Source organism: Methylobacter sp., from assembly GCF_004322395.1.
Taxonomy (GTDB): Bacteria; Pseudomonadota; Gammaproteobacteria; order Methylococcales; family Methylomonadaceae; genus Methylobacter_A.
Genome location: NZ_SCTW01000029.1, coordinates 173,015 through 230,685 on the forward strand (window position 1 = coordinate 173,015; position 57,671 = coordinate 230,685).

Below are 57,671 nucleotides of genomic sequence, written 5' to 3' on the forward strand. Positions count from 1 at the left end.
GCCATCATTGGCTATCACGTTAAAAAGCAGGCCGTCATTCAGGCCTAACTCATAGAAACGGGATGGCCCGCCGTTCAGAAAACGGAAGCGGTATTTGCGCGGTTCGACTTCCAGAAAAGGGGTGATTTTTCGATTGACGGTATAGTATCTACCCAAAAAGCCATTAGTATCTTGACTGAGGTAGAGCTGGCCATCTTCGCCAAGACTGATGTCGTGAAGAATCATCGGAATATCGTACTTGCCGCTGGGCAATCTGAATGCACTAGGACTAGGATCATGCTCATTGCCGGTGTCCTGATTGTCGAACAGCAGGTAAAAGCCAGTTAGTCCCATGTACACGTTGGTCGCAGTAAAATCCATACGGTGATCGTGATACCACTGAGTCGTCTGTTTTTGCAGCGGATCGCCGCCTGCAGGAGCGTTTACATGGTGGTAGTCCCAAAAAAAACCCGGATCAACCCAATCCCAAGGCATGCCGTCGCTTTCTGAAGCATGATGTAGATTGTGTAAATGGGTCGTAAAAGAAGGAAGAGCAAAACCTACATGATCGGCCGGCAACTGATTATAGCGACGAATCAGGACAGGCTCGCCATAGCGGGCATGAAAAGTTTGACCGGGAACATTACCATTGAATCCCCATACTCTAGTAGCGAACGGTATTCCACTGTGGTATTGATGGTCAAATTCCCGGAGTACTTGAATATAAGTCTTCTGCGGTAAAAACTCAGTGTAGCGTTGATGTCTTGCAGGATCAATAGGAGGGTCTAACGGGAAATTTATGGGCGTGGCAACAGGAATAATCGGCAGAGGGTCTACGAAAGGGCTGAGATTAAAGTCGTGCGAACCAGGGTCGTCTTCGGCAAGCGATAAGTCATCCGGGGTACATAAATTGCCAACCAAACTGCCTGCACCAAAAGCTTGTTGCGATGTTGCCACGCCAGCGCCTGCTGCCAACATGCTTAGTTTAAGCATGTGTCTTCTTGATGTATTAGTCATACGTTAATGCCTTTCTATAGATAAAATTATGGTAACTATTCAGTATTGGTTCGTAATAGATTGATTTTGTGTATGTTTTCTCGTAGAGATAAATATATTAAGCATTCTTGCAATGACAAAACGTGAAATAATTACAAATTATGTGAAATTTAATACCGGAACAAACGAGTAATAAGCATCCAAACTAATTCAATAACAGAGCCAAGAATGACCTTCCTAAATTACCAGTACATGGCACATGTCTTGTCCAACTTTCCAAAAGCTAATTAGCCACATTCGTGCATACTCGTTGTAGAAAGGCTGTAGATTAAGCGGCCAGAATTTTTGTAAATAAATACCTATTCATAAATATTTAGGTGCCAATAATGCAATGCTTAAGCAACTGATTTTTATAAGACTATACGCATTAATGTTGGCGAAAATACCGGATTAATTTTGCATGGGTACTTATAAACCTACGTAATTTTACGTAGTATTCTGACATTTTTAACAATAATTGAAAATTATAGATATGAATAGCATTCATTCATTAGTTTAATGAACGGATGAGAGAGAATTTAATACGTGGATGAGCAAGTTTTAGCACTTTAATTGCTATACTTCTGAGAAATTAAAATTTCGATGTGTCAGTCGGTTATGAATATTCGCAACATAGACCTCAATCTGTTACATGTTTTTGTTACTGTATATGATTGTAAAAGTATTACTCTGGCAGCTAAACAGCTTCATCTTTCACAGCCGGCTGTCAGTAATGCTATTACACGATTAAATAGCACTTTAAACATGACGCTTTTTGTCAAAAACAGCCGCTTTATTGCCCCTACCCGTCAAGCTGATGCTTTATATGTTGACGTCAAATGTTGTCTTCAAAAAATAGCATTCACTCTGTCACAACAAAGCCACTTTGATCCGGCAACGTCCGAACGTACTTTTCGAATTGCAACTTCCAATTATGGTGAAATTGCCTTGTTTACAAAACTGGTCTCTCATCTTGAGCGTTATGCGCCTAGGATAAAGATCATTCGCGAGTTTTTCGAGATTGATAATTTCAGTCAATATCTACAAAATGGTCAGCTGGATTTAGGCTTATTTTTTGATCGCCCTGTCGAGAAAGGTATACATAAAGAATTTTTATTTAGTGACTCCTTAGTATTAATTACCGGTCCCCAGCAACCACCATTGCCGGATAATTTAACTACTAATGACATCATAAAATTCGATTTCATTAGTTTTAAAAATGAATGTAATAATTTTGATTTTTTATTTTCTGTATTTAATAACCACCCCGATTATCATGCTCCTCGCTTTACTGTAGCGACTATGTGGAGTGTGTTTTTTATTGTTTCTACTACAACATTAGTGGCTGTTAGCCCTCTTTTGTATGCAAAAACACTTGAAAAACACCTGCCGATTAAAGTTCATACCCTCACCGATGTCTCGCCAATGAAGCTAAATCTTTATTGGCGAGACATTGAAACTCAGGATCCTGGTCATAAATGGCTTAGAGAGTTGATTAAAAACACATTTATTAATAACTCTTGAGAACAGCCGTGCGAATTAATTGATGTTGCGCTCGCGGATGGCCTGATACCGGATTTTTTGTTCGGCTCACTGAATATTTTCTGTAAGGTTTCTTGTTGTTATAACGACTCATGGTTAATAATTCGGCAATGATGAACTACCATGTCTTATTCAGCACCGTCTGTGGACTAACCGAAATAATTGCACTATCCCGACAGCTAACGCTGCCATATATGGCCAACTTTTAATTTGAAACACGAGAGGAACCCTATGACTACCAGCATCGAAATCAGCGAATCTGTTCGCCATTATTACGGTCAGGTTTTACAATCCAGCAACGATCTGAAAACCAGCGCCTGTTGCACTATCGACGCGATGCCGGATTACTTAAAAGCTTTGCTGAAAAGCTTGCATCCCGAAGTGCTGGAGCGCTTCTACGGCTGTGGCTCTCCGCTGCCCCCGGCTTTGTCGGGAAAGACCGTGTTGGATTTAGGCTGCGGTTCAGGACGCGACTGTTATTTGCTATCGAAACTGGTTGGCCCGGAAGGCCGGGTGATTGGCGTCGATATGACGCCGGAACAGTTAGAAGTCGCCGTTCGTCATCGTGACTGGCATGCAGAGCGCTTTGGTTATGCTAATGTCGAGTTTTTGCACGGTCATATCGAGAATCTGGCTGCTATCGGTATCGAAGACAACAGCATCGACGTAGTAATCTCAAATTGTGTGATCAACCTGTCACCGGAAAAACCCAAGGTGCTGGCGGAAATATTCCGAGTGTTAAAACCGGGCGGTGAACTCTATTTTTCTGACGTATTCGCCGATCGCCGCATTCCTGCTCCGTTGCGCCAAGACCCCGTTTTACTGGGTGAATGCTTGGGCGGCGCCTTGTATTGGGAAGACTTCCGGCGGATCTTGCATGATCTGGGGTGTCCCGATGTACGTATCGTCAAACAAAATCCCATCAGTCTCGACGATCCTGAGGTTGCCGCCAAAATCGGCATGGTCAAATTTAACTCGGTCACCGTTAGCGCATTCAAGCTAGCGCTGGAAGACCGTTGTGAAGATTATGGACAGGTGGCTTGCTATCTCGGCACCATCCCCGAGCACCTGCATGCTTTCAATCTGGACAACCATCATCACTTCGAAACCGGCCGACCCTTACGGATATGCGGCAACACCGCCGATATGCTGGCCGCAAGCCGCTATGCCGAGCATTTTCAAGTGCTAGGTGAAAAATCCCGCCACTTCGGATTGTTCGACTGTACTCCGGGACCGCAGACCGAATCGGCTGCTACCGACGGTTTGTGTTGCTGATAGACACAACAGCGATGACTGAAACAGTCTCGGCCGAGAAAAACTTATCTGCACAAAGGCCGATATTATTTCGCTATGCCCTGCTGCAATTGCGTGACCGCGAACTGGCCGACGATGCCGTGCAGGAAACGCTGTTGGCCGCCCTGCAATCGGCATCGGATTTCGAAGGTAAAGCGGGCTTGCGTACATGGCTGATCGGCATTCTTAAACACAAAATTGCCGATCACTGGCGGCGCAGCGCCCGCGAGCCCTCTGTCCCGGAGTTTACTCAAGCTGACGAAGACGATGCTGACACCGGGCAAGACGAGTTTTTTATGAGCACCGGTCACTGGAACGGCGGTCCCAAGGCTTGGGCTGACCCAGAAGCGGCGCTAAAACAGCTGGAATTCTGGACGATCTATGAAACCTGTCAAAATAATCTACCGCCGAAAATGGCTAAGGTTTTTATGCTGCGCGAACTGGTCGGGTTAGAAGCCGACGAAGTTTGCCGAGAAGCCGGGCTTAGCGAAGCTAATTATTGGGTCATCATGCACCGGGCGCGGCTCAGGTTGCGCGAATGCCTGGACATCCGCTGGTTCAATAATACAAAACAGGAGAAACATCATGCGTAGCTGTCGAGATATTTCCACTCTGGTTTCCCAAGGACTGGATAAAAAATTGAGTTTGCGTGAGCGTTTTACTATATGGCTGCACGTAATGATGTGTACCCGTTGCCGCAACTTTCAAAAACAGACACAGTTCATTCGCAAGGCGGCACGTCATTATATCGACGATCTGTAACGCGGGTTTGACAATAAATCGTAAGTCATTAGCACTGCTATTTTGAAATCCACACTGTTCTGGGTTTGTGGGTATATAAATAAGAACCTTAGTAAAGATTACAGAACTAAAGCCAGTCAGCTAAAGCAGGCGGTTTTAGCCTTGCATTTAGAAAATAAAACTATCCATGTTCAATTCTAAGAATATATGTGATTGACCTATGATAAAAATATTTGTGAGACAAATCGGCATGAGAAGACTGCTCTTCGCGTTGTTGACGGTGTTTACAGCACAGAATGTGCTCGCTGAATCCCCGCTGATGATCGGTGAATTCACCCGCAACCGACTGGATGGCTGGGAGCATAAAAGTTTTAAAGGCGAAACCCAATATCAATTGCAATCCTTGGATGGCGTCGTTGTGTTAAAAGCCGATAGCCATGCAGCCGGATCTGGACTGTTTAAGGAGCAACGCGTCGATCTCGAACAAACGCCGTTTCTGAACTGGTCTTGGCGCATTGCCAACCGTTTGATTGGCCTAAATGAACAAAGCAAGGCCGGTGATGATTACGCCGCGCGCATTTATGTAGTGGTTAAGGGCGGCTTGGCATTTTGGCAGACCAAAGCGATTAATTACGTCTGGGCCGGCAACACGGCAAAGGATACCGTTTGGCCTAATGCCTTTGCCGGGAATCATGCGATGATGCTGGCGCTACGCGGACCTGAAACTCCGCTGAACGTCTGGCACAGCGAAAAGCGCAATATTAGAATTGACTTGCAGAAACTGTTCGGCGAAGACGTTCGCTACATTGATGCGGTGGCTCTAATGACCGATACCGATAACAGCAACCAACAAGTTTCCGCCTTTTACGGCGATATTTGGTTTTCCAAGGATTAATAATGCACGACACTCGACCGCTCTTAGCCGACAGCGATTTTCCAGCCATTTTCCGCAAACCGCTGGAAATACTGCAAGTCAACCTTGGCTATCTATGTAACCTGAGCTGCGTGCATTGCCATGTCAACGCAGGGCCTAAGCGTACCGAACTGATGAGCTTGGAAACGCTGGATCAAGTGTTGACGTTGGCTCGGACTGCTAATATTCACACCTTGGACTTAACCGGCGGCGCTCCTGAAATGCATCCGCATTTTCAATATCTGGTGACGGCAGCGCGCGGTCAGGGAATTAAGGTTATTGATCGCTGTAATCTGACCATATTGGAAGATCGGTGTTATGTTGGCTTGGCGGAATTTCTGGCCGAACAGCAAGTGGAAATCACCGCCTCCTTGCCCTGTTATCTTGAAGAAAATGTCGATAAACAGCGAGGCAAGGGGGTGTTTAAAAATAGCCTGGCCGCATTGCAGCGCCTGAATCGGCTGGGTTACGGCCAACAGGACGGTCTTTTGCAGCTTAATCTGGTTTACAACCCGCAAGATGCGCGGTTACCGCCTGAACAGCAGGCTTTGGAACAGGCCTACAAACAGCATTTGCTAGAGCATTACGGCATCGTCTTTAATCGGCTTTATGCCATGGTGAATATGCCGATCCAGCGTTTCGGCAGTATGCTGGTCAGCCAGGGGCGATTTGATGCATATCTAAATTTATTACGCAGCAACTTTCGCGAGGACAATCTCGCCCATCTGATGTGCCTGAATACGTTGAGCGTCGATTGGCAGGGTTATGTTTACGATTGCGACTTCAACCAGATGTTGTTCAAGCCGCGTGTGCATATCGGCGATTTAACTTTGGAAACCTTAAACGGCGCAGCAATTGCCACTGCCGCACATTGCTATGGTTGTACGGCAGGACAGGGCAGCAGTTGCGGCGGCGCTTTATAGGGAAATTAATCAGCAAAAAGGTCGAGTAGCAGTTTTAATTTGGTTTTCCCGGTATGTTTCAGGCAATAAAACTTTCGCCTGTTCGATAATCTCACACTCATCAATGTCCTTAATCGAATAATCCTGCTTGTTGAGCTTATACGGATTGACGATTGACGCGGACTTGACCACTTTGTTGATGTCGGTCTGATAAACCCGGCTGACCGGTGTTGGGCCGAAGATGGTGATTGACGGACGGTTTAGCCCCCAAGCCATGTGAGTCGGCCCGGTGTCGTTGCCGATCAATAAGTCGGCTTTGGCTATCAACGCCTTGAGGCTGTTCAAATCCAGCTTGGGCATGACTTTAATCAGGCCGGATTGTGTCGCCATCCACTCTGCTGTGGCCTTTTCCTGTTCGCTGCCCCAGATAACCAGACAGTTTTGCTGCAACGCCTCTGCTATTTTTACAAACTTATCCGGCGGATAGTTGCGGCTGTCCCAGGTTGAGCCGATCACCAGCACAATGTTGATCCGGTCTTTTAGCAAGAAATCGTAAATTTGCGAATCTTCGTTGTTGAAAAACAGGAACGGTTTTTTGTTGAAGATTTGCTCTGCGGTGATGTCAATGCCAAGCGGATTGGACAGTACTAACGCATTCCTGTCGATGGTATTGGCATCGTAAGCGCAGGCGACTTTGATGTCATAAAACCATGATGCGGCTTTTTCCCGGATCGAATCGGCATCGAAGCCAGCGATGCGCTTTCCTAGCAGTTTAGCGGTGACGGCCGATTTAATCAGCCCTTGAGCATCGATAACCAAGTCATAGTTGTTGCTCGCATAGCTGCGGATTTTTTTAATTTCGGCAAGTATGCCGGTCTTGTCGGTTTTTAAGGCTTTCAGATTAACCGTCAGGATGTTGTCGATGTCGGGATTGTGTTTTAGAACTTCGGCGAAGCGTTCTTCGACGATCCAGTCGATCTGAATTTCCGGGGAATGCGCCTTGATAAACTGTAACGCCACCATCGCGTGGACGATGTCTCCCAGAGCAGAGAGTTTTACGATCGCGATTTTCACTTAGGCCCTGATTGGGTGACTGTTATATATTCAAGCACTTGATCCGGCGTGATGCCGGTCAGGCATTGGCTATGGCCTAGCGGACATTCACGCTTGAAGCACGGCGCGCAATCAAGATTCAATGAGATAATATGGGCCTTGCCGTTCAGCGGCGGCGTAAAGCCTGGGTCCGATGAGCCGTAAACGGCGATAAGTTTTTTGCCCAACGCGGCGGCGACATGCATCAGGCCGGAATCGTTGCTGACCACGATATCGGCCAACGACATCAAATCGACGGCTTCGGCTAGCGATGTGCTGCCAGTGAAATCGGTGCATAGCCCGGACACTGCCCGATTGATTTGAGCTGCATCGGCTTTGTCCTTTTCGGAACCGAACAGCCAGACCTGCCAACCTTGACCGATTTTGTGCCGGGCGACTTCGGCGTAATACTCGGGCGGCCAGCGCTTTGCCGGGCCGTATTCGGCGCCGGGACATAAAGCCAGAATTCCCGGTGATAGCGTTAGTTTGAATTTATCGATGACTGCCTGTTGCCGGTCTTTGCTGATGGTTATTGCAGGCGGTGGATAGGCCGGCGGCATCGGTGCGCCAACCGGCAAACCCAAGGCCACGAAACGCTGCACGGTCATGGTCAGCAAACTTTTATTGAGTTTCCGGGCATCGTTCAGCAAGCCCCAGCGGCATTCGCCTACGTAACCGGTACGAACGGGAATGTTGGCAAAGAACGGGGGCAGGGCGGATTTCCAGGAATTCGGCAGCAGGATGGCTTGATCGTAGCTTTCAGAACGCAGGCTTTTACCCAGCTTGATGCGTTCCATCAAGCCGAACCGGCCGCGCGGCAACGGCATGACGATGGCTTTGCTCACTTCGGGCATTCTTTCCAGCAGGGATAATGTCCATGCCGGAGCCAGCACGTCAATTCGGCAATTCGGGTCGCTATTCTTCAGGGCGATAAATAGGCTTTGCGCCATCACCATGTCGCCGACCCAGGAGGGGCCGACGACTAAGATTTTTTTGGGGCCGTTGAGGGTATTTGTGTCTGCGCTAGTCATTTTGCCTTCATATCGCCGCGTTCCGGCTGGGATGTGAGAAACTGACTAAAAAAGGTTTCATGTGGCTAGAAACGGTTAGCGATATTTGGTATTGCCATCCATGGCTGCTGGATCCCGGCACAAATCTGTCTGGAACAGATTTGCATTAATCCGAAGGACGTCAGGCAGGATAGCCTGACGTGATTCCCTGCCGGGATGACGCGTTGTTAAGATGCCGATACCTTAAAAGTTCGGTGAATTTTCAAAAATTCTTAAGCAACGTAAGTCAACCAATCGGCATGGTCGTCTCTACGTCCATGCACATAGTCGAAATACAGTGACTGCAATTTCTCGGTGATAGGCCCACGACTGCCGGAACCGATTTCGCGATTATCCAGTTCCCTGATCGGCGTCACTTCAGCCGCAGAGCCGGTAAAGAATGCTTCATCGGCACAATAAATCTCATCGCGGGTGATGCGTTTTTCGATCACTTCATAGCCTTGTTCTCTGGCAATCGTCATAACCGTATCGCGAGTAATACCTTCTAATGCCGAGGTAGTTTCCGGTGTGTAGATTTTACCGTTGCGCACGATAAACAGGTTTTCGGCGCTGCCTTCGGCCGCGAAACCTTCATGATCCAACATCAATGCTTCATCGTAACCATTAGCGCGCGCTTCTTGTAACGCCAAAATGGAATTGATGTAATTGCCGTTGGCTTTGGCTTTGCACATGGTGCTGTTGTGGTGGTTGCGGGTGTACGACGAGGTACGGATACGAATGCCTTGCTCGATGCTTTCCGCGCCCAGATACGCACCCCATGACCATGCGGCAACCATCACATGCACTTTCAGGTTATCGGCTCTCAAGCCCATGCCTTCGGAACCTAAAAAGCACATGCTGCGGATATAAGCGCTGTCCAGGTTGTTTTTGGCAACCGCATCGCGCTGAACTTGATTCAGTTCGTCTTTGCCGTAAGGCATTTTCATGTTCATGATATGCGCGGAACGGAACAGGCGATCGGTATGCTCCTGCATTTTGAAAATCGCCGTGCCTTTTTCCGCGTGATAGGCCCTTATGCCTTCAAACACGCCCAAGCCGTAGTGCAGGGTGTGGGTCAACACATGGACTTTCGCTTCGCGCCACTCAACCCATTGTCCGTCCAGCCAAATAACGCCGTCTCTATCGTCCATCGTCATCATTTATTCTCCAATATTAAGTATATTTGTACTACTCAGCAGCCAAAAACAGAACGCTGATGACGCTGATCATTATGATTAAATAAGATTTTTTTTGCGTTTAAACTTTGATTTCTTACTAAGCTTTAAGACTAAACCCACTTTCAGTAACGTCTAAATAGTTATAATTATCCGCGTTAATCATAACTATCAGCGTCATCTGCGTTCCATTTTATTTGATGGTGCGGACGTTCTATTCCATATATTCATGCCAAATCTGTTCGACTTCAGCGCTCATTTTGGCGACATCGGCTTCGGCTATAACTGCCTTATCCCCTTGTAAAACCTGTTTATGTCCAAAATCCCGATAAGTGCAGTAAGCGTTTTTGAGTATTTGCTCATCGGTTTTGGACATAAATCCCTGCTGTTGCAGGCCTTCCAGCAGTCTTACATTGTCGGTGTAGGTCGTTAACGCTACATTAAGAGCCGCCTGATCTAAAACGCTAAATTGTACTATAAACTCAATATCCGCAATACCGCCTTTGCTTTGTTTTAGGTCAAACTTGTCTTTATCTTTGGTTGCCAGGGCATCGCGCATTTTTTCGCGCATTTCGCGGACTTCTTTTTTTAAGCTTTCGGTATCTCTGGACAAGCTCAAAATCCGGCTGCGTATGGCTTCATATTGTGCTTTGAGCTGTGGATCGCCGGCGATAAACCGGCCTCTGACCAGCGCCTGTAGCTCCCACGTCCAGGCCTGGTTTTTCAGGTAATCTTCATAAGCATTGATATGACTGACCAATAAGCCGGAATCGCCATTCGGGCGCAAGCGCATATCGACTTCATAGAGTACGCCGGACAACATTTTGGTATCGAGTATATGGCGGACTTTCAGCCCCAATCGCCCGTAAAACTGCGAGCATGAAATCGGCTTATCCCCGTTCGTCATCGCATTGCCATCCTTGCAATCGTACAAAAACACCAGATCCAGGTCGGAGCCGTAACCCAGCTCGATACCGCCCAGTTTACCGAATCCGATCACTGCAAAACCGATGGAAGTATTATCGGTATCGGGCGGCAAGCCGTGCTTGTCTGTCAGCATCAGCCATGTGCGTTCGACAACATGACCGACTATGCTTTCGGCGATATAGGTTAGGTAGTCGCTGACTACCATCAGCGGAATTACGCCCATAATATCCGCAGCCGCCACCCGCAACACATTCAACTGCTTAAACTGTCGCAACACGATCATCAGCTGTTCAAGATCCTGCACCTCAACTTGAGCCAGCAAAACTTTAAGTTGCTCGTCAAGGTCGGCTTTTTTCAGCGGCTCGTAAAGGGAGCGGGTATCCAGCAATTCATCGAATAACACCGGATATACCGATAAATAATCGCAAATCCACGAGCTGGCCGATGATAGCTTGATTAATTGAAGCAAAGCGCCGGGGTTTTCGGATAATAAAGATAGATATACATTCCGGCCCGCTACCGCTTCGAACAAGCCGAGTATCCGCATCAAGGTTTCATCCGGGTTATCGACTTGCTGCATCGCGTCAATCAGTTGCGGCATTAACCGGTCAAGCACGCCTGCGCCTTTGGCCGTTAATCGTTTAATCGCTATCGAATTTTTAAAATCTTTTATCGCCGCAAGTATTGAGGCTGTGTCTTGAATACCGCATTCTTTTAGATATCCCTGCAACTCGGAGTCGTCCGCTACACAAACCCAAATTCTTCCTGCTCGCGAAGCACCCGCTGAACTATCCTGTTTCGATAATGAGAAAACCTGGTCGAAGACGCCATGCACCTGCGTTCTAACCTTATCCAGGTCCTGTTTAAAACTTGCCCAGTCCGGATAATCCAATGAATAGGCCAATATCTGCTGCACTGCCGGGGCTTTCGGCAAATCGTGGGTTTGCTGGTCTTGATATTGCTGGATGTGATTTTCCACCCGGCGCAGAAAGCAATAGGACTGCATCAATTGATCGGCATCTTCTTCTGCCAATAGTTTCCGTCCTTTGAGCAATTGCAAGACATCCAGAATAGGCCGGATTTGCAAAGCTTTATCGTTGCCTCCGCGGATCAATTGAAACGCTTGGCCGATAAATTCGATTTCGCGGATGCCTCCCGGCCCCAATTTGATGTTTTCCATGCGGTCTTTGCGCCGCAACTCCTGGGTGATCTGCGCTTTTAACGAGCGCAATTCTTCAAACGCGCCATAATCGAGATAACGCCGGTACACAAATGGCTTGAACATCGCCATCAGTTGCGCACCGATTTTAAAGTCGCCTGCGACCTGACGCACCTTGATCATCGCATAACGCTCCCATTCCCTAGCCTGGGTCTGGTAATAGTTTTCCATGCCATCAAAGGTCATGATGATCGGACCGCTATCGCCGTAGGGTCTTAGGCGGATGTCGGTACGGAATACGAAGCCGTCCACGGTGATCTCGTCCAGGACTTTGATCAGGTTGCGGCACAGCTTGGTAAAAAACTCGCCGTAAGTGGTTTCCTTCCTGTCCTGCAACGCCCCGTCTTCTGCATAGGCAAAGATCAAATCGATGTCGGAAGAATAATTCAATTCGTAGGCGCCCAGCTTACCCATGCCCAACACTACGATCTGCTGCGGACTGCCGTCGGATAATAATGGCGTGCCGCGTAGTTCGCAGGCTTCTCGATAGAGAAAGTCCAACACGTATTGAATGCAGGCATCGGCCAGATGCGATAAATCGGCCAGCGTTTCGGATAACTCGGCCCATCCGGCCAAATCCCGCCAAGCTATCCTGACCATTTCCCTGCGGCGGAAGTCGCGCAGTTTTGTCATTAACTCCGCCTGTGAATCAACCGGTGTGCCCGTTAAATTTTCGGCATAACTGTTTTGATTATAAATACTCGACAAATCACCGGAATTGACCAAATCGACCAGCAGCTCAGGCTTGCGGGTGCAGCTTTCGGCAACGAACAGGCTGGAACACCAGACCTTGACGAGGGCTGCGTTAAATTCCGGCGTTTGACTGATATTGAGCTTAAGCTCCACAAGCCGTTCATCCCATTTTGTCAGTGACGCAATTACCGTTGCTCTTAACTCATCCGGCAGCGCAGCAAATTCGGGTTCGATGTTTTTAATAAAAGACATGGGGAAAGTCATCAATGAAAAACTCCATGATAACGAAAACAGCTAAGAAACGAGTAGCGCTATTTATGATGAACAACGAAGATGGGTAGAACCAGTCTTAATAAAATGATAAAGTTCGGTTAACCTTATTAACTATTTATGATTTAAGCTTATGAAAACCCCCACATTTACAAAAAACTTCTTTTTTGCCGCTTTGACCGGCATGATCCTCACTTTATCAATCGCCGGCTGCTCGGATGATGAAGAGAAAGTTGCAGCAGCGAAACAGGCAACGAATACCGTAGCTCATGATCCGTTTGATCATTCCCACGATACTCCGGTGACCGATATACAAAAACACAAGTTTGAACATGATTTTGCCGACCAGTGTGTAGAACGGGAATTAAAGAACTCAACCGACAAAGAATTCGATAAAAAGCGCTACTCTACGCCTTGCATGTGCATAGCCAAATTTTTGATGAAAGACTTAACTGCCGATGAAGCTCAACTGTTCCTCGGAGAACATAAAAATGCCCAGTCTTTAGTGATCAAATATGAAAGTGCGGCTTACCATTGCTTGCAGGAAAACGCTCTTCCTAAAGGACCGGATTTTTCCAGAGCGCCTCAATAGGTTGAGTGATTGGCTTAAAAATAATTCACCACGAACGACTGCATGGGCAGATATTTTGCTCCATGCAAAATCTGCATTGCCTACATGGATGTAGGTAAGGAGCGTGAGCACGACTGCATGGATGCAGGAGGTAGAGCAACGCAGGAAGCAGTTGCCGAGAACACGAAGTTTTTACTTTGGTTTTTCTTCGTGGTGATGTTGTCTTACTCCACTCGCCAATAAATAATAACCATTTTCTCAGATATACAGACCTTCCAGGTTTTTAAAACCTGGAAGGTCTAAACTCGCAACATTCTCTACAGGTGTTTGCTACCGCTCACGCCAGCTTATTCTGGCCTACCCTACAATAACCATCTTTTCAGCCAGTTCTTTTAATATCTGCAAGCCACCCGATACAATCATCTCAGGATTGGGATGATTCAATTCATCGGCAACCTGTTTTAGACAATCCGCAGCCAATACCTCTTCATGCTCCTGAATGATTTCCAGCAATCGATAAGTGATCGGGGTGATTTCTATAAAATTAACCTCGTCATCCGAATTACGATAAACAACCAGGAAAGTGGCTTGTTCAGGTGCCGTTTCAGGTAAAAAAGCCGGGGATATTTTATGGACGGGATATTGATAGGCTAGCGGCCAAGCTAAAGGCGATAGCCGGATGCGCTGGTTGTACAGATTATCCAGATTCCGGTAATTAACAGGTACGGTTTCCTTGGCGATAGATAAGGCCATTTCCACCCATTCGTAATGCGCCAGTTCCAGCATAAACCCAAAATCAGCCGAACTGTCCCGCTCGTTTTGCAGGTAATCCAGAAACTCTTCCGGAATTTCCGAGAAATGCGGCGTTTGATTGGAATGCTTGGCGAAAAAATCCTGCCCCAACTCGAACCATTGCCGGTCGTTCAATATCGCCCGCAACACCGGAAAGTTAGCCGACAGGAAGGTGTCGATATTGTTAAAAAACAGCTCGCGATACATCGCCATCCGTTGCGGCTGGACATCGGCAGGCGGCGGATTTCTGTCGGGATCCCTGATATATGCTGCAAACTCACGCTGTCTGGCTTTAAAATCGACTTTCATAGCGGCTTCAAGCGAATTGCTTTCTTTGCCGACAGCTGTCGGTAAGGGGCGTGAGCAGGAGCGGTAGCTTTGCATGCTGCGTTTCCCAGGCTTTTTGTATAGCGCTGATGGTGTTAACTTCCTTGATCAATTCTTCCATTGCAGGAATATTAAAATCCCTCTCCAGCAGCGTCGGAAATACGCCGTAAAGCTCATAAGCCTTGCCCAGCAGCTTCCAGACCGGGTCGATCACTTCAGCCCCGTGAGTATCGACCAGAAAATCTTCAGCTTCGACATAATGCCCGGCGATATGCGCATATGCAATGCGGTGAGCGGGCATCGCCTTTAAAAAAGCTTCGGCATCGTAACCGTGGTTAACGCTGTTCACGTAAATATTATTGATGTCGATCAGCACATCGCAGTCCGCTTCTTCGATAACCGCATTGAAGAAATCTATTTCCGACATTTCCTGGCCGGGAGCCGCATAATACGACACATTTTCGATAGCTATCTTTTGTTCCAAAATATCCTGGACGCGCCTGATCCGTCCGGCAACGTGACTAACCGCTTCCGAAGTAAACGGAATCGGCATCAGGTCGTACAAATGCCCGTCCTTACTGCAATAACTTAAATGTTCGCTGTAAAACTTGATTTGATGTTCGGCCAGGAATTGTTTGATTTCGCGGACGAATTTTTCATCCAACGGATCGGTACTGCCTATCGACAACGACAAACCATGACCGATAAAATCGAAACGCTCGGTCATCGCGCGAAATTGTTTGCCTGGTTTTCCGCCGATAGTGATCCAGTTTTCCGGCGCGACTTCATAAAAGTCGACATCTTCGGGAGGGAATTCAACAATCTGACTTAAAAAGGATCGCCTAAGGCCTAAACCGGCGCCGTGAACGAGATTTTGGGTTGTGTCCATAAGAACACCTTGCTGTGATTTGAGAGGAATTAGAGGGCATGTTTCTATCATGCCCTCCTGTGCTAATGCGCTTAGACTTATTTGCCTGATGGGTTTTTAGACATAGCGCCGCATGAGCCTTCTTTGCCTTTCATCATTGCGCCGCAAGACCCTTCCATACCCGGTTTCATTTTGCCGTCTTGCATCATCCCGCCGCACATTCCTTCGCCACATTTGCCTTCGACAGCTTTAGGCGCTTCGGTTTTTTTGTTGCCTGCGCAGGCGCCTTCCGCTGCTTTAGCTTTAGGTTTCTCCATACCGCCCATTGCAGCGCCGCATGCCATTTCAGCCGCTTTATCGGCTTCTGCAACTTGCATGTAACCGGTCGATAATTCTGTCATGCCAAAAGGATTAGCTTCGGCGTTAACCGCAGTTGCAGCAAAAGTAGACAGGAAAGCGGCGCCCATTGCAGCTGCTAAAGGTGTTTTATTAATTTTTTTCATGTTGACTCCAGAGTGTTAATATAAAAACATCGAGCTTCAATTCGTCCCCGGCGTTTAACCCGAAAGATGAATCATATGAAACGCATCGAATGCCGCTTATCATAACAAAATCAACTGAATTGCAAATGAATATCCTTCTTTCCGATCAATTTCGTAAGCTTATCGGCTTGATCTCCTTTGCAGGATCGTCATCTTGATGTCCGGTTTTATGCTGATACTCGCATAAATCTTCAATAACACAACTCGGGCAACGCGGCTTTCGAGCAATGCAGGTGTAACGACCATGCAGAATCAATAAATGATGCACATCCTTCTTATGTTTTTCAGGCACGCATTTATCCAGTTTGCGCTCAACCTCCAGCACACTTTTACCCGGTGCGATACCGGTACGGTTGGCAACCCTGAATATATGTGTATCCACTGCAATCGCATGCTGTCCAAATGCCGTATTCAGTATGACGTTGGCGGTTTTCCTGCCGACCCCGGCCAACGTCTCCAGCTCTTCCCGCGTTTGGGGCACCTCTCCTCCGTGTTTATCCAGCAATTGTTTACAGAGTGTGATGATATGGGCGGCTTTACTGTTAAATAGCCCGATGGTCTTAATGTACTCTTTCAAGCCCGCCTCGCCCAATGCCAGAATATCTTGAGGCGTATTGGCGACTGGGAATAATTTAGCCGTCGCTTTGTTGACGCCTTTATCGGTTGCCTGAGCCGATAAAACGACTGCAATTAGTAATTCAAAAGGGGTGGTATAGTTCAACTCTGTAGCCGGATTAGGGATGGCCGCAGCCAGTCGGTCAAAAATTTCCTCGCGTTTTTTTTGGTTCATGATGATATTTGGAAGGCTCGATAATGGACCGTTATTTTCAAAATACCATATCTAGGCTCAATGGCCACCTCAGCGGCTTCCATCATAGTGACGTCTCATCAAATCACCATACAAATCCACATAGGACTTCACCATCTGCTCGGCCGTAAAGTGCTTCCAATACCGCTCCTCGGCACGCCTACCCATGTGGGCAGCTTCTTCAGGATGTTCCCACAGATAACTCATTGCTTGCCGAAGTGCTACTGGATCACTAGGTGGTACAACCAGCCCGGTCTCATCACCGATATTAATGAAAGTCGTGCCGGTGCCAATCTCGCTGGAGATCATCGGTTTGCCGTACATCGCGCCTTCCAGCAATGAGATGCCGAAAGCCTCAGAGCGCAGATGCGAAGGGAAAACCACCCCATAACACAGTGTCAACAGCGCAACTTTATCCTCCTCAGACAACTGTCCAAGAAAGTAGATATTACGTAAACCCAGCTGCGCTGCCTGTACTTTCAATTCCTGCTCAATTGGACCGGCACCAACAATTACTATGGGATAGTCAATCCCTCTAGCGGCCTCCACTAGAATGTGTAACCCTTTGTAGTAACGTATGACCCCAACAAATAAAAAAAACTTCGGGCCGAGTTTCTCGCGCCAAAACTGTAGCCGATCCGTCGCCGGCTGTGGATAAGTGGCTTTATCCAACCCGATAGGAATCACGCTGACCTTGTCTGAGAACTTCCCAAGCACATCGCTAGTAGCCAGATAATTCGGCGAAGTAGCCACAATGCGATCCATGCTCGCCAAAAACTTTCGCTTCAATGGCCGATATAGCTTAAGCAGATGCTCTTGGCGAATGATATCCGAGTGATAAGTTACTACTGTCGGCTTCTTCACCCTGGTTACAAAATGCACCACATCCATGAATGGCCATGGGAAGTGGTAATGAATGACATCCGCCTGCTTAACCAACTGCGAGAAACGCAAAAAGGCGGATAAAGAGAAACCCGTCGAAGCAATCTGCAAGTCGAGTCTGGCGCGATGCGCCAGGTAGCCATCAATCTCAATAGTTCTCGGAACCTTATCTGGCGTCAACGAAAGAACATCTGTCTCAATACCTAACTTGCTTGCACCTCTAGCAATTTGATTTATGACTTGCTCAACTCCTCCCATTGTGTCGGGAAAGGAAGTTTTGTAAAAATGTAAAATTCTCATCAACAATCAGTTATCTTATCCAGATACGAAGGAGCTAATCTGCTCCAAAAAACGCTCTTCGGTGAAATCCATGGCACGTTGTTCACAACATTCTCGCATCGACAAAGCCAAGTGCGCGGTCATATCAAGCACAGCGGCAGCAATTTGTTCAATATCAGGATTGGACGGTAGTAGGATGCCAGTATGACCATCGAGAACTGTCTCCAACATGCCTCCCTCTGCAACCCCAATCACCGGTTTACCTGCGGCCATTGCCTCAATGGCCGACATTCCAAAATCCTCATCGAGCGGGATATAGATACATGCTATAGCATTAGCAATCAGATCTATCAGTTGCTTATCACTAGACCAGCCAACGAATGTGATATTCGGTGCCTCCATAGCTAAATTGCGGAGGGTTTCAAATTCCGAGCCCCCGGAAGCCACAATCAGCTTTTTTTCTGGCATTTTAATAAATGCCTTGACCACACGATCCACACGCTTATTGGGCTCTAGACGTCCGAGCGAAAGATAATAATCACCTTGAGCCTGCCACTTGAAGGCGTTGATATCGACAGGTGGGCAAACAACATAGGCATCCACTCCCAGCTGTTCTCCCAGACGCTTACGAACATGGTCTGAGTTCGTCAATATCACATCCATTTCATCTACAGCACTCTTGTATGCCTGACAATAAGCATCAATCGCTACGCTAACCAAGCGACGAGCAGAGATTGGCAATTTTTCCAGGTACTGATTTTTTCTGTCGAACGCAAAACGTGGAGGTGTATGGCAGTAATAAATACGACGACCTGCCTTTTGGCTTTTGACCGCTAATGGCGTATAAATCCCGCTGTAGATGACTGTATCTATGTTCTCAATACAAGGGATACGCCTTCCAAAGGTCAGCAATGCTTTAGGGATTCTAGGTAGCCATTTGGGTAACTGGCCCAACAACTTCAGGTTAATTCCAGATAAATCAGCACTCTCCAAAAATCCCGGATATACCCCTGAAACGCCCAATGAAAAATCTGGAATGCCTCGGACAATAGTAGAAACAAGCCGCTCTGCACCGCCATTAACCTGCATATAATCATGCAACACCCAGTTACGATGAGACACCAATTGCGGCAAGCTATTCATAAGTTGGACACAAAGGGGGAGCCCGAGAGAATGCCATTACATATAACGCTCAATCCCGGATCCGCATCTGGAAGAAGCTCATCCAGATGATTAACTTTCACTCGATATGGGCCAAAATAAGTATGAGGGTCAAGAGACCGAAGCGGAATCATCCGCCGGAAAAAGAAATGATACGCATATTTACGCGCAGCATTTATCTGCTCATCAGACAAAGGGTTAGTAAACGGTAATGTATCCAACACCCTGCGATATTCTTCCGGGCTTGAGACATCCACGGTAAACCCTTTACCCCGGCTCCAAGCTTCGCCGGCAACTACCACGGGGAGCCCTGTGCAAGCCAACTCCAGCGCCGTCTTAGTGCCATAAACTAGGGCAGAATTACATAATGTCATTAATGAATAGGTGGAAATCTTTTCTTCTGGCCCAATCACTTTAATGTGAGGGGGCAAGATACCGAAGCGATTGAAGATCTCATTAGCGGCTCTCTGGCATGAGGGCACACTACCCAGCACCTCCGCCGGGTGAATACGGATCACCAACTGTAAATCTGGGTGATTTACAAAATACTCAATGCTGGCAAAGAGCCATTCAAGCATAGATGGAAAGGCCGACTGTCGGAAATGCAGTTGAGCATCCCAAATCACATTGGTCAGCAAACCGATCACCGGTCGCGATGGATCAAGTGCCAGCCCTGCCATTATGGCACCGTTATCCTGCTCTGCATCAGCCTGAAAATTGATCCAATCGTTGCCACCTGTCCAACGGCTTCGCAAATACTCCATCACTAGCGACTCCTCCTTATTGGACCAAGGCATATCCGACCACTGCGCTGGATCCTCATCTATCATCGTATGATGATAGCTATCACCATGACTGAATATTGCTGTACCTTTACGATAAGCTGGCCCCCAGTTCACCACCCGGATCCCGGCATCGCGCAATACGCTACTCACCGCACCCTGCGGCACATAAATACCATGGTGAAAAACTGCCACATCAGGCTTCTGCTCGTCCAGCAATCTGCCCACCACATGGGCAGTCATATGAGCAGCATCCTGATAGCGAGCCAATATGGCTTGCCCATCTTTTCCAATCGGCAACGTGCCTCGACCAAAATAGCGCAACGCTCCAGCATGAGCATGCTCAAATAAATTTTCATTTAGATCGTCCAGCGACAATCTCGATACGCTGCCGTCCTCAAGAAACTGGCTATACCGAAGAATTGGCAAGCCCAAGGGGGCGAGCATGTCGTAAGCAGGGCCAAAGCACGAACGACACAACTTCGACTGGGGACCTCTACGTATAAAATCACTGGTAGAAAGCCACTGGTGGTCGCATTCCTGACAGGCTGGCAATACCCCATCGCACAGAATGAAACGAACCTCGGCACCTCGTAAGGTCAAGGCTACGCCCAGTAAGCTTTCCAATGCGCTGCAGGGCCAATTGGAGCCCGTGCCGGTCGCGACAAGAACCCTTTGTCCACCCTGCGCCTTTTGACAAGCTGCTATCCATTCCGGGTCATTCCTTAGCCACGACCAATTTGGTCTTATTCCTGAGTAGGGACGATAGTTACGAAGAAGCATTTGAGCTAAGCGTGAGTTTCGACTCATGTATCGGATTGACTCAGAAAGATCCATATAAAACCAATACAACTTGCGTCAATTTCTTGCCGCTATAAAAGACAAATAGGCAATTTCTAGCCCAGACTTCAAAGAAGTTCTCGCCTTCCAACCCAAAGCTGACAACTTTGAAACATCTAATAGCTTGCGTTGAGTTCCATCCGGCCTAGTGGAATCAAAAACAATCTCACCTTGAAAGCCCACCACATCGCGCACCATTTCGGCTAACTCCCGAATGGTCAAATCCTCACCCACGCCAATATTGATTAAAGGGGGCGAGAATTCGCCGGTAATTGATTCATCACTACCTAACAGATTATGCAAATTCTCATCTGACAAATTCATTAGGAACACACAGGCATCGGCCATATCACTACTAAACATGAACTCTCTTCGGGGCGCTCCAGTTCCCCAAACTGTCACGCTCGGCGCACCACTGATCTTTGCTTCGTGGAATTTGCGAATCAGTGCAGGTATAACGTGGCTGTTTTCGAGATGATAATTGTCGCCAGGCCCATAAAGATTAGTCGGCATAACAGAAAGGTACTGGGTTCCATACTGCCGGTTATAGCTCCAACACATTTCAACACCAGCAATCTTGGCCAACGCATAAGGCCTATTTGTTTCCTCAAGTTGCCCTGTCAAGAGGTGTTCTTCCTTAATCGGTTGTGGGGCGAATTTTGGATAAATGCAACTAGAACCAAGAAAAATCAGTCGTTTGACATTGTTCTGATAAGCCGCATGAATGATGTTAGTTTGAATAGCTAAATTGTCTCGAATAAATTCCGCCGGATAAGCATTATTGGCATAGATGCCACCGACCTTGGCCGCCGCCAAAAAGACATAGTCTGGTTTCTTCAACTTAAAAAACGCCTCCACTGCTGCCTGATTAGTTAGGTCAAGCTCAGCATGCGTACGAAAAAGTAAATTTGTATAACCAGCTTCCTTAAGGCTACCCATCAATGCTGTACCCACCAAACCACGGTGACCTGCAATGTAGATATTTGCATTCAAGTCCATTACATCACTCATGGTAATTGTAAGCATTGAAACCATGCTTCTTAACCAACTCGTCTCGCTCGGCCGCCTTCAAGTCCTCACGCACCATCTCGGCAACCAGTTCTTCAAAGGTCGTTTGAGGAACCCATCCAAGCCGATCCCTAGCTTTGCTAGGATCCCCTAACAGGGTTTCCACTTCAGTGGGACGAAAATAGCGTGGGTCAACGGAGACAAAACACTTACCGTTGTGATCATAACCTTTCTCCTCCACTCCTATGCCTTTCCAACAAATAGTCATGCCCAATTCTCTGGCAGCGGCATTCACAAAATCACGTACACTGTATTGGATACCAGTTGCAATAACAAAATCTTCAGGGTTATTTTGTTGTAGCATCAGCCACTGCATTTCTACGTAATCCTTGGCGTGCCCCCAATCACGCTTGGCGTCCAAATTGCCTAAGTACAAGCAGTCTTGCAGACCCAACTTAATACGCGCCAAAGCACGGGTGATTTTCCGAGTTACAAACGTCTCACCCCGCACGGGAGATTCATGGTTGAACAAAATACCGTTGCAAGCATATATACCATAAGCTTCACGATAATTTACCGTAATCCAGTACGCGTACAATTTAGCAACGGCATAGGGACTCCGGGGATAAAATGGGGTAGTTTCCTTCTGAGGCGTTTCCTGCACCAGACCATAGAGTTCAGAAGTACTAGCTTGATAGAAGCGAGTTTTCTTTTCCAAGCCAAGGATGCGGATAGCCTCAAGCAGACGTAGTGCACCGAGAGCATCTGAGTTGGCGGTGTATTCTGGCTCTTCGAAACTGACGGCTACATGACTCTGGGCGGCAAGATTGTAGATTTCGTTTGGCTGAACTTGCTGGATGATGCGCACCAAGCTTGAGGAGTCCGTCATGTCACCGTAGTGCAGGATGAAATTACGGTTGGTGACATGCGGATCCTGATAAAGATGGTCGATGCGGTCAGTATTGAAAAGGGACGAACGGCGCTTGATGCCGTGAACGATATAGCCTTTCTTGAGTAAAAACTCCGCCAAGTAAGCGCCGTCCTGGCCAGTGATGCCAGTAATGAGAGCAATCTTGTTTGTCATCAATGTTCCTGAATAATGTGAATAAAATTAGGTGACCTCCGACAAAGCCGGAGGGTATTAGATAAGCGATTCAAAGGCGTCTATACCCAATGAGTCTCCTGTCTATATTTGCAACTTAAATAACGAGATATCTTCTGCCCAAAATTTTTCACCCATGAAGTTCTGCTCTAGATCACCGAACCGTTGCGCAATCATGCTCTTACCTTTGATATACCTCACCACGTTCAATATCACATGCTTCGTCGTTATGCTCAGGCACATATATAAATGATCTAGTTCAGATGCCTTTCCAATAGATCTCTCCTTGTGCTTTGCCAACTCACGAAGCACTTCTCCCAGATGCTGACGTAGCGCCCCAAACAGCTTCTTCTTTCGTCGCTTCGTATGATACGCGTAGCCCCCAAACCTTGGTACTCCTTCATGGAAAATCTCCTTATTCTCTTAATCGAGATTTGGAGATTCGAAGATTCCATTTGCCCGTCGTAAAGATCAAATCTTTTGGGATCCCTTTGCATAATCGAGAGTTTAACTTATTAAATTATAACTTTCCTAGCGCTTCCTTAACAGCCCTAACAATCTGCGGCGCATAATCCTGACCAATCCATAAAGGTAGCCGAAGCAGGCGCTCTGAAATATCATCGGTAACGTCCAGGGAACCGGATATCCGCCCAACTTGATGGCCCATTGGGGAGCTATGAAGCGGAACATAGTGAAATACGCTGTAAATACCTTCTGACTTAAGTCGTGCAATAAGCTGAGCTCGGATCGATTCGCTCGATAACAAGATATAATACATATGCGCGTTGTGCTGACACTCTGCTGGTACGATAGGTCGACGCAAGCAACCATCAGCCTCCAGATCGGCAAATTGATCATGGTAAAACTGCCAGATATGAAGCCGACGCGCTGTGATGGCATCCGCCTCTTCCATTTGCGCGAGGAGAAAAGCCGCCACCAGATCACTGGGCAGATAGGACGAACCAATATCAACCCATGTGTATTTATCAACCTCACCACGGAAAAATTTGCTTCGGTTGGTGCCCTTCTCCCAAATGACTTCGGCCCGCTCGGCGATACGGTCATCATTTATCAGTAAAGCACCACCCTCGCCGGAAATAATGTTCTTAGTTTCATGGAACGAATAGGCACCCAGATGACCAATCGCGCCCAGTGATCTACCTTTGTAAGTGGCCATGATACCTTGTGCAGCGTCCTCGATAACCAGCAGCTTATGCTGCTGTGCGATTTCCATGATGGTGTCCATCTCGCACGCTACACCCGCGTAATGCACCGGTACAATTGCCTTGGTACGAGATGTAATAGCGTCCTCGATTTTCGCTTCGTCTATGTTCAATGTATCCGGTCGGATATCAACAAAGACAGGCACCCCGCCCCGAAGAACAAAGGCATTAGCCGTTGAAACAAAGGTATAGGAGGGCATAATGACCTCATCCCCTGGCTGGATACCAGCAAGCATTGCTGCCATTTCAAGGGCTGCCGTGCAGGAGTGCGTAAGCAATGCCTTATGCGTTCCTGTGCGTGTCTCAAGCCAAGCGTGGCATTTTTTTGTAAACATACCGTCGCCTGAGAGTTGCCCATTGGCATGCGCCTGAGCGATATACCAAAGTTCACGCCCCGTCATATAAGGTTTATTGAAAGGGATCACTTGCGAGTGCACTCCATGAAACAGTGTGTATAGGGAATCCACGACCTGTGCCGAACTTCAACGCGCGGCGATTCGAAAACCGCGCTTGCAATAGACTTATATCCCTCCCTAGTACGCACGTTCTGACCTCGATCTATACCAACCAAAAAACGGGAGATAAAGTTTTGTTCGGCATCAAAACACGGGTCGAAGGTAAGCAGACGTCCGCCCGGCTTCAGTGCCTGAGAGGCTAAACGCATGACGTCTAAAGCCATCTCGTCATCCAAGTGATGCAACAATCCTAATGCCAAAACGATGTCGACCTGCGGCATCTTCTCAACATCAGAATGCGTCAGTTCTTGACAGTAAAACTTTCCCTGCTGACTAAACCGAGTTTTGGCTTGAGCTATATATGCAACACTAATATCAAAACCACAATAATACACCTCAGGAAGGTAGGCCAAAATATCGGCAGGTCCACAACCTATATCAAGGATCGTACATCCTGAAATTGGTCTAATGAATTCCTCAACAAACCTACTACGAATACTGTGCGCACCCATTATGTTCTGAAATGAACTATAAATTAACGGACTGGAAAATATGGCTCGAATACCACTTGTAATTTGCGCCATTAACATTCTCTTCTGGTCAGAGTGCAATCAATCACTGGTTGCAACGCAACCGGCACAAAACCAGCAAGACGATGTATCCGCAGTTTTATCAAGCTCAGAATGAATGTTCTCACCCATCTCGAACGACGCAACGCAAATTCTTGGTCAGAACCAATCCGCTCTAATGTTGAAACCAAAAACATTCTATTAAATACAACCTTTAATTCAGAAGTCCGACCTGCGATTTTGCTAACTTGACACACGGTAATCCAATTTAATGATTTCCAAGTACCACTTGGATCCGGCAACTTGCTATTTCTAAAAATTTTATTTTTGAAAATTTTCTCAGTTATTTTTTTTGAAAAAAATGTGGGTATATTAAAATGCGGTTCGTATGGAAATAAATAATTAGGACAAGTAAAGCGGTAACTTGCTGCAGGTCGGAGACTAGCCCCAATATTGGTTATAACCGTCTTCACATCGCTTACATGCTCCATTACATTGATGGAAAACGCATAATCAAAATAGTCTTTCATTGATAGTTCCTCTGCACGCTGATTAAGCATTTGCGGCACACAGCCAAATGTTTCTGCTCTCTCCAAAATCAATTCTCTCAAACGTTCAAAATGAGAAAAGCCATCACCCACTGGTTCCAACGCAAGCACTTTAAATCCTTCACGCACCAACTGGCAACTAAGCAGGAGTGAACCAGCCCCCACCTCTAACACTGTCGCACCTTTTGCCAGTCGCTCCAGGTCGAATGCAATATACCTCCGTCCAAACCGCGCCTCGCCTTCATACATATCCAAGATGGATAACATGTCGGGGGCACTCGCGAGCACATGTTCACGCACATCGGCCAACCAATATTCAATTGTGGGCAACCCGTTAATTTCAGGCATTAATTTTTCACACCGATAACTATGCCAGAGAGTATTAGAAATACCGATACAAGCCTCATCGCAGTAATACTTTCCGACAAGAAAAACCACCCTCCGATCACGACCAGAACAAATGTAACGCCAATGTATACAGGAAACGCAACGACCAATGGAAGTTTTGTAATAACATATAGCCAGACAAATGAAGCCAAGAGCGCAGCCACATAAGCTGATACTATTATCGGGTCAGACAGGTATTTAAGCATACGCGCAAATAAATGCACATTCCCAATATCTGCAGCCTCAGCGCTCAGCATACGCCACTTCATAATAATCTGACTGTATGCGACTAATAGTGCAATCGGAAAAACAAACAATAAAATTTTCATTTTACAAAATTTCTTCCTGTTTAAGCACCAAGCGATGGTAAATATTCTGTGGGCTGCTAAAGGAAAAGCCCATCGAAGCATACAAATTGAGTGCAGCAATATTGGCGGCAGAGACTGAACTCTTCACTTCGTCATATCCCATCACAAATAGTTCTCCGCATACCGCACTCCACCAGTATTTTGATAAGCCTTTACCACGATATTTTTCTGCCAACGCGTGCAGCACAAGGCTGTTGCCGCTGTAACCGATGAAACCTGCCAGTGCGCCTTGCCAGTACAATCCATAAACTTGCTGCGCTTCTAGTAACTGCTTCAACCAGTTGTCGTAACGCAGGTCGGCGGCAGCCTTTTGCAGGTTGAAATCACAATGAAAACGACCATGAACAAACGCACCGTGGCAAATCGCCAACGCTTGCCCGGCATTAACATCCTTGGATATGGTTGCTTCCGAATGTTGCATTGTGCGCAACCTTTGTGCATTGCAATGCGGTTCGATCAGAGTATCGCAGTAGTAAAAGCCATACTGGTGCAGTAACCGCTTATCTGCCAAAGGTGCTACCTTGATGGTGTGATGTCCTAACGTCTGCGTTGCCTGTTGTAGAGCCGCCTCCGAGTATTCAAGCAGTTCCCAGGTAGGTATGCTGAACGCAGCAGTATCCCACGGCGTTTCTTTAATCAACGGAACCTGGCTCATCGAACGTTGCATTCCTTATAATATATAAAGGTCGCTTCTTGCTTTCATCAAAAGTCTTACCAAGATAGATACCTAAGATGCCAAGAATCGCAATAATGATACCACCGATAAAATATAACGAAACGATCAGGCTGCTCCAGCCGGGAATCGGTGATCCGTAATGAAGCGCAAGTCCGATGATGTACGCGCCATAACAAAAAGAAAAGAACGCCATCAAAAAACCTAAGCGCACAGCCAGTCGTAGCGGTTTATCGGAATAAGCGATAATGGTTTCGGCGGCCAGTTTCCATAGCTTGGCGAAAGTATAGGTGGACTTACCCGCGAAACGCTCAGCATGCTCGACCTCAATGCTGGTAGTGGGAAAACCCATCCACTGCACCAACCCTCCAAAGAAGCGCAGTTGCTCGCCCATACGGCGGAAGTTCGCCACCACTGTGCGTGACATGATTCGAAAATTGCCGCTATCTCCATCATATTCAATATCTGCCAGATAGCTGAATATCTTGTAAAACACCCATGAGGTCATGCGTTTGAGTAGTGGATCGCTCCGTGCTCCACGACAGGCAAGTACAATGTCATAACCCTCTTGCGCCTTGGCGTAAAGACGAGGGATTTCTTCGGGGCGATCCTGCAAATCACAATCCATCACCACCACCCAGTCCCCTAGACAGTAATCTAAACCAGCGGTGATGCCATAGTGTTGGCCGAAATTGCGACTGAACTGGATGCCACGCACACGAGGGTCGGCTTCCGCCAACCGCTCGATCACCTGCCACGAATTATCGCCCCCACAGTCTTCGACCAACACTATCTCAAAATTTGTCGAAATGCCTTCCAACGCACCTTTAAGCCTCTGGTACAGCTCTTTAAGGCAATTCTCGGCCATATACACCGGGATAACAACGGAGAGATGCGGATTTTTCATCTGCTAATGCCCCTGTGTTCGATTTTTATAGACGGTTACTTCTCCGTAGGGACCTGTTACTGCTCCCTTTTTTTCCCATACGGCCGGATTCGCTGCAAGTTCTAGGTTGACATATTCTGCAAGATGCTCCGTATAATCATCAACAAAGGTATTCATTTTCGCATCTCCCAAGGGCTTGGTCAGCGCCATAAAAATACCGACTTTTTCTGCCAGCGCTTTCATTATGCGCGACTTGTCCGTTTCCTCTTCTCCAGTAAAACTTAATTTCCATTGGCTTTGTCGAATTTGAAATATCATCAAGGACTTGCTATCCCGATTGAATTTGCTTTTAACCAGCAGCTCCATCATCCTGGCGTAGTAAAAAAAATTACTGTCGATAGTTATTGGCTGTGCACTCTTCGCTTGTGGAATATTAACCGCAACCAATTCAGCCAAGTCATGCTGGAATTTGGCCACTTTCACGTCTCCTTCGCGCGGATAAATAAAATTTTCCGAATTTAAGTATCCATATGTTTTTCCAATAGCCGCAAGGGGCAGTATTAATATCAAACAAAAGGAAAAGATTTTAAATTCTGTACTATTTTTATTGCCTTTCTCCCCGTTGAATGGCGCAAGTAAAAAAATCATCAACCCTGGAACAACGTAGTATGTTTGCTCAACAATTGATTCAACTCGCATTATTCCAAACAAAAGAAACGGATATGCAATCAGTGCCCACAAAATGGCTAGTGCATCCCACCCATTAGCCTTCGACAAAATTCCATGGCGTATCGAGATAAATCCCGTCAGCACCAGGACACCAGCCAAAACAGCAGTCATACCGAGATAATCTAAAAGTTGAACGCCAGTTGTCTTGAGCGACGTAGCGATGGTAGCGTTAAGCGCATAACCCGCAATAGAGTAAAATGCGAGCATCTGCTGTGTCCAGGTCAGAATAAAGTAGCCCGCAATGATCCCAAGACCCGCTACTAGAACCGCTGGGTAAATCACTATATCGCTAACATGCCGCCCATCGGTAAAATACCGTCTTACTCCACAGAGAAAGGCTATCGGCCCCAGGACGAAGAGCCCATAAATCCAGAGTTGATAGCGCGCCAGCGTGGCAAGTCCGAGTAATAAACCCGCTATAAAAATCCAGTTCAGCTCCGATTTCCTGGAATTTTTACCGGAAAAAATTGCAAACAGTGCAGCGCCAAATAGAAATGATGCCGGTAGATCGGGTAGCTTTGAAGGCAGACCATAGATGGGATTAAATAGACCACTCGGCAATAGCGTGACCAGCGGGGCAGCCATGGCATAGAGGAATGAACCTGTTCTTCTTAGAAGAACAATCATCAGCATAAACAAGAACAAAAACGCCGTTATGGCTGAAAAATATAAATGGCCATTTATTGAAGACGGCGCATCAGCGGGAAGCAGAGCAAAAAAAGCAGTCCTGACGGGATCTTTTCCGTTCAGCTTAACCCCCTGGAGCGCCTGAATCCGGTAACTTGATACTTCCTGATTAGGCCCCGAGGTTTTCGATAAAGCTATATCTCGAGTCCAATAACTTAAAGTGTCGCCTTGTAATGGCCATTTTTCATAATACACCAAATTCGCGAACACCGCCGCATTGACCAGCAGATAAGTAATTAGTCCCGCCCAAAGTATCATGGCAAGCCAGCCTCCTGTAGCGACATTTTTTATCATATCAACCTCCTTTTTCATATCGGCCTCAGTTTTGCAGCGCACTAGAATGCATGACCCAAATCATCTCGGTTTAATATCCTAACATCCATTACCGCACCATATCTCCCAAGTTCACTGGCTTTCACCTGATCAGGCTTGCCGCCTTCCAGCACTTTTTCTAACCCTTCAATTGCCATAATCTGACTAAGGCTGTCATGGCGCATAGCTCTTCTTGTGATTTCGCTGATGCCTACTAAAGCAAGATTACCGGAAACGGCCAATCCTCTAGGGAAAATGGGAACCCCCCGGCGCTCACGGAAGTAGGCATTGCTCATAACAATCCTTTCAACTGCGACTTCATCTGTATCTGGAAAGAGGTGGATGGTAAACATCGGAAATTCGTTTTTCGATTCATCAAACCCTTTTCTAGTGAGAACTAACGATCCATGATAGCTGTCACAGGTCATTCGCCATTCCTGCCATTCGATCAAGTTATGCGCAGCTAACCCCACAGCATCCACTTCTAGCAACGCCATCGATGGGTAATCGAAGCACATGAAAAAACTGTTACGATAACGATTTGCTGCCACTAACCACAAACGATTACCATAAAAAGAGATAGAGTTAATATGATTAAAATTCGAGTCACGCGATGCTGAAAGGGGATAAAAATGCTCAATTGAATTATCCGTAAGCCTAACCTTGGTGAGGCAGTTATTATTGGTATTACAAATAAGTAGGCAGCCATCCACCAACCTGATTTGATGCCCTTCTCTGATGGCGCCGCCACAGTTCATTTCACTAAGTTGTCGAAATTGTCGATCGAAAACTAGAATCTGGTTTCCCAGTATAGGTTGGTTATAGTTACGAACTAATACATAATAGCGGCTGTCGTCCCAAGTTGTACTGTAGTACGCCCCTGCGCCTTCGTGAACAACTCGAACCTCCTGAAGCGAAAGGCTGTATGGATCCATTAAAACATGAAGCAAAGCCGAAAAAGTTGACACCAGGATTTCAATCGGCTCCTGTGTTTTCATGGAGTCTAATGCGCAGGCAGCTTGGCTGAGAGGCAGAGTATACCCTAAGCTTTGATCCTCCGGTTTTGAACCATTCAGAGACTCGCGAATATCAGAAAATTTCGTCATGGCTTGATTGTATAATCAATTTTTGGAGTAACTGGCTGATCTTCATGCACAAAATCCGGAAATGCTCCTGATTCCCTACTAGCAAGAAAGATCTCTCTGCGATGTCTACGGCTTAGAGAATCATTAAAATCAATATGATTAACTTTACCAGTGTAGCGCATAACGTGACTAAATCCGGCGACATACAACATTTTAACCAGCGCTTTACGCGATGGGATTAGCGCGTGATAGGTCAAACCTTGGGTCTCGTTCTGACCTTCTGAAACCAATTGAAAACCAGCGCCTTCCTCCGGTGCAATCTGGGTTTCAATCAGCAAAAAACGATTTGAGGCTTGGTAGAGTGCGCGTATGGCCGCGAAGGGGTTTTCGAGATGATATAACAGTCCGAAACAAAAGACCAAGTCTGCCTTGGGCAAAAATGCAGCTGCTTGTAGTGATGTTATGTCAATCGTACTGAAAATCGCTTTAGGGACGCGACGCCGAGCTTCTTCTGTAAGTTCAGCTCGTCCATCAATTCCAAAAACCACCAACTCTCTTTCTGCCAGTCGCTCAGCAAACCAGCCGGGGCCGCAACCAGCATCAATACAAGTCTTTATTTTTGGCAATGATGAGATTATTTTCTCTGCGGATTCCCATCGAGCTTCGTTAATCTCTAAATAATAAGGTTGGTCGAAAAGTATATTCAATTTGAGTTTTCCATGTTATTAAGTATTACAAGCTTCTTCCACGGCATATTTCCGGTTGTTGCCTTGTTTTCGGCTATCCGGTAGTGCACCCAGTGTGGTGCGTATCTGCTTAACTAATTCCAAGTTCATGTATTTTTGTGTTGACGAGCTTACGTCGCTCGGTTACCTAGGAGTTGAAAAATGCCCTTTATTTTAACAGGGGTTTAAATCGGGAATTGCTGATTACAACGCCTAATCAATCAAAATTTCATCTTCCCATTTTAATAACGGGCGAATAGCCCCAGGCACCTTTTTATATGGACCGAGTGCAGAAGCAGACCCGTAAGGTGCTTCATGCAGATAAAACGAGAGCGCTCTTTGAGATTCGTCGTGTCGAATAACTTTTCCGGAGCTAGGAGTGCAAAGACCCACAGTAACAAAATATCGACCCGTATTCAGTAAGTGCGATGGAATTATCGCAACAGATCTATACCGTAGTGCCGAGCAATCTGACAGGACTGATCCTAGGTTTGTGTAGACTGCATTAAACGCCAAAACATCTTGTTCTGTAATAATGCGAAAATAAGGAACAATGTTAGCTTTTTCAAAAAAAACTTCAAAAACAACTTCTAAACGAATTTCGTCTGTAACACAAACAGTTGATGTCTGACGCCCATCCTGCGCAAGTACGGTTGCAGAAATCAGCCGGGCGTGGGGAGACTCAGGAAGACCGTTGACTGTGTTTTCTTCGCGGATGTCTAGAAGGGATTTGATAGTTTCTGGTGCATCATCGGCTACCCATTTCTGGTGCGCCCGCAAGGTCATGCTGTCGCTGGTAAATGCATCCGTCACTTTGTCGGCGGGACCATCCATAACGACGTGTCCGCAATCGAGCCAAATGCAACGGGTACAAAAGCGCCGAACTGAATCCATGCTGTGAGATACAAATAGAATCGTACGCTCACCCTTGGTAAGATCATCCACCCGTTGCAGGCATTTTTGGGCAAAGGCCATATCGCCAACCGAAAGCACTTCGTCCAGCAGCAGAATGTCAGGATCCAAGTGCGCTGCCACTGAAAAAGCCAGCCGCGCACGCATCCCACTAGAATAGAATTTAATCGGAGTGTCAATAAACCGCTCAAGCTCGGAAAACTCGACAATGTCCGGAATACGCTGCTCGGTTTCCTTTTTTGAGAGCCCATGAAACGAGGCATTGAGATAGATATTTTGCCGGCCAGTCAGATGATTGAGGAATCCGGTGCCGACCTCTAGCAGGGAGGTGACGCGGCCATGGATACGGGCTTCCCCTGCAGTGGGATAGGCCACTCTTGAAAGTATCTTGAGCAAGGTAGACTTACCCGCGCCATTTTTCCCCACAAACCCAAGGCGTTCGCCTTTCTTGACCTCGAAGCTGACATCCTTGAGAGCCCAGATCGTGCTGTGGTCATCTTGCGGCGCACGACCAAACAATTCGCTTAAGCCTTGTAGCATCCCCTTTGCACCATGGCGTCGTTTTTTCTGCCCAAGTGAGTACCGCTTCGAAAGGCCATGGACACTGATTGCGTAATCTTCCATCGCTATATCCTGTCCATGAAGGTACGTTCGGCACGCTGAAAGGCATATACGCCTACCAACCCTAGCACACCCGAGAATAGCAACGAATAAAACCATTCATTGGCTGGCAACACATAATCCGAGAACAGCGTAGCGCGGAAACCAAGCAGTGCTCCGGACATGGGATTGAGCATATGAATACTTTGAGCCGCCTTGGGCAACATATCCGGCGCGAAGATTACAGGAGAAACAAAAAGGCCGATATAGAGCAGCAGGCTGAGGAGTCGCTCCCAATCACGGCTCAGAGTGGCCAGTGCCGCAAACAGACAACCCGTACCAAAGGCTAACAACATGGTTTGGAGAAGCACTACGGGGAGCAGCATTAGATTCCATCCTGGTACCAGCCCATAATACCCCATAATCAGGAAAAGAGGGATAGAGGCGATCGCAAGGCCGGAAAGCTGGGCCAATATACTGGATAGTGGACTAAGTAACCGTGGGAAGTAAACTTTTTGCATCAGCGCCCCATCCGTACTAATTGACGCCGCTGCTCGGCTGACCGATTCAGTAAAGAAGAACCAGAGAATCAGCCCGCTATAAAGATAGGCTGCATAAGGAACCGATGCTCCTATATTGGCATTGGATACGCGCCGGAAAAACACAAAGATGACTGTCATCAACAAAGGACGCGCCAACACCCAGAAGATTCCCAAGTGCAAATCGCCGAATTCCGCTCTAACTTGTCGGCTGGACATGGACCTTAGCAAACCACGAAAGCGAATTAGCTCTTTAACGTCTACAAACTGAGATGATGTCGGTGGTTTGATAACCACTTCATACGGGTTTTGGTGAAAGCTAGGCATGTTTGTTATCTAAATAATATCTGAATAATTCTCAAGTTCATGCTTGTCGCAAATACTGCTTTTGCAGTGCTTTGCATCTGCCTCGCTCATAATATACAGGAATGTTCTAGCAAATTCGAGCCCCCTGTTTCTGTTCTCTATTCGAGCAAGCCGCTCGCGTTCAAGATCAGGGCCGGGACGGGCCACATTCCAAAGTTGATTAATTGAGTCAACTAGACTGTCAATACACCCAGCCTTGAAGAAGTGCCCGTACTCGGGTTTTTGCTCTTTGTGTGTGGCGATATCGGACAATAAAATCTCTTTTCCAAGCGCAATCCCATCCTCAACAGTGGTACTCCACCCTTCAAAAATGGACGGCTGTAGAGTAAACGCAGCCTTGCGGAATATCTGAATCTGATCGGCACGCGGAATTAACCCGAGCAAACTGACTTGATCTGCAAGCTGATTGTCATGGAGCAAATTAATCAATGAGGTATAGTAATCCTGAGACCTATAGTCCTGACTGTTACCCGTACAAACAAGGTTGATCTTGACACCATTTCTCTTCAGTTTTGCCAATGCTAAAAAGACCAGATCGTGCCGCTTATGCATGAAGAACTGATTTGGGAGGTATATAAATTTATCCGGTAGATTATATCGTGCACAAACTTCGTCCGGATCAGACAAATAATCATCCTTGTTCATCACAGAAATAAACCTGAGGATTCTGACCTTTTTGTTTCTATGCTCTGGAAAGAAGCGTTCGAAGTCAGTTCTAACCGATTCGCTGCTGAGAACAAGGATTGAATCATTATCCAACATTTTTGAATAACTCAGATCACGCTGCTTTCTTTCCTCCTCAGAAAAATACTCTGGCAAGCACTTATATTGAAAATCAGGTATCCACAACACGCTCTCGATATTCATCGCGAGTGGGAGACCTTTAACTGGATAGGCAACAGTACATTTCCTTGCAGTACAAGTGAGCCTATCAGCTAGGGAAATAAAACGTTTAGATACACTCTCGCCAAATACCTTGCGAACACCAGAACTAACAATGCTGATCCAGGGCGCACTTTCCTCCAGCCTTACGAAGTCATAAGCACCAAACTCCTGTTCATAACCAAAATTAAGATTTTTCTTTCCCAAAGACAAGACAACGCTTGGTTTCTCGTCTTTAGGCAATAGATCCATTGCCTGTATAAGATTCCGCGTATATTGAACTCCTCCCACCCAGTGATTACCGCCGGTCATCAAAAGATAGATATTTATGGGTTTACGTATAGTACTCATATTTTATGCGTCCGTTGCTATTTCACCGGGGGAGAGCCTTTTAACGACTTTGGCGGGATTTCCCGCAACGACAGTCCATGGTTCGACATCATGGGTAACAACGGAACGCGCACCGACCACTGCGCCATCGCCAATCGTTACACCCTTCAAGATAACCGCATCAAAACCAATCCATACATAGTCACCTATTTTGATAGATTTCTTGTCTACAACCGCCCAGTTTTTGTTTTTGATAAAGTTGCCGGAGCCCCAGTCTGCCAGTTGCTGCTTTTGATCATTAACCCTCTCTCTATAGTCGAGAGAATGGGAATTGTGGTCGTAAATAGTTATTCCCCACGCCATGGTAACCCAGTTGCCTATCTCAACTGAGCTGGCAGATATTATTCTGGATCCCCCGATAAAACAGCCGTTTCCAATTTTCACGAAGCCTGAATCCGTTTCAAATATTATTTTATTTTTTAATATGCAGTTATCCCCGATTTCAACACAGACAGTGTTTCGTTCGGTTCTAAACTCAACACCGAAAGATTTATCCAGAATCGAGTTACCACACCTAATTGCAGGGTGAGATTTAACAGCTTTACCTTGATAGATTCCGATCCCGTTAGTCTCCGTTTTTATTGTGGAGTCAACATTCGTTTTTTCCTCAACAACAAATCTGCGTAAAAAATCAATCAATTTGCGGTTCACTGTCAATTTCATCACGGTAGATAAACTCCTTACCCTCTAATATACCCTGGCAGATTACATCAAGCCCTAAACTTTTGCCTGGTGCCAAATCACTTTCCCCGTTTTTTAAACTCACCTTGAAAGGAGGGAATCCTTCATTCGGAATAACCATAGATAACGGTATCATCCTTCTGAAGAAAAAATGATAAGCATATTTTCTTGCCCTCATAACGCTCTCTCTATCAAGCCTTTTTCCAAAAGGAAGACTATCTAGTATTCCGACATATTCTTTTTGGGTGTTTGCATCCGAGGTTAACCCCTTATTCCTAACCCAGGCCTCACCAGCAACAATTACGGGTATGCCCCTTGCAGTCAACTCAACACCAGTTTTTGTTCCGTAGATAATAACCGAATCGCACGCTTCCATAGCCGCGTACGTACTTATTGGGCTTTCTGGCCCAATAACGAATATGTTCGTCGGCAATTCTCCGAATCGCTTATTTATCTCGTCCATTACACGCTGCCTTGACTTCACTGTACCCCGTATTTCTGCTGGGTGCACCCTGATCACTAATTGCAGTTCTTGTCGATCCGAAAAATATTTGATAGTTTCCGTAATCCAGTCCAACATGTTTGCGAATGCATTAGCTTTAAAATGGAGCTGAGCATCCCATACTACATTGGTTAGAAGACCGATTATAGGCTTGCACGGATCCAGACCTAGCTCCTGAGCAATTTTTGCCATTTCTTCTTCAGGCTTTTCGTGAAACCAGATCCAATCCCTCGTACCCTGCGTTCTGCTCTCAAGGTATGCCATAGTGCGCTCTTCCAGCGCCTGAGTCCAAGGCATATTATCCCAATGTTCGATCGGTTCCGAAATCATTGTGTGGTGGTAAGTATCCCCATGGCTAAAAATGAAGCGCTGTTTTCTATAAGCGGTTACCCAGTTAACGATACGGATTCCTTTCTTCCGGGCCACTTCGCCGACAATACCCAAAGGGATGTAGATGCCATGACTAAATACTACAACATCATATTTCTCTCGCTCAAACAACTCATTCACGGCATAAGTGGTAAGGAGGGCCGCCTCAAAAAACCGGCGAAGAATCGCCTCTCCGTTCGGCTCCCCTTCTAGTGTTCCCCTTGCAAAAAAACGTAAAGCGCCGGCAATCGCATGCTCTCCAACTGACATTCCTTCCAAATGGAAATTTGCTATTTCTTCAAATGGAGTTTCAGCACTAATAGAAGCCGCCGTGCTCCTGTCTTTTTCGGATATAAACTCGCCATATTTGTGAACCGCAATTCCCGCAGAACTGAAGCAACTTTCGCTATTTTCGAAACATCCCTTGCAATACCTTTCTTTGGGACCGACTCTCACGAATTCTCCCTCATCTGGATAATTATTTACGTTCCCTCTCAAACATGCTGGCAATGCTGAGTCACAGAGGAGCACCTCAGGAGCAGCTCCCCTCAAAGCAAGAGCTACTCCCAAGAGGCTTTCTATCGTTGCACTTGGAGCATCCCCGCCTATGCTCGTTGCAAGAAGTACCCTTATCGGACCGACTGATCTTTTCGATTTGTTTGATAAAAGATCACCAGTCCTTAACAGGGTCGCCCAGTCAGGAAAATTCTTGTGTACACTCCTTGATACGATTTTTCTCTTCCTCAAAAAGCGCTTAAGAAATGAATTTAATATTTGCCTCACGCTACCGCTCCAAAAAACAATTTCTGATATATATCATATCATCCGACCTGTACGTAAAGATGGCGATACATAAATTAAACACCGCTTGACTTTTTCCTTTGCTGCTAAAGCTCTGGGTCATCTGGAAGTGAACTAGGCAGTAGATACTTCGGACACCTCTGGCGTAAATGATATTTTTTTCCGCAATATAAAACAGAATCAAGCAAGCTGATGTAGCGACCACTGAGGATATTCGACCAGTCCCGAGAGAAGTTACTCGCTACTAACTTTTTGGTGCGTCCAACGCTCGGAAATTTCGCTTTTTTAATCGCAAAACGAGCAGTTTGTTTCAACTTTAAAATTGGCGATGTACGCAAAAACTGGGAGTACTTATTAGCATAAAGTTTCCGTGCACGATCGTTTTTCTCTTTAATATTCTTATATTCAGGACTTGACTTATCAGTGCTCCAGTTGCGGTAGTGGTGGAGAGACACGGGTTTTGTATAGACTATGTCATAGCCGGAAAACAACACCTTAGCTGTGAGATCCGGATCAATACCGTAATCCCGAAACGCTTCGCTGAAGCCAGCCACTTTATTAAGTACGGGAGTTCTCAACATGCCTTGGTTGACATTCAAAATGCCAACTTCCGAAATCCCGCCAATGTAAGGCGCATCGACAAATGGCCCCTGAACGTCACGGGTTTTCAGTCCAACCATCCCAATTCTTTGGTCGTACTCCAGAATATCAAATGCTATATCCAACCCCCTATTGACTACCACATTGTCGTCGCTAAGCCAGCAAACATAAGGAGTAGTAACCAAAGCGAAAACATCATTGTAGGCTTTTGCCTGACCGAGAAGCTTTCCGACAAGGAGAGGTTTGATAACATCGGACCGGATGGATTCCAGATATTTGACGGTACCGTCAGTCGAACCGGCATCAGTGATGAACAATACAAAAGGTGTCGTAGTTTCGCGTAGGATGCTTTCAACGCATCGCTGGATTTGATCAAGCCGATTGTATGTACCAACAACAATCGCTAGCTTTGGAGTTTCTGGGTTCATGAAAATTGCCTGTTTCTGTAAATGCATTCAATCAAAATAGGTTGACACAAACCGACGGATACCTTCTTCAACACATACCTGAGAATGAAATCCAATTTGCTTGAGCTTGCATGTGTCACCGACCAACCGTAATGGATCGCCTTGCCGACAAAGTCCAGTAAATTCAAAATTGACGGAACCTGTTTTCCCCATAGCCTCAACCAGTAGCTGTGCGATTGACGCTACGCTTGTTGGGATACCGGTCGCACCGTTAAGTATTATGGTTTCAGTTGTTGGGGACTGTTCGGCTACCTTCTCCACCAAAAGGGCAGCATCATCAGCATAAATAAAGTCTCGGAGCTCTGCCCCCGTTCCATCCAGCGTCAGAGTGTCGCCGCCTGCACTTAGTTTCCTTGCGATATCCCACAGCAACTGCTTCCGCAAACCGGAGCCATAGATTGAGAAGAATCGAATGATTGCAACGCGAATGCCAAAAATACGGTGTGCACCAAAACACAAATCTTCTGATACAAGTTTGTGAAGACCATAAGGTGACATGGGATTTAATGCACTTTCCTCACTCAACGTATTGGCGATTGACTCGCCATAGACGGCCGCACTGGATGGGTAAATCAGCAGAGACTCCGGCGCATGACGTCTCATCGACTCAATCACGGCAGCAGTCGTTAGTGTCGTTCTCTCGAAATCTTGCAGTGGCGCTTCCCAGGACTTTCCGACTGACCCACTGCCTGCGCAGTGAAAAACGACATCTGGTTTTTTTGTTATTTCAATTAACTTCGATAAGGACGACAAATTGACATCTGCCTCCAGCCAATGAGAAATACCATATTTCTTTGCTGAGAAATTGTTCGCCGAATGTCCAATACCTGAAACCATCCACCCTTGGTGGGAAAAATGTCGAGCTACATAGCTCCCAAGGAAACCGCTTGCACCTGTAATGATGATGTGCTTAGACATGGAGGATGCCCCTGTTTAACAATCGCCTCTTTATTCTGAATAGAAATCCAAGAAAGCCACTATTTAGAGTGGATAACTCATTTTGGGTCTCTGTCAATTTCTTACTAGTCTCTGTCAATTTCTTGCTGGTCTCTGTAAGTTTAGCCTTGAAGACGGCTTTCTCTTCTTCTTGTGCAACCAACTTCTTGTTGGTCTCAGCAAGCTTAGCTTTGAATGCAACTTTCTCTCTCTCTTGCACAACCAACTCTTTGCTGATTTCGATAAATTTGGCTTCGATAGCAGTAGCTTCTTCCACTTGCTCCTCTAACTCTTTACTGATTTCTACAAGTTTGGTTTTGATGGCTGCATCTTCCACTTGCGCCGCCAGCTCTTTGCTGACTTCGACAAGTTTTGACTCTAACACATGATTCTGGGTGAGCAATTTTCGGTTGAAATCAAGAGCAATATGCTTTTCGATTCTCTCAGCCCACAGCATGGCATGAAGGTTGTCTAGCTCTCCAATTTCCGCATGCAGCAAAAGCGGCTGCTTCTCCCCATCAGTATTTTTTATCAAATGTGAATAGGGCTTCGAATAATAAATGTTTTCTTGCAGCGGCAAGGAATCTTGATTCAAAAGCTTATTAAACACATCTTGGATGAAATTGAATTGCTCCCCACTACGTTTCACAAGAAAATAGTTTCTTGTTTGCCCATCGCTCGTCTTTCGAACAATATTCATCAAGAACTTATCGAAGATAAGTTTGGCAGGTGTGACTTCATGGTCAATCTGAAAGGCAACGTATCCTTGATTCTCTAGTTTTCCCAACGTTACAGAAAGCTTCTCGGTTCGGTCTTTATCAAGATTCTTGGAAGAGATTTCAAGCATTATTATTGCATCAGAACTTGCCAGGATTTCCGCGGCACCTTCAAGCACCTCATACTCAGCGCCTTCGACATCGATCTTAATCTTGTTTACCTGACTTATTCCCTGTTCTCGCATAACAGTATCGATCTGCCGAATCGGGAGCGTTAAACGGCCAGTAGTTTCTGACCTGTTCGTATCATAAATACCGCTAAATGATGGATCGGCAGCGGCGTAGAAATCTACTGTCCCATCATAGCTACCGATACAAACGTCTTGGCATGTAACAAGATGTTCAAACTTGTTAAGCCGAATATTCTCTTTCAACAACGACATAGATCGTACATCTGGCTCAAAAGCAAATACTCTTCCGTTGGAAACAAGGCGCTTCGCAGCACCAAGCGCATACATTCCAAAATTTGAACCAATATCTATAACAATATCCCCGGGCTTCAAGATTGCCATAAACAAACTGTAATCCCAACTCTCTTGAATGAAACCATAATAAATATCACAGCCCAGTCGATCCCCCAGATTTACCTGCACTGTCAGGCCGTCAAATCCATCCAATCTTCGAATATCGGCTTTTCCCCGAGGGTGCAATGTTTCACGCCAAACTTGAAGCTGCTTAGAGAACGCCGGAGCATATAAATTTTCTTCCAAGACTCCCTGCAAGCGTGAATATAACGCCTTGATGTGAACTTCTGAAATAGGTTTATCGGATGTATTAGAATCGACCATTGCCTTGCTATTTATTAATGGAGGAATTATATATCTCAGTTAATCCATAAGATATTGTTTCCACTAAACTATTTACATCCAATCCCAATAATTGCAAGACTTCCTGATTTGCTCCTGAGGGAGGAATATTTTCCATTCCAATGTAAGACATTATTATGCCGCTATGCTCAAACTGAATGGCAACCCTCGCTATGGTATCTCCCTGTCCACCAATAACATAGTGGTTATCTAGGCAGTAGACACGTTTACAACTCCCGATCTCTGTCCTCAGCCAATCTAAATCCACTTGGTTCAGCCATGGCAGGTTAATAACCTTAATTTTGATACCTTTCTCTTTTGCCAGTATGGCTGCGGCTTGAACTGCCGCACTAAGTAATACCGGTCCATAGGCGATGACCACAGCGTCACCACCACCAACCACGGTTAGGCCTTGGCCCAGTTTGGGCCGATAATCTTCTGGAAGTTCGTAAGGAATTTCCCACGGCAGAGATACCAGTCTGATATAGCAACTACCCGGCGCCTCATTGATACACCAGTCCAGTAATGGGCCGACTTCGGCTTCGCAGGAAGGCTCGATCAGGGTCATCCCTGGCATAGCGGCCAGAGCAGAAATATCGCGCACAGCCTGATGAGAATGCCCTGGTCCTCCGGGGATTACGCCAGCAAGCGAACCTACATAGATGATTTTTGTTCGCTCAGTAGCATTATTGTAGATCTGTTCGTTTGGCCTCGCAGAGAGGAAACAGGCAAATGAATGCACCACTGGCAGCAACCCCTTCAATGCCATGCCCCCCGCCACCGAGACCATATCCTGTTCGGCAATTCCACACTCAAAGAAACGGTTGGGGTATTGATCACGGAATGGGATGAGACCGGTATCAAGAATGAGGTCGGCGTCCAGAGCAACGAGTTCGGGATGCTTTTCGGCTTGCTCCAGCAAAGCTCGGGTATATGCGTTAATCAAACGCTGCGCCTTGGCGGGCGGTGGTGTGGAGGCCTCGCGCTCGACGGTCTCGTAGCTTAGGGCTACAGTACTTGCATCGTTCGTACGTTGTTGCAGACGGCTTATAATTTCCTGTGCTGCCAATCGGTAAGAACGGGCATCGGGCGCACCACTATGAAAACGGTACATAGCAACGTCAGAATCTAGCGAAGTGTGCTCCATAAAGGAAACCCCCTTGCCCTTGACGGTATCCGCGATAATGATCTTGGGCTGGGCTTCGCCTTCAAGTGAAGCGAGCGTAGCAGCCAATGCGCCGAGGTCGTTCCCGTCGCAACGCGCTACCCGCCACCCGAAAGCACGTAACTTGGCTTCCAGATCACCAAGATCGGAAACATTCTTAACGAATGTGTCTGACTGCAGCTTGTTGTGATCGATGATCACCGTAATCTCGTGAAGATTATGGTTGGCTGCTGAAATGAGAGATTCCCAGAATTGCCCCTCCTGAAGTTCTCCGTCTCCCGTCAACACAAACACTCGCCCCGGTCGCTCGGCAAGACGGTTTGCGTAAATCATCCCTTTTGCCTTTGACACCCCCATACCAAGAGAACCGGTGTTAGTAACAATACCGGGCGTACCAATGTCTGGGTGGCCGGGAAGGCCATCAACGCGACGCAACTTATGAATAAGATCAAACGGAAGACGCCCCAGACCTATGAGCACCGCATAGTAACCAGGTGCATCATGTCCCTTGGAACTGAAGAAGGTGTCACCCTGTGTCTGAGGGGATTCGGCAATATCGAGCTCCTCCAGCAGCAGCCAGCAGAAAATTTCCATACTACTAAAACTGCTGCCGATATGCCCTGATCCAGAACAAGCAATCATGTAGAGGGCGTTTAGACGGCACATGTCCGCAAAAATCGAAGCCCGCTGTTCTCTAGGCAAATCGAGACTACGAATTCGCTCAAATTCATTGTAAGGAAGGTAGTACAATGTGCCTTCTACGGCTTGTCCAACTTGATCACCCACTTTTAGGCTCCTTGTTATTCTGTAATGGTATAAGGTGAAAGCTCAATTGATGGCAGCTTTGCTTCTTGATTAGCCAGCAGCCACTCAGCCATACACCAGTCTTCCGGTTCATTAATATCGAAGCCCTCCAGCCCCTGGCTGACGAAAGGTATAATAGCTTCACCAGCAATACTGTTCTGTTCAAGAGGCACTTTTGTCCACGCAATTTCCAAGCTGGCATCCTGAACGTAGACCTCAGGTAAAGCGGCGTACTGGCTACTGTGCCAAGGGGTCGAACCATTACTAAAAGGCATCAGTGGCAGCATGCGGTTGCCACGGATGACCCACATTTTTCCAGGATGCTGCTTGCACCTTTCAACAGCACGAAGGGAGTCGGCAGTTGGATTTTTGCTGAATTCCCCCCAAGCGCGCTGAATCGTTTGCGGTAACCGGAAAGGCGAGGTCGGCCTCAAAATACTGAAAACGTCGAACTCTCGGCCCGATTGTTTCAGCATATTGAGCACCCAGATCACCCAGTCGATATCTGGCGATTTGTCGCCAGAAATTTCTCCACCTCGAAGGAACGGAACTTCTGCGCCATAATGACGTGCCACAGCGGCATGCTGCTCGCTATCAGTCGCACAAATAACAGCATCGAATACACCACTATCAATCGCAGCACGAATGGAGTACGCAAGCATCGGATGACCATTGAGGAGCCGGACGTTCTTATTGGGAACTCGCTTCGACCCTGAACGAGCCGGGATAAAAGCAACGGTACGAAGCTTCTCGGTATTCATAGCTGATTCTCGCGCACTAAAAAAGAAATGCTTTTAAGTTCAGAATAGACATCCAATGCTTCAACCCCGGGCTCACGCGTACCATTGCCTGACGCACCAAAACCACCGAAAGGCATATGCGGTTCACTACCAAAGGTACCAATATTGACATTTGCCACGCCCGCTTTGACGCGCTGTGCGAACCACATTGCGCGGTCGACACTACAGGTGTGGATAGCAGCAGTGAGACCATATTCTGAGGCATTGGCAAGCTGCAACGCTTCGCCGATATTTTCGACGACATGAAGGCTAGCCACCGGACCGAAAACTTCCTTGCTACTTAATTTGGCGTTCGCAGCCAAACCTTCGATAATGGTTGGCTGGATATAATAGCCTCTAGCCAGTTCTGTGCCTGTCGGGGCAGCGCCACCACAAAGAATGCGCCCGCCCTCTGCCGCAGCTGTTTCAATGGCGGCAAGAATAGATTGTTGCTGCCGCTTACTTACAACCGGACCGAGATCACAATCTGCGCTCACGCCCAATTTAAGGTTTTGTGCTTTTGCAACCAGCTTGTTGCGAAACACTTCGTATATATCCTTGAACACAATGATGCGACTGCCAGCGGCACAACGTTGGCCAGCATTACTAAAAGCGGAAAGTGACGCCCAATGGACAGCTTGATCGAGGTCGGCATCATCACAAACCACAAAAGGATTTTTGCCGCCAAGTTCTAGCGATATCCGGGCCAATCGCTTCCCCGCTGTTTCTGCAATCCATTTGCCCACGCTTGTTGAGCCGGTAAAGCTGACCACATTCACTCGCTCATCGTTTACCAAAGCAGCACCCGCAAGTTGCCCACGCCCCTGAATAACATTAAAAACGCCATCCGGGAGCCCCGCTTCTTTTGTCAATTCAGCAAAAAGAAGCGCAATGCTTGGTGAGTCTTCGGCCGCCTTCAAAACGACGGTGTTGCCGCAAATAAGAGCAGGAAAGGTTTTCCATGCAATATTGGCGATTGGGGTATTGGCAGGAACGATCAGGCCTGCGATTCCACGCGGCTGTCGGACGGTATGACTATATTTGCCAGGCATGCTTGATGTGAGTGAACGACCATAAAGTCGCGTTCCCTCGCCAGCAAAATATTCTCCTTGGAGAATAGCGCCGCCCACTTCGCCTCTTGCATCCTGAGGAGGTTTTCCTGTTTCCAGTGCGATGCAATCAGCTAGCTCGTTTGCACTGCGCTTTATGGCTGCGACGATGTCAGCGAGAACCTGACCGCGCCTGATTGGTGTCAACTCAGACCAGGAAAGAAAGGCATCCGCAGCCGCTTTCACAGCACGTTGAGTATCCACCTCTGACGAATCAGCAAATTGACAGAGTAATTCGCCATTATGCGGATTAAATTTATCCAACCACCCAGCTGTTTCAGGCTGTTTTTTGAGACCATTGATCCAGTTGGAAATGCGCGGAGTTTGTTTCATCACAGTCATATTGCCGTCCAACCGCCATCAATAATGAGGTTAGCTCCCGTCATATACCCCGAAGCAGGGCTAGCAAGAAATAGAACCGAACCGTTGTACTCATCGGCATTTGCCATCCGACCAACAGGAATACGTCCACAGTAGACATCCAAAAATGTTCGCTCCTGATTGTTGAAAACTCCCGCTATGGTCAAAGTGTTTACCCGAACGTTTTTCTTGGCCCAATACACTGCAAGATAGCGTGTCATATTAAAAATACCAGATTTTGAAACAGAATAAGCCACAGGCTTATAAAAAGTTTCACCACGCTGGCGTCGATATTCGTAAAGACTCTGATCAGGAGCAACTACTCCATAGATGGAGGCAACGTTAATGATTGAGCCTTTGGCAGCATTGGCCATCGCAGCACCAAACACTTGGCAGCAAAGATAAACCCCTTTCAGATTGACATCCATTACCCTATCCCAAGAATCTTCGGGATAATCCTCAAAAGGACCGTTTTCTTCAGGTGGCGCAGAAGGAGGCGAGTCAATAGCCGCGTTGTTAATCAACACAGTTGGGGTTCCAAAGTGATTGACTGTGTCAGCCAGGGAACGTTGCAAAGTAGCTTTATCTGTGACATCTACCCCACTAAAAAAAAAATTATCTGGATAATCCGCGATCAGCGTTTGAATAAAGGAAGATGGACGCAAATCAAGCCCCACAACACATGCACCGCGTTGCAGAAAAGTTTTTGCATATTCACCACCTAATTGGCCGGAAACGCCTGTAACCAACACAATCTCGCTGCTGACATCAAAAAGTTCATCAGGCAGCATAAATCCCTACCAAATCTAAAGTGTCTTCTTTTGCATGAAAAATCAGGTCGCAAATTTCGCGTACCGCCCCATACCCCCCCGGCTTAGTAGTTCGGTAAGCGACGTGAGCAAAAACCTCAGGGTAAGCATCTGCGACTGCAATAGGCAAACCGACCGATTTAAGTGCGGCTATATCATTGATATCATTTCCGATAAAGGCGGTTTCTGTCGGATGCACACCCAAATCCATACAGGCTTGCAGTACGGCTTGAGCTTTGTCCTCCACTGCTTGTTTACACGCCATTTTTAATTTGTTTGCCCTGACGGTCACGACTGGGTTGGCTTCGGTGGAGATAATCAAAGTCTCGATACCAATTGATCTCAACCTTGAAATACCAAGACCGTCGCTACGCCAACAACGCACAGACTCGTTACCGTCTTGAGAGACCAAAACAGTGTTATCAGTAAAAACCCCATCAAAATCGAAGATAACCAACCGCACAGCTCGCAGCAGCTTCACAAGATCAGGAACTATCTCCATCATGCACTATTCTTAACAGAAATGGCATCAAAGGTCACTAATTCACCTGCAGAGATTTTGCAAATTGCAGTGGCACCAATTACCTCTGAAGACTGACGTATAGGTATGCCTTCATTATCATAAATCTTTCCAGTCAAATCATCAATTGAGATAGTCTGGCCAACTTGAATATCATGAAGCGCAACAATTGATTTGCCGAGCTTCTTAAAAACAAATTCACTCCCAAGTTCTGACTCGTGCTTGGGCGTCATCATTTCAGGAACGCGCTTGATGTCTCTCACGAACTTCCGGAAACCATCATGCTCCAAAGAAAACCCATGATCCGCTCCCTGCCACGCCCTATTCAAAGTTACATGCTTCTCAAAAACGCGCGCACCCTTCATATAAGCGATAGGCCCTGACAAAATTCCGTTGAAATGATCGGATAACCCAATAGTGCATTCAGGAAATTCTTTAATTAGAATTTCAATGTTATTTAAACCTAGACGGTTATGTTCACATGGATACTCAGAGACGCAGTGCAACACTGCAATTTCTTTCACTCCCTTTAACAATTCCTCCACGCTGGAGCGAATTTGGTGCGCTTTTCCTCCGCCGCAACTGATTACGACCGGAAAACCTGCTGCAGCAATACGCTTTAATAACGGAAGATTTCCAAGATCAAAAGAAGCAACTTTGATCAGGTCGACACCAACCTCGCAAAGCAGCTCCAAACTCGGCTCATCAAAGGGTGTTGACATAAACTTTACATTATACTTTTTGCAATCGGCTTTAAGTATAGGCAACCACTCCGGCCGAAGCTCAAGATGCTCCCTGTGTGCTCCATAAGTTTCTGCAAATGAATGTTCACTATTATACGGAGCATTGTAGCCACATTCAGAAAAAAGATACTTGTTGTTTCTTGTTTGAAACTTAATTGCGTCAGCTCCGGCATCGGCAAACACTTTTATATAATTACGGGCAATCTCAAGATCACCCTGATGATTATTGCCAACCTCGGCAATGATAAAAGGTTGATCACCTGATTTGTAACTCGTTAGCATTATTGTTCCTTAATTGTTAGTTTTTATTACACCCTACAAAAATAACATTATCTCTGGAGTAATCGTCTTCAAATCGTATGATGTCATTTTCTCCGACATACCTGCTGCTTTGCATTTCAATTATCATGTAAGGTGTGTTGCCTAAGTTTGTAAAACGACGTTGTGGTCAACAGAGAAATATAGACTCATTGGTGTTGGCGACAGCCCATGCTCACTGGATAGCGGCGCATTTGCTGGTTGAGACACGCCATCGATTCGGTTTCGATGCGAGTGATCTTGAATTCTTTAGGCCATATATGGACCATGTGAAATGCTCAGCTTCTCTCAAATTGCTGGACTTGTGATCTTTTGTGGACAACATGAAAAGCCCATTGAATGCTAATGATAGAGGCGTTCCACGAAAAAACGGAGGACGGGCACCATTTGTCTTGTAATTTGTTATTACTGAGAAGCGGGCGGATTTTAGTCGATGCGTAATCCAGCAGCACATTTATTTTTTGTTCTTTAAATTTCATTTTAATCTTGGTCAGAAAGGAAAGGCAATTCTAGACCGCACTGTTACATCGGCATCAACTTGATCAAAACAGCCTCACGTCAACTCCTTCGCCAAAGGTTTCTGCAATAGTTACGTAATGATGACACGAAGTTTATCGGTGCTTCGCAGAAAACCAATGGGATAGCTAGAACTTCTAGTAATCAACCGTACCAACCCCCCTTAATGGATATTGGTTTGTCCTCTACAAAAAATCATTTTAGCGGCTCAAGTTATAAAAAAATTATACCTCAAAAGTATGGAAGAGAGCAATCTTAGCCTCTTCCAACTCACGGTAAATCCGCTCTCCATCTCAACGCTCATGAGCAACCTACTGCACAAGCATTTTTCATCATCTTGAGGTAATTAAAAACCAGCCGCGTATTGCGAACCAGTTCGCGCATTTTTTGTACCACGCTGGTTACGCCCCTGAATTTAATGAGGCCGATGGCGAAGCGTCGTATCCGGGTGATGTTCACGGGGCCATGTCCTGTGCGAATACGGCAGCGGTCTTCGTTATAGTTCCAATCGATTACAGAGTGGCGACTGTTTTCGATGACCTAATGCTCGCGGTTCGTCTTGAGAATTTTTACAGCGTTGGCCTTCTCAGACAAACATTGGGTCAGCCCGTAAACGACTTCGTTGCTTTGTTCCCCGGTTTTCTTGTCGATGCTTTCCCGCTCGTTCACAAAGGCTTGACCAATACGGGGAAAATCCAGGTACAGGTTGAGCGCCGTAGTTGTCCAGATTTTGCCGATTTCGATGTGTCCATGATTGGATTGATGTCAATGAAGTCCGGCGTTTGCCGATTCTTGAAAAAGAGGGCGATATCTTGGCGTAACGTAGGCTGATTGTCTTTTACGGTGAAGTGGTAGTCGCCTTGGCGGTCAACGATATATTAACCAGCTTGCGTTGGGCCAGTAGCGCATCGGAGGTGATGGTCTTGCATTGGGAGGCTGATAACATCCAGGAGCGGGATAGCCGTGGTTATTTCGTTAGTTTGTTTTTGCTCATCGTTACTGCCCTCTATCGGCAGAGTACCAACTTTTTTTGGGTGTAACAGGCCTTGGTCTGATGACCGACAGCGCTCATGACATGGGTTTGGCGACCTTTCTTCATCAATCGCGCTTTTCATAGTCTTGCCGTCTATGGCAAGGCTTTCGTCCTCCTGTCCGTGTACCTTATGCCACTGTTGCAGAGCCAAGTCGAGTTGATCCGGCCCCAAGCTGATGATGAATTCGCTGGACGCCTGGAAGCTGCCATCCGTAAGCGGCGATGAATCCGCTCTCGTGCCTTAGGGCCAAGCGTTTTGGCCCAATCTCAGATGGCTTTGTAGCCCTGCATGCCGCACACTATCGCAGCTGCAGAGATAGCGAGCACCGTGGCCAGCGAATGGCGGCATCCTTGGGCGCGACGCGGGTCGGGAATAGTGGTAAAAGTCGTACGGCGATTGCATTTTTTGGCGGACAACATGTGATTAGAGGCCCCGAGTTGATAAGGAGATCCGGATACGGGCCGTAAAGTACGGTCTGTATCCTATCAAAATAGGCACTTTATTCAACAAGGCGGTGGATGTCCAGAGCTGGCAGCCAATCTCTTACGGATATTGGGTTTGCTGGTAGAACTAATCTACCGTGGCCCACCGAAGGTTTCTATTGTGACTACTCCAGAAATAGGAATGAGTGTTTTCGGTTCGGTTTCACCCAAAGAGTGACTGTTAAGTTCTTAGATAGTTGCCTCCTTGCGGCATAATTTCAATTAGTTAGAAAAATTTGGCAAGAGTGAAATGCTCTTTTTGGGATCAAACTTCGCGCTTGGTTATTTGTACGGTGAGCTAAGCAGTTATCCCAGAAACTTTTGACCAATGCCGCAATGATGTGAGCTGGACAGCACGGGGATTATACAAAATACTCCGATTCCGCCAATGGTTTAGCCTGTTGATCTTTTACGGACAAAATCGGGGAGTCTTGGATGGGCCATTGAATACCGATGGCAGGGTCATTCCAGGCAATGCTGCGCTCGAATTCAGGCGCCCAGTAGTCAGTGGTTTTGTAGAGGAACTCTGCGGTATCCGAAATAACCATAAAACCATGCGCAAAGCCTTCGGGAATCCAGATCATGCGTTTATTTTCCGCAGACAGTTCCACTGCCGCATGTCGCCCAAATGCGGGCGACATGCGGCGAATATCTACGGCTACGTCAAAAACTGCCCCTTGCACTACACGCACCAGTTTGCCTTGCGGCTGCTGGATTTGATAATGCAGACCGCGCAGCACGTTTTTTACAGAACGGCTGTGATTGTCCTGCACGAAATCGACATCGCGCCCAATCAGGTCGGCAAATTGACGGCGGTTAAAGCTTTCGAAAAAAAAGCCGCGTTCGTCGCCAAACACTTTAGGTTCGATGATGAGCACATCAGGAATGGTCGTAGAAATTACTTTCACAACCGCCCCCCTTCTTTCAGCAAACGTTGCAGGTATTGCCCGTAGCCATTTTTAGCGAGCGGCTTAGCCAACTTTTCAAGTTGCTTGGCGTCAATGAACCCTTTGCGATAGGCGATTTCTTCCGGACAAGCCACCTTCAAGCCCTGTCGATGTTCGATAGTCTCGATGAAATTGCTGGCTTCGATCAGACTCTCGTGAGTACCGGTATCGAGCCAAGCGTAACCTCGTCCCATGATTTCCACATTGAGTTGGTCGCGCTCAAGATAAATACGGTTCAAATCGGTAATCTCCAACTCGCCCCGAGCAGATGGCTTAAGGTTGGCGGCAATATCGACGACCTGATTGTCGTAAAAATATATTCCAGTGACAGCATAGTTGCTCTTAGGATTTGCGGGCTTTTCTTCCAGACTGGTAGCATGGCCTTGCGCGTCAAAAGCTACTACGCCGTAACGCTCCGGGTCTTGCACATGGTAAGCAAAGACAGTAGCGCCTTGTTTACGCATTGTGGCGTGCTCAAGTTGGGTATGCAAATCGTGGCCATAGAAAATATTATCTCCCAACACCAGCGCACTTGGAGCATCGCCAATGAAGTCTCGACCAATGATAAATGCTTGGGCAAGGCCGTCCGGACTGGGTTGCACCGCGTATTGCAGATTAAGGCCCCATTCGCTACCGTTACCAAGCAGTTGCTCAAAACGCGGTATATCCTGCGGGGTGGAAATGATCAGGATCTCTCGAATACCCGCCAGCATCAAAGTGCTGAGTGGGTAGTAGATCATCGGCTTATCATAAATGGGTAGCAGTTGTTTAGAAACTACTTTGGTCACCGGGTAAAGCCGGGTGCCGGAGCCACCAGCTAAAATAATGCCTTTGCGTTGGGTCATAATTACTTCTCAAGAATTTCGGTAAGCATGCGAGTAACGCCGCTTTGCCAATGGGGTAGATTCAGGCCGAAGGTGTTTTGCAGTTTCCGGGTATCCAGGCGCGAATTCTTGGGCCGCGGAGCGGGCAATGGAAATGCACTGGCGGGCACGGGCTGGACTGCTTCAGGCGTAACCTTTATCGCGATACCTGCTTGGCGGGCAAATTCAATTACAAAACTGGCGTAGCCGTGCCAAGAAGTTTCGCCTCCTGCCGCCAGATTATACAGGCCACTGACATCAGGACGCTGCTGGGCTACTCGAATAGCATGGGCAGTTGCATCGGCCAGCAACTCTGCACCGGTAGGCGCACCAATCTGGTCGTTGATGACGGTGAGACAATCCCGCTCTTGCGCTAGCCGCAACATGGTTTTTGCAAAATTACCGCCGCGCGCGGCATAAACCCAGCTGGTTCGAAAAATAACGTGTTGACAGTCCGAAGAGCGAATAGCATCTTCACCTTCCAGTTTGGTTTTGCCATAGACACTCAGTGGACCGGTAGGATCGGTTTCGATCCACGGTTGGTCGCCGCTGCCGTCATACACATAATCGGTGGAATAATGGATGAGCCAAGCACCGCTACGCTTGGCTTCTTGAGCCAAAACTTCAGGGGCTCGTGCGTTAATAATACGAGCTAACTCTGGCTCGCTTTCGGCTTTGTCGACTGCGGTATGGGCTGCGGCATTGACGATGATATCAGGGACGACGTCGCGAACGGTTTGGGCAATGCCATCCAGCTTGGTGAAGTCGCCGCACAGATTCTGACTGTCAGTACCCAGCGCCACCAACTCACCCAAAGGCGCAAGGCTGCGTTGCAACTCCCAGCCGACTTGACCGCCTTTACCAAACAGAAGGATTCTCATGTTTGGCTATTCCTGCCCGGCACTTTTCTATCGATGATGCCATGCAAATTTGCTCCAGACAGATTTATCATGCAGTGCGCCCTGTGTAGTTCTTCTCTACCCATTCGCGGTAGCTGCCGGATTGAACATTGGCTACCCAACTCTGGTTTTCCAGATACCATTGAACCGTTTTCCGAATACCGGTTTCGAAAGTTTCGGTCGGCTTCCAACCAAGCTCTCGCTCTATTTTGCTCGCATCAATGGCATAGCGTCGATCATGACCGGGACGATCCGTAACATAGGTAATTTGTTCACGATAGCTCTTGCTGTCCGCTCTGGCTTGGAGTTCATCAAGCAATGCGCAAACAGTGTGGACAATGTCGATATTAGGTTTTTCATTCCAGCCACCGATGTTGTAGACCTCGCCGACTTTTCCTGCTTCCAGTACTCGCCGAATGGCGCTGCAATGGTCTTTGACGTAGAGCCAGTCTCGGATTTGCTGCCCATCGCCATAAACGGGCAAGTGTTTACCTGCGAGAGCATTGATAATCATCAGCGGGATAAGCTTTTCCGGAAAATGATACGGGCCGTAGTTGTTGGAACAGTTAGTGGTGAGCACAGGCAAGCCGTAGGTATGGTGGTAGGCACGCACCAAGTGATCGCTGGCGGCTTTGCTGGCCGAGTAAGGACTGTTGGGCTCATAGCGGTGGGTTTCGGTAAAGGCTGGATCATCTTTAACGAGAGAACCATAAACTTCATCGGTGGAAACATGCAGAAAACGAAAGTTTTGTTTGGCTTCGTCTTGCAGCTCGTTCCAATAAGCTCGTACCGCTTCCAGCAGACGAAAAGTACCGACGATATTGGTTTGGATGAAATCTTCCGGGCCGTGGATAGACCGATCTACATGACTCTCGGCTGCAAAATTGATGATAGCGCGGGGGCGATGCTGGACGAGCAGCCTGTCCACCAAGATGGAGTCGCCGATGTCGCCTTGCACAAAAAGATGACGCTCATCGCGAGCCAGTGACTCAAGATTCTGGCGGTTGCCTGCATAAGTGAGTGCGTCGAGATTGATGACAGTTTCGTCGGATTGCGCCAACCAATCCAATACAAAATTTGCACCGATAAACCCGGCTCCGCCCGTTACTAAAATCATTCAATATGCCTAAAATATTTATGTTCTCTGCAATATTGCTTGCCGAGGCGCATTTGCGCTTTTATGAAATTCGTGAGTCTCTTGGGGGACAGCATCTTTGTGAATTGTCTAACCATATTTTTGCTAGTTTAACCTACGAGGAGAAAGAGGAACAAATTTTTATGGTAATTGAAAACTAAGGCAGAAATCTTAATGCCTGTTTTGTTCCCATAAACCACATGCCATTTAAATTATCTTCTAGTACGTGATTCAAGTTTACAAAACCGTTACAGATTTAATTGGCACACTTTAAACATAGGCAGGGTTAAAAGCTAAAGCCGTTTATTAGCCAGTTTCACAACTTCCACGATAACCGGAAAGGTCTGCTCCAAGAATAAGTTTTTCTTGTTTTTCAGTCTTAGCTCACAAAGGTAAGGCCTTTGCTTACGTATGGTTTGGATGACTGCCTGAACTTGAGCGATTTCAAAACTAGCGATTCGTTAAACTTTCTGCACGACATTTTCTTCTTCAATTTGCGCCAATTCCTGCATTTCGCGCAGTTGGCTACCATGTCTTTAATAAGTAGCGCAATTTCATCAGCAGAATTAGCGATGTTAATTGCACCTGATTAACTCGCTCCATCAAGGCATTTCCCAAAGCATCCCGTAATGCGGCAAGGTTAATTTAAGCTGAGTGATTTTTTGGCTGGCAGAGACGGGGCACTAGATTGAATGGCATCTTCCCTTACCAAGCCGGTTCAACTCCAGTTCATTACATGATGCCTGAGAGTATATGCAACTCACGGACTTTAGCTCGTAGCGCACTGTTCAGCGGATTTTAAGTGGATGTTAATAACCATTATCTTCGAACAAAAAGCATCCTGTTGTTGACAGATTCATTTTTTTTACCTAATTTACAATGTTAAAAACAGAAATTCTGAAGCTATTGATTTTTAATTATAATATTTAACTGAGAATGTTTAGAGTTTATCTTTTCCATTGCTCAAGCTCTACTCTCGTTTTATCTAACAATAATTGTGTTCGAATTGGCATATTCAAATTTAAATTGTATATATATTTTCATATCCGGCAGCTTTACAAGTTTTGTCTAAGGGGACAACAGTGGACGACGTGGTGATACCTAAAGATGCACTGATATTCAAACTGGACGAAAACAATAAATTACTTGCGGTGTTCGAACCGGATGAATCCAAGGTTACGCTTGACGAAGATGCGATCAAGGAAATTCTGGTTCGGCAGGGTATGGCTGACCTGTTTTTAGATGAAAAAGCCCTCTCCCGTTTAGTACAGACGTACAACAATTCCAATGCCGGTTTTGTGCTGGAAATCGGTGAACGCCGGAATGGCGAATTCATCATCAAGGTCTCCGAGGATAAGATGACCGCCCGGCTTACGATGACCCGCGCATACGGGGGCATCCCTGTCACCTTTGATCAAATCCGTCAATCCCTTAAAGAAAAGGGCATAATCAACGGCCTCATTTCCGCCGCTGAAATCGAAGCCGCCCTGAAAGAAGATCAGGTCACGGATTATCTTATTGCTCAAGGCCAGCCGGCCGTGCCTGGCCTTGACGCACAGTTCCATAGCTTGGTGCCGGAAATGCAAGAACGACGTCCCCAAATAAATGAACACGGCATTGCGGATTTTCGTGATCTTGGACATCTTATTCTGGTCAAGGAAGGTGAGCCGCTGATGCGTCGTACCCTTGCTACCGAAGGGACAAAGGGAAAAAACGTCCTGGGGCAAATAATTACACCAAAGCCTAGTCAGAACACGCCTTTTTCTTCGGAGCTAAAAGGCGCCATGTTTGACCCGGAGGATAGAAACCTGCTGCTGGCAGCGATTATGGGCCAACCGCTGCTGATTCCCAATGGTGTTATGGTATCGCCTACCATCACCGTGCCGCAGGTAGACATCTCAACCGGTAATTTAAGTTTCGACGGCACGATTAATGTCTTAGGCGATGTTATGGAAGGGATGAAGGTTTATGCGCTAAATGACATCTTCGTAGGAGGAACTGTTGAAGCCGCAATAATTGAAGCAGGCGGCGATATCAATATCAAAGGCGGCGTAATCGGTAACAGTGACCCTGGCGGTGGCTCGAACGCTCAAATAAGCGGAAGAATTTCTTGCAAAGGTTCGGTCCGCGCACGTTATGCCAAATATGTCAGTATTGAGGCGGGCACCAGCATCGTCATTGAAGAATATTCGATGAATAGCCAATTGACTGCAATAAATCAAATTTTGGTTGGAAAATCCGGAGGAAAAAAAGGACTCATCATAGGCGGTACCGCATGTGCAATGATGTTGATACAAGCGGCCTCAATCGGGTCTGATGCCGGCGTTAAAACCTATATCCAGGCCGGCTTAAATCCCCATACTCAGGAGCAACTAAACGGTATCGAAAGTGAAATCGAGGCGAATGAAAAAAGTCAGGACGATATAAAGAAGATTATCGCTTTCGTTGAAAACAATCCTGAAAAAGACAAAAACGGGCTGTTGGATAAAGCCCGCCGCACTTTAGACAAATTAACGACCGAAATCGACCGGCATCAGGCTGATCGGGAAAGTCTTCTCTCTGAAATGTCCTTTGCGGAATATGCCAAAATTATTGCAGAACAAACCCTTTATAGCGGCGTTGAAGTCCGGATCGGCGACCAGACTTGGAAGGCTAAGGAAGAACGGGGTAAAACTGTTTTTCGGCTTATCGATAAAAAAATCAGTTTTGGAAGCTAGCTCTGCATCAATTGTTCTTTTTAATTTTACCGGGTTATAGTTTACGCGGTCATGTTTGTGAAATTTTTCACAGTAAAAAAGCCATAAACAAACAATGACCGCATTTTATAATTCCGTTTACTCTTTTTTAGCAGCAGCATCCGCCAACAGTTTCTTTCTGATTAAAAAAGCCGCACCGATTGCGCATAAAGCCGGCACTTGCACCAGCAAAAAAGTGCCTGTCGCACTTTTAGCAACCATGCCCGATAAAGCGTTAACTACCGTCAACTTAACTGCCCACCAGGCAATCCAATAACCGATCAATCCTATAATAGCCCAGTTAATCGGCGGCTCTCCTTTTTCCTTTGCGGTCATATAAAACCAAACAAGAACTGCAATTGCAGCAAATCTAGCTAAATGCAACATTTTCCCACCTCATTTTTAATTATAATAAACATACAGTGTCTTAGACTCTACCCAATTAGTGTTTAACTGGCAACAGCTGTTATTAAGTAGATAATCATATTCCATAATTGATCGTCATTACATTTTTTACGCTAGGAGAATATTGTGGAAAACCCGTTTAAAGCTATCGTATCGACTCTTGCCGCAATAGTTTTGCTGCTGATAGCCGTTGTCTGCATTCTGCCGTTTGTTTTCGACCCTAACGATTTTAAACCTGAAATTGCCGCTGCTGTTAAGGAAAAGACCGGCCGGGAACTGGTGCTGGACGGCGAATTAAAACTTTCATTATTTCCTTGGGTCGGCGTTTCAACAGGTAAAATTGCATTAAACAATACACCGGAGTTTCAAGATCGGCCCTTTACAACAATAGAAGAAAGCAATGTAAAAGTGCTGTTACTGCCTCTGTTATCAAAAAAAGTAGAAGTCGACCGTATTGTCTTAAAAGGCTTGACTTTGAACCTTGTCAGGAACAAACAGGGCATCTCAAATTGGGATGATCTAACTACCAAAACTGTAGCACCGGCGACTGTCGCCGGTAAACAGGATGAGCAACCGACACCCAAAGCAGCACCGGCGACTTTTACCATTGGCGGCATTGCTATTGAGAATGCCCAAATTAACTGGGATGACCTAAAAACCGAAAAATACATCGAAATAAAAGACCTTAACCTAAATACCGATAAATTTGCCTTTGATGAACCGATGGCCGTCGCCGTTTCCCTAACCGCTTTGGACAGTAGATCCAAAGCGGTTCAGACCATCAAATTAAGCACCGAATTAAGTGTTAATGAAAAACTTGATGCTTTTGCATTACGCCATAGCGATTTGCAAGTAACTACATCAGGCGAAACCGTTCCCGGCAAAACATTAACAACGGCATTGACTGTTGCCGATGCAGCACTGGATATGAACCAACAAACGGCCAAAATTTATGGATTGCAGCTCAAATCCGGCGATGTGA

General features: G+C 46.6%; 53 protein-coding genes and 2 pseudogenes (2 of these 55 running past the window's edge). 9 read left to right on the top strand and 46 right to left on the bottom strand.

Annotated features, from left to right (window positions below):
* Window positions 1-972: the 5' portion of a multicopper oxidase family protein gene (locus EPO18_RS04520; RefSeq protein WP_292431097.1), read on the bottom strand. Its footprint begins 735 nt before the window's first position; only the first 972 of its 1,707 coding nucleotides appear in the window; the start codon lies at window positions 970-972; the stop codon falls past the left edge of the window.
* Between the two features lie 660 nt (window positions 973-1,632).
* Here EPO18_RS04520 and EPO18_RS04525 point away from each other — a divergent pair.
* The 6 genes from EPO18_RS04525 (at window position 1,633) to arsS (ending at window position 6,426) form a co-directional block, all read left to right on the top strand.
* The gene (locus tag EPO18_RS04525) at window positions 1,633-2,538 is read left to right on the top strand and encodes a LysR family transcriptional regulator (protein WP_292431100.1); all 906 of its coding nucleotides are present in this window, start codon (window positions 1,633-1,635) and stop codon (window positions 2,536-2,538) included.
* A gap of 249 nt (window positions 2,539-2,787) precedes the next feature.
* Entirely contained in the window at window positions 2,788-3,831 is a 1,044-nt protein-coding gene (locus EPO18_RS04530) for a methyltransferase domain-containing protein (RefSeq protein ID WP_292431103.1), read from the top strand.
* Window positions 3,832-3,845: 14 nt separating this feature from the next.
* Window positions 3,846-4,442: a sigma-70 family RNA polymerase sigma factor gene (locus tag EPO18_RS04535; protein ID WP_292431106.1), complete on the top strand. Its 597-nt coding sequence runs from the start codon at window positions 3,846-3,848 to the stop codon at window positions 4,440-4,442.
* Window positions 4,435-4,611, top strand: coding sequence for a zf-HC2 domain-containing protein (locus tag EPO18_RS04540; protein ID WP_292431108.1), 177 nt, complete (start codon window positions 4,435-4,437; stop codon window positions 4,609-4,611). The genes EPO18_RS04535 and EPO18_RS04540 overlap by 8 nt, the downstream gene beginning before the upstream one ends.
* A 229-nt stretch (window positions 4,612-4,840) precedes the next feature.
* Window positions 4,841-5,485 (top strand): DUF3047 domain-containing protein, encoded by a 645-nt coding sequence (locus tag EPO18_RS04545; RefSeq protein ID WP_292431111.1) that lies wholly within the window; start codon window positions 4,841-4,843, stop codon window positions 5,483-5,485.
* 2 nt (window positions 5,486-5,487) lie between these two features.
* Window positions 5,488-6,426 carry an arsenosugar biosynthesis radical SAM (seleno)protein ArsS gene (arsS, locus tag EPO18_RS04550; RefSeq protein WP_292431114.1) on the top strand — a complete coding sequence of 313 codons (939 nt, stop codon included), beginning with the start codon at window positions 5,488-5,490 and terminating at the stop codon, window positions 6,424-6,426.
* Between the two features lie 9 nt (window positions 6,427-6,435).
* On the opposite strand, the gene waaC is transcribed toward arsS, so the two are convergent.
* From waaC to glnE, 4 genes are all read right to left on the bottom strand, one after another.
* Window positions 6,436-7,479 carry a lipopolysaccharide heptosyltransferase I gene (gene waaC, locus EPO18_RS04555; RefSeq protein ID WP_292431117.1) on the bottom strand — a complete coding sequence of 348 codons (1,044 nt, stop codon included), beginning with the start codon at window positions 7,477-7,479 and terminating at the stop codon, window positions 6,436-6,438.
* On the bottom strand, window positions 7,476-8,528 hold the full coding sequence (gene waaF / locus EPO18_RS04560) for a lipopolysaccharide heptosyltransferase II (RefSeq protein WP_292431120.1): 1,053 nt from the start codon (window positions 8,526-8,528) through the stop codon (window positions 7,476-7,478). The genes waaC and waaF overlap by 4 nt, the downstream gene beginning before the upstream one ends.
* A 251-nt stretch (window positions 8,529-8,779) precedes the next feature.
* Window positions 8,780-9,703 carry a branched-chain amino acid transaminase gene (locus EPO18_RS04565; protein ID WP_292431288.1) on the bottom strand — a complete coding sequence of 308 codons (924 nt, stop codon included), beginning with the start codon at window positions 9,701-9,703 and terminating at the stop codon, window positions 8,780-8,782.
* 232 nt (window positions 9,704-9,935) lie between these two features.
* Complete coding sequence (gene glnE / locus EPO18_RS04570) at window positions 9,936-12,812, bottom strand: bifunctional [glutamate--ammonia ligase]-adenylyl-L-tyrosine phosphorylase/[glutamate--ammonia-ligase] adenylyltransferase (protein WP_292431123.1); 2,877 nt, start codon at window positions 12,810-12,812, stop codon at window positions 9,936-9,938.
* A 151-nt stretch (window positions 12,813-12,963) separates the two neighbouring features.
* On the opposite strand from glnE, the gene EPO18_RS04575 reads away from it, so the two are divergent.
* Window positions 12,964-13,422, top strand: coding sequence for a hypothetical protein (locus tag EPO18_RS04575; protein ID WP_292431126.1), 459 nt, complete (start codon window positions 12,964-12,966; stop codon window positions 13,420-13,422).
* 336 nt (window positions 13,423-13,758) lie between these two features.
* On the opposite strand, the gene EPO18_RS04580 is transcribed toward EPO18_RS04575, so the two are convergent.
* The 40 genes and pseudogenes from EPO18_RS04580 to rfbB all read right to left on the bottom strand — a co-directional run bounded on the left by EPO18_RS04580 (window position 13,759) and on the right by rfbB (window position 53,531).
* Complete coding sequence (locus EPO18_RS04580) at window positions 13,759-14,502, bottom strand: HvfC family RiPP maturation protein (protein ID WP_292431129.1); 744 nt, start codon at window positions 14,500-14,502, stop codon at window positions 13,759-13,761.
* A 7-nt stretch (window positions 14,503-14,509) separates the two neighbouring features.
* Window positions 14,510-15,409, bottom strand: a complete 900-nt coding sequence (locus EPO18_RS04585; protein ID WP_292431132.1) for an HvfB family MNIO-type RiPP peptide maturase — start codon at window positions 15,407-15,409, stop codon at window positions 14,510-14,512.
* Between the two features lie 77 nt (window positions 15,410-15,486).
* Window positions 15,487-15,891 carry a hypothetical protein gene (locus EPO18_RS04590; protein WP_292431134.1) on the bottom strand — a complete coding sequence of 135 codons (405 nt, stop codon included), beginning with the start codon at window positions 15,889-15,891 and terminating at the stop codon, window positions 15,487-15,489.
* 145 nt (window positions 15,892-16,036) lie between these two features.
* Window positions 16,037-16,720: an endonuclease III gene (nth, locus tag EPO18_RS04595; protein ID WP_292431137.1), complete on the bottom strand. Its 684-nt coding sequence runs from the start codon at window positions 16,718-16,720 to the stop codon at window positions 16,037-16,039.
* Window positions 16,721-16,789: 69 nt separating this feature from the next.
* A complete protein-coding gene (locus EPO18_RS04600) occupies window positions 16,790-17,920 on the bottom strand; it encodes a glycosyltransferase family 4 protein (protein WP_292431140.1) in 1,131 nt (376 codons plus the stop codon).
* A 15-nt stretch (window positions 17,921-17,935) separates the two neighbouring features.
* A complete protein-coding gene (locus EPO18_RS04605; protein ID WP_292431142.1) occupies window positions 17,936-19,042 on the bottom strand; it encodes a glycosyltransferase in 1,107 nt (368 codons plus the stop codon).
* Complete coding sequence (locus EPO18_RS04610; RefSeq protein ID WP_292431145.1) at window positions 19,039-20,220, bottom strand: hypothetical protein; 1,182 nt, start codon at window positions 20,218-20,220, stop codon at window positions 19,039-19,041. Before EPO18_RS04610 ends, EPO18_RS04605 begins: the two co-directional genes overlap by 4 nt.
* A gap of 480 nt (window positions 20,221-20,700) precedes the next feature.
* The gene (locus EPO18_RS04615; RefSeq protein ID WP_292431148.1) at window positions 20,701-21,708 is read right to left on the bottom strand and encodes a GDP-L-fucose synthase family protein; all 1,008 of its coding nucleotides are present in this window, start codon (window positions 21,706-21,708) and stop codon (window positions 20,701-20,703) included.
* A complete protein-coding gene (gmd, locus tag EPO18_RS04620; protein ID WP_292431151.1) occupies window positions 21,686-22,774 on the bottom strand; it encodes a GDP-mannose 4,6-dehydratase in 1,089 nt (362 codons plus the stop codon). Before gmd ends, EPO18_RS04615 begins: the two co-directional genes overlap by 23 nt.
* A 135-nt stretch (window positions 22,775-22,909) precedes the next feature.
* Window positions 22,910-23,196: pseudogene (locus EPO18_RS04625) on the bottom strand (transposase); the annotation flags it as partial.
* 116 nt (window positions 23,197-23,312) lie between these two features.
* Entirely contained in the window at window positions 23,313-24,482 is a 1,170-nt protein-coding gene (gene rffA, locus EPO18_RS04630) for a dTDP-4-amino-4,6-dideoxygalactose transaminase (RefSeq protein ID WP_363331476.1), read from the bottom strand.
* Window positions 24,437-25,054, bottom strand: coding sequence for a class I SAM-dependent methyltransferase (locus EPO18_RS04635; RefSeq protein WP_292431157.1), 618 nt, complete (start codon window positions 25,052-25,054; stop codon window positions 24,437-24,439). The genes rffA and EPO18_RS04635 overlap by 46 nt, the downstream gene beginning before the upstream one ends.
* Window positions 25,054-25,935: a class I SAM-dependent methyltransferase gene (locus tag EPO18_RS04640; protein ID WP_292431160.1), complete on the bottom strand. Its 882-nt coding sequence runs from the start codon at window positions 25,933-25,935 to the stop codon at window positions 25,054-25,056. The genes EPO18_RS04635 and EPO18_RS04640 overlap by 1 nt, the downstream gene beginning before the upstream one ends.
* The gene (locus EPO18_RS04645; protein ID WP_292431163.1) at window positions 25,935-26,303 is read right to left on the bottom strand and encodes a DMT family transporter; all 369 of its coding nucleotides are present in this window, start codon (window positions 26,301-26,303) and stop codon (window positions 25,935-25,937) included. Before EPO18_RS04645 ends, EPO18_RS04640 begins: the two co-directional genes overlap by 1 nt.
* 1 nt (window position 26,304) lies before the next feature.
* Window positions 26,305-26,982 carry a GNAT family N-acetyltransferase gene (locus EPO18_RS04650; protein ID WP_292431166.1) on the bottom strand — a complete coding sequence of 226 codons (678 nt, stop codon included), beginning with the start codon at window positions 26,980-26,982 and terminating at the stop codon, window positions 26,305-26,307.
* The gene (locus tag EPO18_RS04655) at window positions 26,975-27,922 is read right to left on the bottom strand and encodes a glycosyltransferase family 2 protein (RefSeq protein ID WP_292431169.1); all 948 of its coding nucleotides are present in this window, start codon (window positions 27,920-27,922) and stop codon (window positions 26,975-26,977) included. The genes EPO18_RS04650 and EPO18_RS04655 overlap by 8 nt, the downstream gene beginning before the upstream one ends.
* 3 nt (window positions 27,923-27,925) lie before the next feature.
* Window positions 27,926-29,611, bottom strand: a complete 1,686-nt coding sequence (locus tag EPO18_RS04660; RefSeq protein WP_292431171.1) for a hypothetical protein — start codon at window positions 29,609-29,611, stop codon at window positions 27,926-27,928.
* 41 nt (window positions 29,612-29,652) lie between these two features.
* A complete protein-coding gene (locus tag EPO18_RS04665) occupies window positions 29,653-30,735 on the bottom strand; it encodes a hypothetical protein (RefSeq protein ID WP_292431173.1) in 1,083 nt (360 codons plus the stop codon).
* Window positions 30,732-31,421 carry a class I SAM-dependent methyltransferase gene (locus EPO18_RS04670; RefSeq protein ID WP_292431176.1) on the bottom strand — a complete coding sequence of 230 codons (690 nt, stop codon included), beginning with the start codon at window positions 31,419-31,421 and terminating at the stop codon, window positions 30,732-30,734. The genes EPO18_RS04665 and EPO18_RS04670 overlap by 4 nt, the downstream gene beginning before the upstream one ends.
* A gap of 231 nt (window positions 31,422-31,652) precedes the next feature.
* On the bottom strand, window positions 31,653-32,975 hold the full coding sequence (locus EPO18_RS04675) for an ABC transporter ATP-binding protein (protein WP_292431178.1): 1,323 nt from the start codon (window positions 32,973-32,975) through the stop codon (window positions 31,653-31,655).
* Between the two features lie 2 nt (window positions 32,976-32,977).
* Window positions 32,978-33,817, bottom strand: a complete 840-nt coding sequence (locus EPO18_RS04680) for an ABC transporter permease (protein WP_292431182.1) — start codon at window positions 33,815-33,817, stop codon at window positions 32,978-32,980.
* A gap of 9 nt (window positions 33,818-33,826) precedes the next feature.
* Window positions 33,827-35,089 (bottom strand): glycosyltransferase, encoded by a 1,263-nt coding sequence (locus EPO18_RS04685; RefSeq protein ID WP_292431184.1) that lies wholly within the window; start codon window positions 35,087-35,089, stop codon window positions 33,827-33,829.
* Between the two features lie 3 nt (window positions 35,090-35,092).
* A complete protein-coding gene (locus EPO18_RS04690; protein ID WP_292431290.1) occupies window positions 35,093-35,791 on the bottom strand; it encodes an acyltransferase in 699 nt (232 codons plus the stop codon).
* On the bottom strand, window positions 35,760-37,463 hold the full coding sequence (locus EPO18_RS04695; RefSeq protein WP_292431186.1) for a capsular polysaccharide export protein, LipB/KpsS family: 1,704 nt from the start codon (window positions 37,461-37,463) through the stop codon (window positions 35,760-35,762). Before EPO18_RS04695 ends, EPO18_RS04690 begins: the two co-directional genes overlap by 32 nt.
* A 104-nt stretch (window positions 37,464-37,567) precedes the next feature.
* Window positions 37,568-38,509, bottom strand: coding sequence for a glycosyltransferase family 2 protein (locus EPO18_RS04700; protein ID WP_292431189.1), 942 nt, complete (start codon window positions 38,507-38,509; stop codon window positions 37,568-37,570).
* Between the two features lie 27 nt (window positions 38,510-38,536).
* A complete protein-coding gene (locus tag EPO18_RS04705) occupies window positions 38,537-39,466 on the bottom strand; it encodes an NAD-dependent epimerase/dehydratase family protein (protein WP_292431192.1) in 930 nt (309 codons plus the stop codon).
* On the bottom strand, window positions 39,459-41,048 hold the full coding sequence (locus EPO18_RS04710) for an FkbM family methyltransferase (RefSeq protein ID WP_292431194.1): 1,590 nt from the start codon (window positions 41,046-41,048) through the stop codon (window positions 39,459-39,461). The genes EPO18_RS04705 and EPO18_RS04710 overlap by 8 nt, the downstream gene beginning before the upstream one ends.
* Before the next feature lie 7 nt (window positions 41,049-41,055).
* The gene (locus EPO18_RS04715) at window positions 41,056-43,017 is read right to left on the bottom strand and encodes a transketolase C-terminal domain-containing protein (protein WP_292431197.1); all 1,962 of its coding nucleotides are present in this window, start codon (window positions 43,015-43,017) and stop codon (window positions 41,056-41,058) included.
* A gap of 14 nt (window positions 43,018-43,031) precedes the next feature.
* Window positions 43,032-43,796, bottom strand: a complete 765-nt coding sequence (locus EPO18_RS04720; protein ID WP_292431198.1) for an acylneuraminate cytidylyltransferase family protein — start codon at window positions 43,794-43,796, stop codon at window positions 43,032-43,034.
* Entirely contained in the window at window positions 43,793-45,265 is a 1,473-nt protein-coding gene (locus tag EPO18_RS04725; RefSeq protein WP_292431200.1) for an aldehyde dehydrogenase family protein, read from the bottom strand. The genes EPO18_RS04720 and EPO18_RS04725 overlap by 4 nt, the downstream gene beginning before the upstream one ends.
* A complete protein-coding gene (locus EPO18_RS04730; protein WP_292431203.1) occupies window positions 45,262-46,074 on the bottom strand; it encodes an SDR family oxidoreductase in 813 nt (270 codons plus the stop codon). Before EPO18_RS04730 ends, EPO18_RS04725 begins: the two co-directional genes overlap by 4 nt.
* Window positions 46,064-46,597 carry a KdsC family phosphatase gene (locus EPO18_RS04735; protein ID WP_292431205.1) on the bottom strand — a complete coding sequence of 178 codons (534 nt, stop codon included), beginning with the start codon at window positions 46,595-46,597 and terminating at the stop codon, window positions 46,064-46,066. The genes EPO18_RS04730 and EPO18_RS04735 overlap by 11 nt, the downstream gene beginning before the upstream one ends.
* Entirely contained in the window at window positions 46,594-47,637 is a 1,044-nt protein-coding gene (locus EPO18_RS04740) for an N-acetylneuraminate synthase family protein (protein WP_292431207.1), read from the bottom strand. The genes EPO18_RS04735 and EPO18_RS04740 overlap by 4 nt, the downstream gene beginning before the upstream one ends.
* A 16-nt stretch (window positions 47,638-47,653) precedes the next feature.
* Window positions 47,654-47,782 (bottom strand): annotated as a pseudogene (locus tag EPO18_RS20695) (hypothetical protein); the annotation flags it as partial.
* A gap of 707 nt (window positions 47,783-48,489) precedes the next feature.
* Window positions 48,490-48,648 carry a hypothetical protein gene (locus EPO18_RS04745; protein ID WP_292431210.1) on the bottom strand — a complete coding sequence of 53 codons (159 nt, stop codon included), beginning with the start codon at window positions 48,646-48,648 and terminating at the stop codon, window positions 48,490-48,492.
* A gap of 841 nt (window positions 48,649-49,489) precedes the next feature.
* Entirely contained in the window at window positions 49,490-49,642 is a 153-nt protein-coding gene (locus EPO18_RS20700) for a transposase family protein (protein ID WP_363331477.1), read from the bottom strand.
* Between the two features lie 425 nt (window positions 49,643-50,067).
* On the bottom strand, window positions 50,068-50,613 hold the full coding sequence (rfbC, locus tag EPO18_RS04750) for a dTDP-4-dehydrorhamnose 3,5-epimerase (protein WP_292431212.1): 546 nt from the start codon (window positions 50,611-50,613) through the stop codon (window positions 50,068-50,070).
* A complete protein-coding gene (gene rfbA, locus EPO18_RS04755; protein WP_292431215.1) occupies window positions 50,610-51,497 on the bottom strand; it encodes a glucose-1-phosphate thymidylyltransferase RfbA in 888 nt (295 codons plus the stop codon). Before rfbA ends, rfbC begins: the two co-directional genes overlap by 4 nt.
* A 2-nt stretch (window positions 51,498-51,499) precedes the next feature.
* On the bottom strand, window positions 51,500-52,396 hold the full coding sequence (gene rfbD, locus EPO18_RS04760; RefSeq protein ID WP_292431217.1) for a dTDP-4-dehydrorhamnose reductase: 897 nt from the start codon (window positions 52,394-52,396) through the stop codon (window positions 51,500-51,502).
* Between the two features lie 67 nt (window positions 52,397-52,463).
* Window positions 52,464-53,531 (bottom strand): dTDP-glucose 4,6-dehydratase, encoded by a 1,068-nt coding sequence (gene rfbB / locus EPO18_RS04765; protein WP_292431219.1) that lies wholly within the window; start codon window positions 53,529-53,531, stop codon window positions 52,464-52,466.
* 1,100 nt (window positions 53,532-54,631) lie between these two features.
* Between rfbB and EPO18_RS04770 the strand changes: the two genes are divergently transcribed.
* Window positions 54,632-56,266 (top strand): DUF342 domain-containing protein, encoded by a 1,635-nt coding sequence (locus EPO18_RS04770; protein WP_292431222.1) that lies wholly within the window; start codon window positions 54,632-54,634, stop codon window positions 56,264-56,266.
* Between the two features lie 117 nt (window positions 56,267-56,383).
* Here the strand turns inward: EPO18_RS04770 and EPO18_RS04775 are convergent, their stop codons facing one another.
* A complete protein-coding gene (locus EPO18_RS04775) occupies window positions 56,384-56,671 on the bottom strand; it encodes a hypothetical protein (protein ID WP_292431226.1) in 288 nt (95 codons plus the stop codon).
* Between the two features lie 144 nt (window positions 56,672-56,815).
* Here EPO18_RS04775 and EPO18_RS04780 point away from each other — a divergent pair, with 144 nt between their 5' ends.
* Window positions 56,816-57,671: the 5' end (the start) of an AsmA family protein gene (locus tag EPO18_RS04780; protein ID WP_292431229.1), read on the top strand. It continues 1,229 nt past the right edge of the window; the window shows 856 of its 2,085 coding nt (coding positions 1-856); it begins with the start codon at window positions 56,816-56,818; its stop codon lies off the right edge, out of view.

What these genes read in the sequence shown, in the direction of transcription:
- EPO18_RS04700 (WP_292431189.1), bottom strand. Translation starts at nt 38,509, where the DNA reads ATGAACCCAGAAACTCCAAAGCTAGCGATTGTTGTTGGTACATACAAT.
- EPO18_RS04730 (WP_292431203.1), bottom strand. Translation starts at nt 46,074, where the DNA reads ATGCTGCCTGATGAACTTTTTGATGTCAGCAGCGAGATTGTGTTGGTT.
- EPO18_RS04720 (WP_292431198.1), bottom strand. Translation starts at nt 43,796, where the DNA reads ATGAATACCGAGAAGCTTCGTACCGTTGCTTTTATCCCGGCTCGTTCA.
- EPO18_RS04565 (WP_292431288.1), bottom strand. Translation starts at nt 9,703, where the DNA reads ATGACGATGGACGATAGAGACGGCGTTATTTGGCTGGACGGACAATGG.
- glnE (WP_292431123.1), bottom strand. Translation starts at nt 12,812, where the DNA reads ATGTCTTTTATTAAAAACATCGAACCCGAATTTGCTGCGCTGCCGGAT.
- EPO18_RS04740 (WP_292431207.1), bottom strand. Translation starts at nt 47,637, where the DNA reads ATGCTAACGAGTTACAAATCAGGTGATCAACCTTTTATCATTGCCGAG.
- EPO18_RS04575 (WP_292431126.1), top strand. Translation starts at nt 12,964, where the DNA reads ATGAAAACCCCCACATTTACAAAAAACTTCTTTTTTGCCGCTTTGACC.
- EPO18_RS04645 (WP_292431163.1), bottom strand. Translation starts at nt 26,303, where the DNA reads ATGAAAATTTTATTGTTTGTTTTTCCGATTGCACTATTAGTCGCATAC.
- EPO18_RS04680 (WP_292431182.1), bottom strand. Translation starts at nt 33,817, where the DNA reads ATGCCTAGCTTTCACCAAAACCCGTATGAAGTGGTTATCAAACCACCG.
- EPO18_RS04655 (WP_292431169.1), bottom strand. Translation starts at nt 27,922, where the DNA reads ATGAAAAATCCGCATCTCTCCGTTGTTATCCCGGTGTATATGGCCGAG.
- EPO18_RS04635 (WP_292431157.1), bottom strand. Translation starts at nt 25,054, where the DNA reads ATGGCGCAAATTACAAGTGGTATTCGAGCCATATTTTCCAGTCCGTTA.
- EPO18_RS04735 (WP_292431205.1), bottom strand. Translation starts at nt 46,597, where the DNA reads ATGATGGAGATAGTTCCTGATCTTGTGAAGCTGCTGCGAGCTGTGCGG.
- EPO18_RS04690 (WP_292431290.1), bottom strand. Translation starts at nt 35,791, where the DNA reads ATGAAATTGACAGTGAACCGCAAATTGATTGATTTTTTACGCAGATTT.
- gmd (WP_292431151.1), bottom strand. Translation starts at nt 22,774, where the DNA reads ATGACAAACAAGATTGCTCTCATTACTGGCATCACTGGCCAGGACGGC.
- rfbA (WP_292431215.1), bottom strand. Translation starts at nt 51,497, where the DNA reads ATGACCCAACGCAAAGGCATTATTTTAGCTGGTGGCTCCGGCACCCGG.
- EPO18_RS04640 (WP_292431160.1), bottom strand. Translation starts at nt 25,935, where the DNA reads ATGCCTGAAATTAACGGGTTGCCCACAATTGAATATTGGTTGGCCGAT.
- EPO18_RS04545 (WP_292431111.1), top strand. Translation starts at nt 4,841, where the DNA reads ATGAGAAGACTGCTCTTCGCGTTGTTGACGGTGTTTACAGCACAGAAT.
- EPO18_RS04525 (WP_292431100.1), top strand. Translation starts at nt 1,633, where the DNA reads ATGAATATTCGCAACATAGACCTCAATCTGTTACATGTTTTTGTTACT.
- EPO18_RS04775 (WP_292431226.1), bottom strand. Translation starts at nt 56,671, where the DNA reads ATGTTGCATTTAGCTAGATTTGCTGCAATTGCAGTTCTTGTTTGGTTT.
- EPO18_RS04535 (WP_292431106.1), top strand. Translation starts at nt 3,846, where the DNA reads ATGACTGAAACAGTCTCGGCCGAGAAAAACTTATCTGCACAAAGGCCG.
- EPO18_RS04660 (WP_292431171.1), bottom strand. Translation starts at nt 29,611, where the DNA reads ATGATAAAAAATGTCGCTACAGGAGGCTGGCTTGCCATGATACTTTGG.
- EPO18_RS04580 (WP_292431129.1), bottom strand. Translation starts at nt 14,502, where the DNA reads ATGAAAGTCGATTTTAAAGCCAGACAGCGTGAGTTTGCAGCATATATC.
- EPO18_RS04605 (WP_292431142.1), bottom strand. Translation starts at nt 19,042, where the DNA reads ATGAATAGCTTGCCGCAATTGGTGTCTCATCGTAACTGGGTGTTGCAT.
- EPO18_RS04540 (WP_292431108.1), top strand. Translation starts at nt 4,435, where the DNA reads ATGCGTAGCTGTCGAGATATTTCCACTCTGGTTTCCCAAGGACTGGAT.
- EPO18_RS04600 (WP_292431140.1), bottom strand. Translation starts at nt 17,920, where the DNA reads ATGAGAATTTTACATTTTTACAAAACTTCCTTTCCCGACACAATGGGA.
- EPO18_RS04675 (WP_292431178.1), bottom strand. Translation starts at nt 32,975, where the DNA reads ATGGAAGATTACGCAATCAGTGTCCATGGCCTTTCGAAGCGGTACTCA.
- EPO18_RS04710 (WP_292431194.1), bottom strand. Translation starts at nt 41,048, where the DNA reads ATGGTCGATTCTAATACATCCGATAAACCTATTTCAGAAGTTCACATC.
- EPO18_RS04725 (WP_292431200.1), bottom strand. Translation starts at nt 45,265, where the DNA reads ATGACTGTGATGAAACAAACTCCGCGCATTTCCAACTGGATCAATGGT.
- EPO18_RS04705 (WP_292431192.1), bottom strand. Translation starts at nt 39,466, where the DNA reads ATGTCTAAGCACATCATCATTACAGGTGCAAGCGGTTTCCTTGGGAGC.
- EPO18_RS04530 (WP_292431103.1), top strand. Translation starts at nt 2,788, where the DNA reads ATGACTACCAGCATCGAAATCAGCGAATCTGTTCGCCATTATTACGGT.
- nth (WP_292431137.1), bottom strand. Translation starts at nt 16,720, where the DNA reads ATGAACCAAAAAAAACGCGAGGAAATTTTTGACCGACTGGCTGCGGCC.
- arsS (WP_292431114.1), top strand. Translation starts at nt 5,488, where the DNA reads ATGCACGACACTCGACCGCTCTTAGCCGACAGCGATTTTCCAGCCATT.
- EPO18_RS04615 (WP_292431148.1), bottom strand. Translation starts at nt 21,708, where the DNA reads ATGCTTACAATTACCATGAGTGATGTAATGGACTTGAATGCAAATATC.
- EPO18_RS20700 (WP_363331477.1), bottom strand. Translation starts at nt 49,642, where the DNA reads ATGTTGTCCGCCAAAAAATGCAATCGCCGTACGACTTTTACCACTATT.
- EPO18_RS04590 (WP_292431134.1), bottom strand. Translation starts at nt 15,891, where the DNA reads ATGAAAAAAATTAATAAAACACCTTTAGCAGCTGCAATGGGCGCCGCT.
- rfbD (WP_292431217.1), bottom strand. Translation starts at nt 52,396, where the DNA reads ATGAGAATCCTTCTGTTTGGTAAAGGCGGTCAAGTCGGCTGGGAGTTG.
- EPO18_RS04685 (WP_292431184.1), bottom strand. Translation starts at nt 35,089, where the DNA reads ATGAGTACTATACGTAAACCCATAAATATCTATCTTTTGATGACCGGC.
- rfbB (WP_292431219.1), bottom strand. Translation starts at nt 53,531, where the DNA reads ATGATTTTAGTAACGGGCGGAGCCGGGTTTATCGGTGCAAATTTTGTA.
- EPO18_RS04585 (WP_292431132.1), bottom strand. Translation starts at nt 15,409, where the DNA reads ATGGACACAACCCAAAATCTCGTTCACGGCGCCGGTTTAGGCCTTAGG.
- EPO18_RS04665 (WP_292431173.1), bottom strand. Translation starts at nt 30,735, where the DNA reads ATGACGAAATTTTCTGATATTCGCGAGTCTCTGAATGGTTCAAAACCG.
- waaF (WP_292431120.1), bottom strand. Translation starts at nt 8,528, where the DNA reads ATGACTAGCGCAGACACAAATACCCTCAACGGCCCCAAAAAAATCTTA.